At 65.4% G+C, this 57671-nt stretch carries 49 protein-coding genes and 3 pseudogenes (1 of these 52 running past the window's edge); 21 read left to right on the top strand and 31 right to left on the bottom strand.

From position 1 onward, the window contains the following. On the bottom strand, positions 1-580 hold the 5' portion of the coding sequence (locus tag BME24068_RS12600) for a sulfite exporter TauE/SafE family protein (RefSeq protein ID WP_172441861.1). Its footprint begins 161 nt before the window's first position; the window shows 580 of its 741 coding nt (coding positions 1-580); its start codon is at positions 578-580; its stop codon lies beyond the left edge, outside the window. 128 nt (positions 581-708) lie between these two features. Further along, entirely contained in the window at positions 709-1725 is a 1017-nt protein-coding gene (locus tag BME24068_RS12595; protein ID WP_174926256.1) for an aldo/keto reductase, read from the bottom strand. A 135-nt stretch (positions 1726-1860) separates the two neighbouring features. On the opposite strand from BME24068_RS12595, the gene BME24068_RS12590 reads away from it, so the two are divergent. Beyond that, positions 1861-2772 carry a LysR family transcriptional regulator gene (locus BME24068_RS12590; protein WP_096499890.1) on the top strand — a complete coding sequence of 304 codons (912 nt, stop codon included), beginning with the start codon at positions 1861-1863 and terminating at the stop codon, positions 2770-2772. 13 nt (positions 2773-2785) lie between these two features. On the opposite strand, the gene BME24068_RS12585 is transcribed toward BME24068_RS12590, so the two are convergent. Then, positions 2786-3940, bottom strand: coding sequence for a porin (locus tag BME24068_RS12585; protein ID WP_174926255.1), 1155 nt, complete (start codon positions 3938-3940; stop codon positions 2786-2788). Positions 3941-4334: 394 nt separating this feature from the next. On the opposite strand from BME24068_RS12585, the gene BME24068_RS12580 reads away from it, so the two are divergent. Then, positions 4335-5438, top strand: a complete 1104-nt coding sequence (locus BME24068_RS12580; RefSeq protein ID WP_174926254.1) for an OpgC domain-containing protein — start codon at positions 4335-4337, stop codon at positions 5436-5438. Between the two features lie 61 nt (positions 5439-5499). Next, positions 5500-6432, top strand: a complete 933-nt coding sequence (locus tag BME24068_RS12575) for an alpha/beta hydrolase (RefSeq protein WP_174926253.1) — start codon at positions 5500-5502, stop codon at positions 6430-6432. 146 nt (positions 6433-6578) lie between these two features. Here the strand turns inward: BME24068_RS12575 and BME24068_RS12570 are convergent, their stop codons facing one another. Then, the gene (locus tag BME24068_RS12570) at positions 6579-7817 is read right to left on the bottom strand and encodes an SfnB family sulfur acquisition oxidoreductase (protein WP_096499895.1); all 1239 of its coding nucleotides are present in this window, start codon (positions 7815-7817) and stop codon (positions 6579-6581) included. A gap of 294 nt (positions 7818-8111) precedes the next feature. Here BME24068_RS12570 and BME24068_RS12565 point away from each other — a divergent pair, with 294 nt between their 5' ends. Continuing rightward, entirely contained in the window at positions 8112-8285 is a 174-nt protein-coding gene (locus BME24068_RS12565; protein WP_162826147.1) for a hypothetical protein, read from the top strand. Next, a complete protein-coding gene (locus tag BME24068_RS12560) occupies positions 8282-9682 on the top strand; it encodes an LLM class flavin-dependent oxidoreductase (protein WP_174926252.1) in 1401 nt (466 codons plus the stop codon). The genes BME24068_RS12565 and BME24068_RS12560 overlap by 4 nt, the downstream gene beginning before the upstream one ends. 90 nt (positions 9683-9772) lie before the next feature. Here BME24068_RS12560 and BME24068_RS12555 read toward each other — a convergent pair whose 3' ends face one another. Then, positions 9773-10987, bottom strand: a complete 1215-nt coding sequence (locus BME24068_RS12555; protein ID WP_174926251.1) for an FAD-dependent oxidoreductase — start codon at positions 10985-10987, stop codon at positions 9773-9775. A 183-nt stretch (positions 10988-11170) separates the two neighbouring features. Between BME24068_RS12555 and BME24068_RS12550 the strand changes: the two genes are divergently transcribed. Both BME24068_RS12550 and BME24068_RS12545 read left to right on the top strand, forming a co-directional pair. Further along, a complete protein-coding gene (locus tag BME24068_RS12550) occupies positions 11171-12115 on the top strand; it encodes a LysR family transcriptional regulator (RefSeq protein ID WP_174926250.1) in 945 nt (314 codons plus the stop codon). Between the two features lie 117 nt (positions 12116-12232). Next, positions 12233-12991, top strand: coding sequence for an SDR family oxidoreductase (locus BME24068_RS12545; RefSeq protein WP_096499903.1), 759 nt, complete (start codon positions 12233-12235; stop codon positions 12989-12991). A 59-nt stretch (positions 12992-13050) separates the two neighbouring features. Here BME24068_RS12545 and BME24068_RS34995 read toward each other — a convergent pair whose 3' ends face one another. Next, positions 13051-13269, bottom strand: coding sequence for a hypothetical protein (locus BME24068_RS34995; protein ID WP_420887567.1), 219 nt, complete (start codon positions 13267-13269; stop codon positions 13051-13053). Between the two features lie 20 nt (positions 13270-13289). Beyond that, positions 13290-13622: a cupin domain-containing protein gene (locus BME24068_RS12535; RefSeq protein WP_096499905.1), complete on the bottom strand. Its 333-nt coding sequence runs from the start codon at positions 13620-13622 to the stop codon at positions 13290-13292. Between the two features lie 219 nt (positions 13623-13841). Between BME24068_RS12535 and BME24068_RS12530 the strand changes: the two genes are divergently transcribed. Both BME24068_RS12530 and BME24068_RS12525 read left to right on the top strand, forming a co-directional pair. Next, positions 13842-14819: a helix-turn-helix domain-containing GNAT family N-acetyltransferase gene (locus BME24068_RS12530; protein ID WP_096499994.1), complete on the top strand. Its 978-nt coding sequence runs from the start codon at positions 13842-13844 to the stop codon at positions 14817-14819. A 45-nt stretch (positions 14820-14864) separates the two neighbouring features. Further along, positions 14865-15587: an alpha/beta fold hydrolase gene (locus BME24068_RS12525; protein ID WP_240327190.1), complete on the top strand. Its 723-nt coding sequence runs from the start codon at positions 14865-14867 to the stop codon at positions 15585-15587. 87 nt (positions 15588-15674) lie between these two features. Here the strand turns inward: BME24068_RS12525 and BME24068_RS12520 are convergent, their stop codons facing one another. From BME24068_RS12520 to BME24068_RS12500, 5 genes are all read right to left on the bottom strand, one after another. Continuing rightward, entirely contained in the window at positions 15675-17105 is a 1431-nt protein-coding gene (locus tag BME24068_RS12520; protein WP_174926248.1) for an MFS transporter, read from the bottom strand. Positions 17106-17314: 209 nt separating this feature from the next. Continuing rightward, the gene (locus BME24068_RS12515) at positions 17315-18793 is read right to left on the bottom strand and encodes a sensor domain-containing diguanylate cyclase (protein WP_174926247.1); all 1479 of its coding nucleotides are present in this window, start codon (positions 18791-18793) and stop codon (positions 17315-17317) included. A gap of 120 nt (positions 18794-18913) precedes the next feature. Next, positions 18914-19519, bottom strand: a complete 606-nt coding sequence (locus BME24068_RS12510) for a M17 family peptidase N-terminal domain-containing protein (protein WP_096499911.1) — start codon at positions 19517-19519, stop codon at positions 18914-18916. A gap of 362 nt (positions 19520-19881) precedes the next feature. Beyond that, the gene (locus BME24068_RS12505; protein WP_096499913.1) at positions 19882-21006 is read right to left on the bottom strand and encodes a potassium channel family protein; all 1125 of its coding nucleotides are present in this window, start codon (positions 21004-21006) and stop codon (positions 19882-19884) included. Positions 21007-21066: 60 nt separating this feature from the next. Further along, a complete protein-coding gene (locus tag BME24068_RS12500; RefSeq protein ID WP_174926246.1) occupies positions 21067-22401 on the bottom strand; it encodes an NAD(P)/FAD-dependent oxidoreductase in 1335 nt (444 codons plus the stop codon). An 848-nt stretch (positions 22402-23249) separates the two neighbouring features. Here BME24068_RS12500 and BME24068_RS12495 point away from each other — a divergent pair. Further along, positions 23250-23531, top strand: a complete 282-nt coding sequence (locus tag BME24068_RS12495) for a hypothetical protein (protein WP_096499919.1) — start codon at positions 23250-23252, stop codon at positions 23529-23531. A 572-nt stretch (positions 23532-24103) separates the two neighbouring features. Here BME24068_RS12495 and BME24068_RS12490 read toward each other — a convergent pair. Then, on the bottom strand, positions 24104-24313 hold the full coding sequence (locus BME24068_RS12490) for a hypothetical protein (RefSeq protein ID WP_096499921.1): 210 nt from the start codon (positions 24311-24313) through the stop codon (positions 24104-24106). 499 nt (positions 24314-24812) lie between these two features. Between BME24068_RS12490 and BME24068_RS12485 the strand changes: the two genes are divergently transcribed. From BME24068_RS12485 to BME24068_RS12475, 3 genes are all read left to right on the top strand, one after another. Continuing rightward, positions 24813-25667, top strand: a complete 855-nt coding sequence (locus BME24068_RS12485) for a helix-turn-helix domain-containing protein (protein WP_096499923.1) — start codon at positions 24813-24815, stop codon at positions 25665-25667. Positions 25668-25808: 141 nt separating this feature from the next. Beyond that, entirely contained in the window at positions 25809-27476 is a 1668-nt protein-coding gene (locus BME24068_RS12480) for an ATP-binding domain-containing protein (protein ID WP_174926245.1), read from the top strand. A gap of 146 nt (positions 27477-27622) precedes the next feature. Next, the gene (locus BME24068_RS12475; protein WP_174926244.1) at positions 27623-27862 is read left to right on the top strand and encodes a hypothetical protein; all 240 of its coding nucleotides are present in this window, start codon (positions 27623-27625) and stop codon (positions 27860-27862) included. A gap of 69 nt (positions 27863-27931) precedes the next feature. Here BME24068_RS12475 and BME24068_RS12470 read toward each other — a convergent pair whose 3' ends face one another. Then, positions 27932-29491, bottom strand: coding sequence for a methyl-accepting chemotaxis protein (locus tag BME24068_RS12470; RefSeq protein ID WP_174926243.1), 1560 nt, complete (start codon positions 29489-29491; stop codon positions 27932-27934). 229 nt (positions 29492-29720) lie between these two features. Between BME24068_RS12470 and BME24068_RS12465 the strand changes: the two genes are divergently transcribed. Continuing rightward, positions 29721-31235, top strand: coding sequence for an MDR family MFS transporter (locus tag BME24068_RS12465; RefSeq protein ID WP_174926242.1), 1515 nt, complete (start codon positions 29721-29723; stop codon positions 31233-31235). Between the two features lie 72 nt (positions 31236-31307). Here BME24068_RS12465 and BME24068_RS12460 read toward each other — a convergent pair whose 3' ends face one another. After that, the gene (locus BME24068_RS12460) at positions 31308-32306 is read right to left on the bottom strand and encodes a quinone oxidoreductase family protein (protein ID WP_174926241.1); all 999 of its coding nucleotides are present in this window, start codon (positions 32304-32306) and stop codon (positions 31308-31310) included. A gap of 130 nt (positions 32307-32436) precedes the next feature. Between BME24068_RS12460 and BME24068_RS12455 the strand changes: the two genes are divergently transcribed. After that, complete coding sequence (locus BME24068_RS12455) at positions 32437-33363, top strand: LysR family transcriptional regulator (RefSeq protein ID WP_174926240.1); 927 nt, start codon at positions 32437-32439, stop codon at positions 33361-33363. 32 nt (positions 33364-33395) lie between these two features. Here BME24068_RS12455 and BME24068_RS12450 read toward each other — a convergent pair. Then, a pseudogene (locus tag BME24068_RS12450) lies at positions 33396-33536 on the bottom strand (integrase core domain-containing protein); the annotation flags it as partial. 234 nt (positions 33537-33770) lie between these two features. On the opposite strand from BME24068_RS12450, the gene BME24068_RS12445 reads away from it, so the two are divergent. Continuing rightward, entirely contained in the window at positions 33771-34541 is a 771-nt protein-coding gene (locus BME24068_RS12445; protein WP_174926239.1) for an SDR family NAD(P)-dependent oxidoreductase, read from the top strand. A gap of 318 nt (positions 34542-34859) precedes the next feature. On the opposite strand, the gene BME24068_RS12440 is transcribed toward BME24068_RS12445, so the two are convergent. Beyond that, entirely contained in the window at positions 34860-35645 is a 786-nt protein-coding gene (locus BME24068_RS12440; protein ID WP_174926238.1) for a maleate cis-trans isomerase family protein, read from the bottom strand. A 68-nt stretch (positions 35646-35713) separates the two neighbouring features. Then, complete coding sequence (locus BME24068_RS12435) at positions 35714-36061, bottom strand: RidA family protein (RefSeq protein ID WP_174926237.1); 348 nt, start codon at positions 36059-36061, stop codon at positions 35714-35716. 251 nt (positions 36062-36312) lie between these two features. Here BME24068_RS12435 and BME24068_RS12430 point away from each other — a divergent pair, with 251 nt between their 5' ends. Both BME24068_RS12430 and BME24068_RS12425 read left to right on the top strand, forming a co-directional pair. Next, the gene (locus tag BME24068_RS12430) at positions 36313-37554 is read left to right on the top strand and encodes a D-amino acid dehydrogenase (RefSeq protein ID WP_174926236.1); all 1242 of its coding nucleotides are present in this window, start codon (positions 36313-36315) and stop codon (positions 37552-37554) included. Between the two features lie 445 nt (positions 37555-37999). Then, positions 38000-38722: a GntR family transcriptional regulator gene (locus tag BME24068_RS12425; RefSeq protein ID WP_174926235.1), complete on the top strand. Its 723-nt coding sequence runs from the start codon at positions 38000-38002 to the stop codon at positions 38720-38722. Positions 38723-38824: 102 nt separating this feature from the next. Here the strand turns inward: BME24068_RS12425 and BME24068_RS12420 are convergent, their stop codons facing one another. Next, positions 38825-42349, bottom strand: coding sequence for an indolepyruvate ferredoxin oxidoreductase family protein (locus tag BME24068_RS12420; protein ID WP_174926234.1), 3525 nt, complete (start codon positions 42347-42349; stop codon positions 38825-38827). A 95-nt stretch (positions 42350-42444) separates the two neighbouring features. Further along, positions 42445-42708, bottom strand: a pseudogene (locus BME24068_RS12415) (MFS transporter); the annotation flags it as partial. A 220-nt stretch (positions 42709-42928) separates the two neighbouring features. Between BME24068_RS12415 and BME24068_RS12410 the strand changes: the two are divergent. Beyond that, the gene (locus BME24068_RS12410; RefSeq protein ID WP_174926233.1) at positions 42929-43873 is read left to right on the top strand and encodes a LysR family transcriptional regulator; all 945 of its coding nucleotides are present in this window, start codon (positions 42929-42931) and stop codon (positions 43871-43873) included. Positions 43874-43926: 53 nt separating this feature from the next. Here the strand turns inward: BME24068_RS12410 and BME24068_RS12405 are convergent, their stop codons facing one another. Genes BME24068_RS12405 through BME24068_RS12385 form a run of 5 tightly spaced genes read right to left on the bottom strand, consistent with a single transcriptional unit; the run spans position 43927 to position 48327 of the window. Further along, entirely contained in the window at positions 43927-44646 is a 720-nt protein-coding gene (locus BME24068_RS12405) for an ABC transporter ATP-binding protein (RefSeq protein ID WP_174926232.1), read from the bottom strand. Continuing rightward, positions 44643-45434: an ABC transporter ATP-binding protein gene (locus BME24068_RS12400; protein ID WP_096499949.1), complete on the bottom strand. Its 792-nt coding sequence runs from the start codon at positions 45432-45434 to the stop codon at positions 44643-44645. Before BME24068_RS12400 ends, BME24068_RS12405 begins: the two co-directional genes overlap by 4 nt. Further along, positions 45431-46318: a branched-chain amino acid ABC transporter permease gene (locus tag BME24068_RS12395; RefSeq protein ID WP_096499951.1), complete on the bottom strand. Its 888-nt coding sequence runs from the start codon at positions 46316-46318 to the stop codon at positions 45431-45433. The genes BME24068_RS12400 and BME24068_RS12395 overlap by 4 nt, the downstream gene beginning before the upstream one ends. Then, positions 46311-47204 carry a branched-chain amino acid ABC transporter permease gene (locus BME24068_RS12390; protein ID WP_096499953.1) on the bottom strand — a complete coding sequence of 298 codons (894 nt, stop codon included), beginning with the start codon at positions 47202-47204 and terminating at the stop codon, positions 46311-46313. The genes BME24068_RS12395 and BME24068_RS12390 overlap by 8 nt, the downstream gene beginning before the upstream one ends. A 46-nt stretch (positions 47205-47250) precedes the next feature. Continuing rightward, positions 47251-48327, bottom strand: coding sequence for an ABC transporter substrate-binding protein (locus BME24068_RS12385; RefSeq protein WP_096499955.1), 1077 nt, complete (start codon positions 48325-48327; stop codon positions 47251-47253). 644 nt (positions 48328-48971) lie between these two features. On the opposite strand from BME24068_RS12385, the gene BME24068_RS12380 reads away from it, so the two are divergent. Both BME24068_RS12380 and BME24068_RS35375 read left to right on the top strand, forming a co-directional pair. Then, positions 48972-49802 (top strand): MerR family transcriptional regulator, encoded by an 831-nt coding sequence (locus tag BME24068_RS12380; RefSeq protein ID WP_096499957.1) that lies wholly within the window; start codon positions 48972-48974, stop codon positions 49800-49802. A gap of 94 nt (positions 49803-49896) precedes the next feature. Then, positions 49897-50096: pseudogene (locus BME24068_RS35375) on the top strand (aliphatic sulfonate ABC transporter substrate-binding protein); the annotation flags it as partial. Here BME24068_RS35375 and BME24068_RS12375 read toward each other — a convergent pair. The 6 genes from BME24068_RS12375 to BME24068_RS12350 all read right to left on the bottom strand — a co-directional run. Further along, the gene (locus BME24068_RS12375) at positions 50088-50675 is read right to left on the bottom strand and encodes a recombinase family protein (protein WP_096499959.1); all 588 of its coding nucleotides are present in this window, start codon (positions 50673-50675) and stop codon (positions 50088-50090) included. The pseudogene BME24068_RS35375 and the gene BME24068_RS12375 sit on opposite strands and share 9 nt — an antisense overlap. 271 nt (positions 50676-50946) lie before the next feature. Further along, positions 50947-51330: a hypothetical protein gene (locus BME24068_RS12370; RefSeq protein ID WP_096499961.1), complete on the bottom strand. Its 384-nt coding sequence runs from the start codon at positions 51328-51330 to the stop codon at positions 50947-50949. A 24-nt stretch (positions 51331-51354) separates the two neighbouring features. After that, a complete protein-coding gene (locus BME24068_RS12365) occupies positions 51355-51672 on the bottom strand; it encodes an H-NS histone family protein (protein ID WP_096499963.1) in 318 nt (105 codons plus the stop codon). 80 nt (positions 51673-51752) lie between these two features. Then, a complete protein-coding gene (locus tag BME24068_RS12360) occupies positions 51753-52379 on the bottom strand; it encodes a hypothetical protein (RefSeq protein ID WP_096499965.1) in 627 nt (208 codons plus the stop codon). Between the two features lie 203 nt (positions 52380-52582). Next, positions 52583-53293, bottom strand: coding sequence for an OmpA family protein (locus tag BME24068_RS12355; RefSeq protein WP_338138614.1), 711 nt, complete (start codon positions 53291-53293; stop codon positions 52583-52585). 85 nt (positions 53294-53378) lie between these two features. Then, positions 53379-57671 (bottom strand): YadA family autotransporter adhesin (locus BME24068_RS12350; protein ID WP_425322063.1); only part of this gene is annotated, 4293 nt, incomplete at its 5' end.

Here is a 57671-nt window from a genome sequence, read left to right as displayed (position 1 = left end):
CCGTCTGCAGTGCGCCCGTCACGCGCAGCTGCAGGCCGAGCGCGATCGTCGACGCGGTAAACGACAGCCCGAGCGCCTGGATCAGGTCGTCCTTCGACAGGCGCAGCGCCTGCAGGTACGGCACGGCCGGCACGACGAACACGCCGGTCGCGGCCGTCACGACGCCGGTCAGGTAGCCGACCACCGCCGACAGCCATTTTTCGTGACGCCCCGGCGCGGGCAGCCGCGCGGCGGCGAGCCCCCAGCAGCCGTACGCGACCAGCACGACGCCGAGCGCCGCGTGCGTCCACGCGTTGCCGGCCGCGAGCGCGGGCAGGCCGCCCGTCAGCGTGCCGATCGTCAGCCCGACGAGCAGCGGCCACAGACGACGCAACAGCGGCCCGAACGACGGCCCGAGCCACAGCTGCCATACGTTGGTGATGAACGACGGCACGAGCAGCAGGCTCGCGGCCGCCGACGGCGGCATCGCGAGCGTGAGCAGCCCCATCGCGATCGTCGGCAGCCCGAGGCCGATCATCCCCTTGACCGCGCCGGCCAGGAGAAAGACCAGCACGATGATCGTCAGCGTATGAATGTGCATGAATGGCATTCCGTCCGGTTGAATACGGCGCCGATGGTGAACCACCGTCGCGCCGCCGGCCATCTGGTTTTGCCTGAGGCTGGCTCGGGCCCGTCAGGCGAGCCCCGTCATCCGGCCAGCCGCGTCGTTCATGCGCCGTGCGCCGGCCCCCGGCCCTGCTCGCTGTCGAGGTGCGCCATCTGCGCGGCCGGATAACGCTCGCCGGCAGCCGCCCCGGCGGGAACCGCCGCTTCGATGCGGGCGAGATCACTGACCGTTAGTTGCAATTTAGACGCCTGCAGCGCGTCCTGCAGCTGGGTGCGCTTGCGTGCGCCGATCAGCGGCACGATGTCGTCGCCGCGCGACAGCGCCCAGGCGATCGCGATCTGCGCGGGATTGCCGCCCTTCTCGCCGGCGATCGCGCGCAGCGCGTCGACCAGCGCGAGGTTGTGCGCGAGATTCTCGCCCTGGAAGCGCGGGCTGGCCGCGCGGAAATCGCGCTCGCCCTGCCGTGCCGCGCTCCAGCCGCCGCCGAGCAGCCCGCGCGACAGCACGCCGTACGCGGTCACGCCGATCCCCAGTTCGCGACAGGTCGGCAGGATGTCCGCCTCGATCCCGCGCGACAGCAGCGAGTACTCGATCTGCAGGTCGGCGATCGGCGCGACGGCCGCCGCGCGGCGGATCGTGTCGGCGCCGAGTTCCGACAGACCGATATGGCGCACGTAGCCGGCCTTCACGAGATCGGCGATCGCGCCGACCGTCTCCTCGATCGGCACGGCCGGATCGACGCGCGCGGGCCGGTAGATGTCGATATGGTCGGTGCCGAGGCGCTTCAGCGAATACGCGACGAAATTCCGGATCGCCGCGGGCCGCGCGTCGTAGCCGGTGAACGCGCCGGCCGGATCGCGCAGCGCGCCGAACTTCACGCTGATCAGCACCTGGTCGCGGGTCCGGCCGCGCAGCGCATCGCGAATCAGCATTTCGTTGTCGCCCATCCCGTAGAAGTCGCCCGTATCGAGCAACGTGATCCCGTTGTCGAGCGCCGCGTGCAGCGTCGCGATGCTTTCGTCGCGATCCGCCGGCCCGTAGAAATCCGACATCCCCATGCAGCCGAGTGCAATCGCCGAAACCTGCGGGCCCGTGCGGCCCAGTTGACGCTTGTCCATGTCCGTTTCCTTGCAGTGGTGAGTGAATGAACCGGATTCTGGGCGCATTGCCGCGCGCGATAAACACGAAACGCCCAACCAAATCATTCGACGCTGATTAACAATGGAGCCTCTGCCCATTTCCCAACGCCCCGCATGGATCATCTGCAAGCAATGCGCATCTTTGCGCGCGTCGCCCACCTCGGCAGCTTCACGAAAGCGGCCGAGCAGTTGCAATTGCCGCGCCCGACGGTGAGCAATGCCGTCCAGTATCTGGAAAAACACCTGAGGGTGCGCCTGCTGCAGCGGACCACCCGGCGCGTCGCGCTGACCGTCGAAGGTGCGACCTACTACGAGCGCTGCACGCGGTTGCTCGCCGATCTCGACGATGCCGAGACGCTATTCGACGAAGCCGGCGCGGCGCAGCGCGGCCTGATCCGCGTCGACCTGCCCGAGCGCTTCGCACTGAACGAAGTAATCCCGGCGCTGCCGGATTTCCACGCGCGCTATCCCGACCTGCGCGTCGTGCTGAGCACGTCCGACCGCTTCGTCGATCTCGTCGCCGACGGGATCGACTGCGCGGTGCGGGTCGGCGTGCTGTCCGACACGTCGCTCGTCGCGCGGCGCATCGGCGAGATGGCGCAGATCAATTGCGCGTCGCCCGGCTATCTCGCGCAATACGGCACGCCGCGCTCGCCGGACGATTTGCCCGACCACGTCGCGGTCGGCTATTTCTCGAACCGCACGGGCCGCGAGCTGGACTGGGAATATGCGGATATGGATTCGGGCGAGCTGCATACGGTGAAGATGCGCAGCGTCGTCGCGGTCAACAGCTCGCAAGCGTATCTCGCGTGCTGCGTCGCGGGCCTCGGGCTGATCCAGGCGCCGCGCGACGGGCTCGCGCCGCTCATCGAAGACGGTTCGCTGGTCGAGGTGCTGCCGGAATGGCATGCCGCGCCGCTGCCGGTGTCGGTCGTGTTTCCGCACGGCCGCCATCTGGCGCCGCGCGTGCGGATCTTCGTCGACTGGCTCGCGCAAACGCTCGGCGACACGCACCGGGCGTCATGACGGCATCGCACGCTCAGAACTTGTGGCGGATCGCGGCGCGCACCGCGAACTGGTTCGACGACGACGACGGCCCGTCGGTGCCGACGACGTAGCCACCGTCGGCCGCCGTGCCCGTCTTGTCGCCGGCGACCTTCTGCCATGCGCCCTGCAGGTAGACGTCGGTGCGCTTGGACAGGCTGTAGTCGGCCATCAGGCCGACCGTGTGGTATTTCGGCTTGAACGAGCCGCCCGCGCCGTCGAACTTGCCGTCCGTGTACACGTACTGCGCGCCGAGATAGAAATCAGGCGTGAGCTGGTACTTGCCGTTGATCTCGAAATTCTGGAACTTCGTCGCGGTCAGCCCGAGCCCGTCGAACGCCGTCGCCGGCAGGTAGACGGTCGACACCGGGTTCTTCATGTCGGTCTTCGTATAGACGAAGCCGACCGTCGCCGGGCCGAACGTATAGTTGATACCGCCGCCGAAGATGCGCAGGCGCTCGGCGACGAAATTCGCATCGTCGGACGCGATCGCGCCCGCGCTGCCGACGCCGGGGCTGTTCGCCTGCAGGTACGCGGCCGCGACCTGCAGCCCGGCCAGCGAATACTGCGCGCCGACGCTGTACTGGCGATTGGTCGAGAAGCCCGTGCTGTTGCTGAAGCTGTAGGTGCCGCCGAAGGTCAGCCCGTTCCAGTCGGGGCTCGCGTACTTGACCGTGTTGTTGACGCGGAACGAGTTGTCCGTGTTGTCGTTGTCGAACGGATGCGAGAACAGCGTGCCGCCCCAGTTGCCGTTCGCGGTCAGCGGCGCGAGATAGTCGACGACGGAATCGTACTGGCGACCGAACGTCAGCGTGCCGAAGCGCGACGCGCTCAACCCGACGAACGCCTGACGGCCGAACATCCGGCCGCCCTGGTTGAGCCTGCCGTTGTTCACGTCGAAGCCGTTTTCCAGCGTGAAGATCGCCTTCAGCCCGCCGCCGAGATCCTCGCTGCCCTTCAGGCCCCAGCGGCTGCCCTGCGCATAGCCGCTCGCGAGCTGGTAATCCGCTTTTCCGACCCCGTTCACGTTCACGTTGTTCGTGTAGTTGAAGCCTTCGTCGATCAGGCCGTACAGCGTGACGCTGTCCTGCGCGAAGGCCGGCGCGGCGAACGCTGCCAGCGCGGCGGCAAAAATGACGTGCTTCCTCATGACGGATCTCCGGAGCCGGGTGCCGGGCAGACTTTGCGCCCGGCGAATTTGTTTGTCTGTTTTTGTCTGTTTATAGGTCAGTGGCCCGCAGGGCGGACAACGCGGTGTGCGGCCGCGCGGACAAAATGGTGTCACGTCGCAAACCGGCCGTCCATCGGGGCCGTAGCGCCGGCATGCCAAGCGTTGCGCTGATCCAACTGCCGGGCTCGCCCGCCTGCCCGACCGGGCTTGCCGGCCGCGGCTGACCGGCCCGCCATCCGCATAAACCCGGGCGATGTCGCATCGGTGGCACAATGCGCATCCGTTCGTCATTTCTTCACGAAGTCATGCTTCACCCCGATTCATGCGCGGCGGCTGCCAGCCGCGCACGCGGCGCGCGCCGGGAGGCGGCTCGATGACCGCCGCCGCCCGGCCCGGCCGCTACGCCGAGCTCGATTTCTTCCGCGGCCTCGTGCTGCTCGTGATCGTCGTCGACCACATCGGCGGCAGCATCCTGTCGCGCGTGACGCTGCATGCGTACGCGCTGTGCGATGCGGCCGAAGTGTTCGTGTTCCTCGGCGGCTTCGCCACCGCCATCGCGTACAACACGCTCGCCGAGCGCCACGACGAGGCCGCCGCGCGCCAGCGCTTCATCCGCCGCGCGTTCGAGATCTACCGCGCGTTTCTGGTGACGGCCGGCCTGATGCTGCTGATCACCGCCGTGCTGAACGCATTCTCGATCGACGGCCCGAACATGCCGACCAACGATCTCGACGGTCTGCTCCACAAGCCGCTCGCGGCGCTGCGCGACATCCTGCTGTTCCGCCGCCAGCCGTATCTCGCATCGGTGCTGCCGATGTACGCGTTCTTCGCGCTGCTCGTCCCGCTCGCGCTGCCGCTCGCGCGCGCGCAGCCGTGGTTGCTGCTCGCGTTCAGCGGATCGCTGTGGTACGCGGCGCCGCATGCCGCGCGCTTCCTGCCGACCGTCGAAGGCATGCCGTGGGACTTCAATCCGTTCGCGTGGCAGTTCCTGTTCGTATTCGGCGTGATCGCGCGCTGCCAGCCCGTCTACCAGACGCTCGCGCCGAAGCCGCAGGGCTGGCTGCTCACGGCCGCGGCGCTCGCGATCGTCGCGGCCGGCGCGTACTACCGGCTGCGCGTCGAGCCGTTTCCGACCGATCCGTCGATCAAGCAGAACCTCGGCGCGCTGCGGCTCGGAAACTTCCTCGCGATCGCATGGCTCGCGGCCAAGCTCGTGCACCTCGGGTGGATGAAGAAGGTCGCGCACGCGATGCCGTGGATCGGCACGATCGGCCGGCAGGGGCTGCTGTGCTTCGTCGCCGGCACCTGCATCTCGCTCGCGGTCGATTCGCTGCTGTACCAGGCGACCGAAGGCTACCTCGACGTGCCGCTCGGCCTGACCGCCGACGTCGTCGCGATCGGTTTGCTGTATCTCGTCGCGAAGCTCTATGCGCCGTTCGTGTCGCGACTGCCGTTCCCGTTCCGTTCGCGGCGGTGACGCGCCGCGCCATCACGCGCCGCTGCTACGATAGCGGGCGCCCTTCCTGAAACGATTCGCCATGCGCCGACTTGCCCTACCGTTCGCCGTCGCCCTGCTCGCCGGCTCCGTCGCCACCGCCCATGCCACCCAGGGCGCGGCCGCGGCATCGCCGGCCTCGCCGTCGATGGTCCAGGCCGCCCCGTCGACGCCGGTCGCGCAGGAGGCACCGGTCAATCCCGGCAGCAGCATCATGCTGCGCTCGTTTCGTTCGGCGTCGCTGAAGCGCGACTGGTCCTATACGGTCTACCTGCCGCCCGGCTACAACCCGGAGGGCGCACGCTATCCGGTGATGTACCTGCTGCACGGCAATGCCGGCAACGCGAACGACTGGATCACGCAGGGCCGGCTGCAGGCCACGACCGACACGCTGATCGAACGCCACGAGATTCCGCCCGTCGTGATCGTGATGCCGCAAGGCGGCACCGACTGGTACGTCGATCGCAAGGAGAAAATGCAGAGCGCGTTCCTCAACGACCTGCTGCCGGAAGTCGAAGCGCACTTCGCGGTATCGAACCAGCGCGCGGGCCGCGCGATCGGCGGCGTGTCGATGGGCGGCTTCGGCGCGCTGCGTTTCCTGCTGCTCGAGCCGGGCCTGTTCTGCGGCGCGATGCTGCTGAGCCCCGCGATCTACGCGAACGAGCCGCCGCTCAATTCCGCCGCGCGCTACGTCGGCGTATTCGGCGACCGGCAGTTCGATCCGCGCGTGTGGCACGAGCTCAACTACCCGACGCTGATGCGCGGCTATTTCGCGCGCAACTGGCGCGTGCCGATGTTCATCGCGGCCGGCGACGACGACCTGACGATCCAGGCGGAATCGAGCATGCTGTACACGCACCTGCGGCGCGCGCAGAACGCGGCCGAGCTGCGCATCGTCGGCGGCGGGCATACGTGGGAAGTGTGGCGCGGATTGCTCGGCCAGGGCCTGAAGTACGCGCTCGAATGCGTGAAGTGACGAAGCCTGGTTCCGCGCCAGGCGCGTATGCAACGCGTGCCTGACGCATCCCCCCTTCACGTCATCCCGAGCTGCACCGCGCCGCATCCTCCGGCGCAATGCGTGTCGGCGATCGCGCCGGATCGGCGCGCGGTCTGGCTCGACGTTCAGTTCCACGCATGGCGCGCCGGACGCACGCCATTCAGATAGTAGTTGCCGACGAGGTGATATTTCCAGCGCACCGGATCGTGCAGCGTATGCGTGCGCGCGTTGCGCCAGTGGCGATCGAGATTGTGTTCGGCGAGCGTCGACTGCGTGCCGGCCAGCTCGAACAGCTTCTCGCCCGCGAGCAGCGCGATTTCCGTCGTCAGCACCTTCGCTTCGCCGACCGCGACCGATGCGCGCGCAACGTCGTCGTCCGTCACCGTGCCGCGCGCGCCGATCTCGTCCAGCGTGCGCGCCGCGCGTTCGAGCAGCGCTTCCGCCGCATGAAGCCGGATGTGCAGCCTGCCGATTTCGCGCACGATCAGCGGATCGTCGGTAGCCCGCTCCACGCCGCTGTCGACCCACGGACGCGTGCGGGTGCGCACGAACGCCTCGGTATCGGCGATGGCCGCCTTCGCGATGCCTGCATCGATCGCCGCCTGGATGATCTGCGACAGCGGGCCGTTGAGCGTCGGCTCGTCCGACACACGCTGCGCGGGCAGCACGTGCGACGCCGGCACGCGCACGCGATCGAGCACGACCGTGCCGCTCGCGGTCGTGCGCTGGCCGAAGCCCGACCAGTCGTCGATCACGGTGAGCCCCGGTGTCGGCTGCGGCACGTAGGCGAGCCATGCCTGCTGTGCATCGTCGAGGCCGAGCACCGGCACGTAGTGCGCGAACAGCGCGCCCGTCGAATAGAACTTCGTGCCGTCGACGACGTGGTCGTCGCCGTCGCGGCGCACGCGCGTCTTCAGGTCGAGCACGTGCTTCGTGCCCTTCTCCGAGAAGCCGTTGCCGAACCGCTTGCCGCTCAGGATCTCCGCGAAGAAATGACGCTTCTGCGCGTCGGTGCCGACCAGCGCGATCACGTCGACCAGCCCGAAATGATTCTGCGGCAACTGCCCGAGCGACCCGTCGGCCGCCGCGACGATCTTGATCACCTCGGTGAGCGTCACATGCGACACGCCCGCGCCGCCATAGGCCTTCGGCACCGTGATCGCCCACAACCCCGACTGCGAGAACCATTCGATCTCGTCGCGCGGCAACCGGCGCTCGCGATCGCGCTCGGCCGCGCCTTGCGCGAGCCGCTGCGCCAGCGCATGCGCGGCCGCGATCGCCTGTGCGTCGTCGGCAATCACGCGGGCAACCTGCGGTTTCGCGTCGGCCGGCTGCTCGTGAATCGTGGCGCTCGTATCGGACATCGGGCTCTCCTGATGGATGACGAAAGCACTGAATCTAGCAGTGCATCGCGGGCCGGCAAACCGAGCGATTCTCGTAACGTTATTCCTTCGGATAACAAACGACACGATGCGGCACGGCGCCCGATTCCACGCTTCGACGTCGCAATCGACGCGTTGACGTCGAAACTTCCGCGCAGCCGCGCACATAATGCGTATCGACGATAACGATCTGCGAATCCGTTATTGGAACGCTCGCGTCACGCTTCCTATACTGGGCCTCCCGGTGCAAACGGCCCCGCCCTTCGAGGAACACGCATGACTTCGTCGCACGCAGACACCGATCTTTCCACGGGCACCGATTACGACGCACTGGCGAGCCGCTTCAGGCGGGTCGTCGGCGACTGGATCGTCAACGGACGCACGCCGCCGTTCGGCTGGCGCGTCGGCAACGGTGCAGGCGCCGGCACCGAAACGGGAGCCGCCCGATGAGCAAGACCATTCGCTTCAACGCATTCGAGATGAACTGCGTCGGCCATCAGTCGCCGGGGTTGTGGGCGCATCCGCGCGACCGCTCGTGGCAGTACAAGGACCTCGACTACTGGACCGATCTCGCCCGCGTGCTCGAGCGCGGCATCTTCGACGCGATCTTCATCGCGGACGTGATCGGCTATTACGACGTCTACCACGGCAGCAACTATCACGCGCTGCATCAGGCCGCGCAGATTCCGGTCAACGATCCGCTGCAACTCGCCGCGCCGATCGCGATGGCGACCGAACATCTCGGCATCGGCATTACCGCGTCGACGACGTTCGAGCATCCGTACACGTTCGCACGCCGCCTGTCGACGGCCGACCATCACACCAAGGGCCGGCTCGCATGGAACATCGTCACGTCGTACCTGGAAAGCGGCGCGAAGAACGTCGGCGACAACGGGCTGCGCACGCATGACGATCGCTATGCGGTCGCGGCCGAATATGTCGAGGTGCTGTACAAGCTGTTCGAAGGAAGCTGGGAAGACGGCGCGGTCGTGCGCGATCGCGACGGCCGCGTGTTCACGCACCCCGAGAAGGTGCACGAGATCGGCCACAAGGGGCGGTTCTTCGACGTGCCCGGCTATCACCTGTGCGAGCCGTCGCCGCAGCGCACGCCGGTGCTGTTCCAGGCCGGCGCGTCCGGCCCCGGCAAGGCGTTCGCCGCACGGCACGCCGAATGCGTGTTCGTCGCCGCGCCTACCCGCCCGCAGCTCGCGCGCTATGTCGCCGACGTGCGCGCACAGGCCGCAGCCGCGGGGCGCGACCCGCGCGACGTGCTGATCTACAACCTCGTCACGGTGATCGTCGACGAAACCGACGAGAAGGCACAGGCGAAGTTCGACGAATATCGCCGCTACGTGTCGTACGACGGTTCGCTCGTGTTCATGTCCGGCTGGACCGGCATCGACTTCGGCCAGTACGCGCCGACCGACCCCGTCAGGCGCGTCGAAACGAATGCGATCGTGTCGGCCGTCGAGCATCTGGCCGGTGGCGACACCGCGTGGACGATCGAGGAACTGGCCGCGTGGGGCGGAATCGGCGGGATGGGCCCCGTGTTCGTCGGCTCCGCGCAGACGGTCGCGGACATCCTGCAGGAATGGGTCGCCGCAACCGACGTCGACGGCTTCAATCTCGCGTACGCCGTGGCGCACGAAACGTTCGAGGACATCGTCCGCTACCTCGTGCCGGAGTTGCAGCGGCGCGGCGTCTACCCGACCGGATACGCGCCCGGCACGCTGCGCGAGAAGCTGTTCGGCGGCGCCGCGCGGTTGCCGGACGCCCATCCGGCTGCGCGGTTCCGCGACATCGAGCAGGTCAAGCGCGACGCCGAACAGGTGGCCGACTACGCGTGAGGGCCATGCGGCCGACCTGCGTGCGAATCGGCCGGGTTCAGCGGCAAACGCTCGCGTGCGCGCCGGGCCGGGCGCGCCATGCGCGGCCCGTCAAAGCCACGTACCGCCCTGCCGCTCGTTCGGCTCGTCGGCGAGCGCGTCGAAATCGTGGATCCAGTCCAGGTGATGCAGCACGCTGCCGCGTTCGCCGAGCCGGACATTGCGCGCCCGCGCGGCCGGCCCGTCGGGCAGATGCAGCACGTCGGCGGCCGTGATCGATGCGTACTGCACCTTGCGCGTGCGACCGCGCCGCAGCCGCTCGTACGCTTCCTGCGCTTCGCGCCAGTTGCCCGGCCCGGCCTTCGCCAGTTGCCCGGCCAGCACCACCGCATCCTCGATCGACTGGTTCGCGCCCTGCCCGTGATGCGGCACCAGCGCGTGCGCGGCGTCGCCGATCAGCGTCACGCGCCCGCGGCTCCAGCGGCCGAGCGGCGGCCGGTGGAACAGCCCCCAGCGCTGGCTGACCGGCACCGCGGTGATCATCTGCACCACCGCCGGGTGCCAGTCCTTGAACAGGCGCAATTGCTCGCCCTCTTCGGCCGGCATGACCCACTCGCGCGACGGCCACGGCGACGGATGACGTTCGACCAGCAGGAAGTTCTGGTCGCCGTTGTCGCCGATCGGATAGTGCAGCAGGTGGCCGTGCGGCCCGACCCAGAACTGGATGGCTTCCGGATCGGGCAGCAGGTCCATCCGCTCGGCCGGCACCACGCCGCGAAAACCCGAGCAGCCCGAATACAGCACGTCGTCGTAGCCGAGCATCCAGCGCCGCGTGATCGAACGCGCGCCATCCGCGCCGATCACGAGATCGGCATCGACACGCTTGCCGTTGTCGAACGTCAGCGTCACGCGGTCCGGATGCTGCGCGAGATCGACCAGTCGATGGCCGAGATGGATCTGCTCGACACCGACCGCCTTCGACAGGATCGCCTGCAGGTCCGCGCGATGCACGCCCCAGTACGACCCGCCGAATTGCCGGCGATAGTCGGGTTCGCCGCGATGATGGCCGATGACCGCCCCGCTGCGCCCGTCGCGATAGACGAGCGCCGGGATTTCCGCGCATACCGCGTCGAAAGCGGAACGTAATCCCATCCGTTCGTAGAAGCGCGTCGCATTCGCCGACAGCGCGACGGCCGCCCCGACCTCGCGCAGCACGTCGGTCTGCTCGTACAGTTGCGCGTCGATGCCGCGCTCGCGCAACGCGAGCGCCAGCGTCAGGCCGCCGATACCGGCGCCGACGATCGCGATGTTCAGATGGGTCTGCATGATGAAGGTGTCTCCGGGATTCAGATAGTCAGTTATCGAGGCCGCGGCGCGCGTGACCTGCTCGGCGCGCCTGTCGAATGCATGCGCCGTGTCGGTATTTTCAGCAGCGAACCCTTATCCCACAATAAAATGCATGGAATCTGCTTCATCACTGAACGGAATGATCGGGAGCGCTGCGACACCATGGAACTGAGCGAGATCGACCTCAATCTGCTGCTGCTTTTTCAGCGGCTGATGCAGGAGCGGCGCGTGTCGAGCGTCGCCGAGCAGATGAACATGAGCCAGCCCGGCGTGAGCAACGCGCTCGCGAAACTGCGCCGCCGGCTCGGCGATCCGCTGTTCGTGCGCGGGCCCGGCGGCGTGGTTCCGACGCCGTTCGCGTTGCGTCTGGCCGAGCCGGTTGCGCAGGCGCTGTCGACGCTGCATGCGGCGCTCAATCCGGAGACGGGTTTCGATCCGCTGCGCGCGTCGCGCACGATGACGATCGGGATGACCGATATCGGCGAAGTCGTGTTCCTGCCCGCGTTGCTCGAACATCTGTCGAAAACGGCGCCGGGCATCGCGCTCAATACGGTGCGCAACACGAGCGTGAACCTCAGCGACGAAATGGCCGACGGTCGCGTCGATCTCGCGATCGGGCTGCTGCCGCAACTGCAAGGCGGGTTCTATCAGCGCCGGCTGTTCGATCAGCGGTACGTATGCCTGTTCCGCCGCGGGCATCCGCTCGAAGACGCGCCATTGACGGTCGACGCATGGCGGGGCGCCGAGCATCTGGTCGTGGTGTCGGCCGGCACCGGCCACGGGCAGGTCGACGAATGGCTGAAGCGGCGGCGCGTCAAGCGCCGCGTGCGGCTCACGGTGCCGCATTTCATGAGCGTCGGCTACATCCTGCAACGCACCGACCTGATCGCGACCGTGCCCGAGCATCTCGCGCTGCAGCTCGCCGCGCCGTTTTCGCTGAGCTGGCGGGCGTTGCCCGTCACGCTGCCGGGTGCGCCGATTCATCTGCTGTGGCATACGCGCGTGAATCAGGACGAAGGCAACCGGTGGTTGCGCGATGTCGTGGTCAGCCTGTTCTCGGAAGCCGAAACACGCGGCCGAAAGACGGCGCCGGCGCGCAAGCAATAGCGGCCCGCGCCGCGAAACCCGCGGTGCGCGGTACGATGACGCTTCAACCGGCGCGCGTCGATGCCATCGCACCCTTGCCGCCTCTCTTTCGTCACCCAACCCGCAGGGAATCAAGTCATGTCTGTCTCGCAGAAATTCGCAGCCGTCACGGGCGCCGGCTCCGGCATCGGTCGTGCCGCGGCGATCGCACTCGCCGGCGCGGGATTTACCGTCGCGCTGATCGGACGCCGCGAAGAATCGTTGCGTGAAACGAAAGAGGCGATCGTCGCCGCTCACGGCGATGCGCACGTGTTTCCGGCCGACGTCACCGACGAAGCATCGGTCGATCATGCGTTCGCGCAGATTGCGCAGCAGTTCGGCCGGCTCGACGTGCTCTTCAACAACGCCGGGCGCAATGCGCCGGCCGTTGCACTCGACGAATATGCATTCGACGTGTGGAACGCCGTCGTCGCGACGAACCTGACGGGCGTCTTCCTGTGCGCACGGGCAGCGTGGCGCGTGATGAAAGCGCAAACGCCGCAGGGTGGCCGGATCATCAACAACGGTTCGATCTCGGCCTATACGCCGCGCCCGAACACGATCGCGTACACGGCCACCAAGCATGCGGTGGCCGGCATCACCAAGTCGCTCGCACTCGACGGCCGCGCGTACAACATCGCGTGCGGCCAGATCGACATCGGCAACGCGGCGACGTCGCTGACGGACCGGATGACGGACGGCGTGCTGCAGGCCGACGGACGCATGGCGCCCGAAGCGCGGATGGACGTCACGCACGTGGCAAACGCGGTCGTTCAGATGGCGAATCTTCCGCTGGACACGAACATCCTGAACATGACGATCATGGCGACGACGATGCCGTTCGTCGGGCGTGGATAAGCGGGATCGCTGGGATTCGACCGGGCGGCGGTGCCGGGTGCCGCGCACCGCATGTTCCGTCATCCCCTCTTCGTCTTCTTGCCCATCGACGGCGGCTTGACGATGACGAACCGGCGGCGATCCTTGCCCCGGATCCGGAGCGGCGCGTCACCGCGCCCGCTCCACGCCCTGCCGCTCGCCGGATCGCGATAGCGCGCCGGCAGGACTTTCACGACAACCTTGCCGGTTGCATCGAACCGATTTTCGCCGGATTCAGAAAAGTGCCGCCCGGAAGACACGCGGCCTCGATGGCCGCTGCTCAGCGTTCGTGATAGATCGCGAGCCACACGGTCGGCTCTTCCGGATGCGTCCACGCGACGCGATGCCGGCAATGCGGCGCGATCAGCACGTAGTCGCCGGGGCGCATGTCGTGAAGCGCAGGATCGCCTTCGAATTCGAGCGCGGCCGCACCGGACAGCAGCGCAACCCATTCCGCGCGCGGATCGTCGTACCAGAACCCGTCGGGACTCGCATGCCCCATCGACACGATCCGCTCGACGTTCAGGCGCGCGCCGGCCATGAGTACGTCGACCTGCTCGTCGTCGCTTCGGGTCCGTTCGATGTCGAACAGGTTGCCGGTTTGAAGCTGCATGATTCGATCTCCCGTCGCCCTCCGCGTGAAGGCGGTTGGCGTCCACTCTAGCGCGGAGGCCACCGCCGGGGCGAGCTTGTTTTGCGGGCATCGGCTCGACGCGCGCGCAAAGACAGCCATCGAAACGCCCGACGCAACGTGGCCGGCGACAAAACCGCCTTGACAAGTTGCGCATCGCAACTAATATTGCTTGCGGACCGCAACTTTTCCGGGCTGATCATGGATCTCATCGATATTCCCGCCAAGACCCGCGACGCGACAATCCTGGAACTTCGCGATTTTTCCCGGAAACTGGTTCGTGAACTGGGCTTCATGCGCACGACATTGGCCGACAGCGACCTCGCGCCATCGGCCGTTCACGCCGTGCTCGAAATCGGAATGGCGCCCGGCATCAGCGCAAAGGATCTCGGCAATATCCTGCGGCTCGACAAATCGAATACGAGCCGACAGCTTGCCCGGCTGGAAGCGGCCGGCTTCGTGACGCGCCGCATCTCGCCCGACGATGCGCGCGCGACCGAGTTGTATTTGAGCGCCGACGGGCAAAAGCTCCGGAAGAAGATCGACCAGTTCGCGACCCGTCAGGTGTCGAATGCGCTGCGCCGCATGGTGCCGGCGGACCAGCAAAACCTGATCCGTTCGCTCGCGCTTTATAGCGACGCGCTGGCGCAGGACAACGTCGCAAAGCCGCTCGCCGCGAAACAGAACGCGCCGCAGATCCTCGACGGCTACCAGCCCGGCTGCATCGGCGACATAGCAAGCCTTCACGCGCGGTTCTATTCGGAGCACTGGGGATTCGGCGCGTTCTTCGAGAAGAAGGTTGCGACCGAACTCGCGGCATTTGCGGGCGCGCTCCCAGCCGATGGCAAGGCGCTGTGGCTCTGCGCGGAAAACGGCCGCACGCTCGCCTCTCTCGCCATCGACGGAGACAAGGTATCGGGCGTCGCGCACTTGCGCTGGTTCATCGTCGACGATGCGTTGCGCGGCTCCGGCATCGGGCGGCAGCTCATGACGCTTGCCATGCAGTTCGTCGACGCGCAGCCGTTCGACGAAACGTATCTCTGGACATTCAAGGGGCTCGATTCGGCACGTCATCTGTACGAATCGTTCGGCTTTGCGCTGACCGGCGAATCGGCAGGCTCGCAATGGGGAACCGAGGTCGTCGAGCAGCGCTTCAGCCGGCGAAAATCCGGCGGCTAGCCGATGGCCCCGCACCGCCTCTCACCGGCAAACCACCCACCTCGAATGAACCCGCCTGCCACGATGCCGCTGCCGATCGTCTTCCTGCCGGCCATGCCATGCGACGCACGAATGTATGCCGCGCAGGTCGACGGGCTGAGCGATCTGGTGTTGCCGTCGGTGCACGTGCTTTCGTACCCGACCTTCGCGGAAAGCGCCGAGCACCTGCTGTCCGTCATTGAAGGGCCGTTCATCCTCGCAGGCACCGCGTATGGCGGCTGCCTGGCACTCGAAGTGCTCGCCAGGATGCCCGATCGCGTTCGCGGCCTCTGGCTGATGAACTGTCAGCCCGGCGCCCATCCGGATCCGGCGTCGGCGCGCGCCACGAGTCGCAGAATCCGCTCCGGCGAGCATGAACGCGTGATCGCCGAATTCGCCGGGAACGCCATCCCCGCCGACGACATCGCGGCGAGAGCGACATTCGTGCAGATGGCGCGCGACGCCGGCGCCGACATGTTCGCTCGGCAATCCGATGCGACGGCGACGCGGATGGATCGCTGGTCTGCGCTCGCATCGACGCGGATCCCGACGTTACTCGTCTGGGGCAACGCCGACCGCTTCGTTCCCGCCGACGTGGGCCGCCGCATCGCCGCATCGATGCCGCATGCCCGTTTCGAATCGATCGACGGGTGCGGCCATTTTCCGACCCTGGAGCGCCCGTCGCCATGCACGGCGATCGCGCGCCAATGGTTGATCGAGTCCGGCCTGACGCCCTTCTCCACGCGTTGACCCGTCAATCCACGCACGCCGCAGATCCGCTCGCGAACCCGGCGACGCGCCGACCACGCATGTCGCCTGCCGCGCTCACGCCGCCTTTCACGCGGCCGCCTCGTCGTCGATATCGCGCGCCGTCGGTTCATGACGCACGATCAGCAGAAACACGATCGGCGTGACCGCGCTGACCGCCACGACCCAGAACATGTCCGTGCCGAGCCGGGCCTGCAGGATCGGCAGCACGAACAGCGCAAGCGCCTGCCCGATGCCGCACAGCGAACGCCCGAAGCCGACCCCGGTGCCGCGGATCGCCGCCGGGTAAGACAGCGTCGGATAGATCATCATCTGCGCGCCCGGCCCGAAGCCTTCGGCGAACAGCCACGTGCCGAGCATCAGCAGCACGACGCCGATCGCGACCGCGCCGTGCGGATGTCCGGCCAGCGCGAGTGCAACGAGCGCGACGAACTGCAGCGCGAAGCCCGCGATCGCGACGTGGCGCGACGGATATCGATACGCGAGGCGCATGCCGAGCAAGCCGCCGGTCAACGCGAACAGGACATTCAGCGCGAGCGACGCGGCGATCGTCTCGAACACGCCCGCGCCGAGAAACTGCGACAGGATCGACGGCAGGAAGAACGCGATCGCCGTGTATTCGAACGGAATGCACAGGTTCATCACGCTGGCGACGATCGTGCGGCCCAGATACGGGCGCTGGAACAGCACGCGAATCCGCACGGGCAGCTGGCTCGGCGCGCGCGGCGCATCGTCCGCTTCGTGCGCGTGAATCCCGTACGACTCGCGAAGAATGCGCGCGGCATTGGCGAGGTCGCCCTGATTCGCCGCCCACAGCGGCGATTCGTTCATGAAGCGGTTGCGCACCAGGATGATGACGAGCGCGGGCACCGCGCCAAAGATCAGCGACGCGCGCCACAGCCAGCCCGCATGCTCGGCCGGCAGCAGGAAATACAGCCCGAAGATCAACAGGAAACAGACCGACGACGCCACGTACCACATCGGGCACCACGCGGCGAGCCGAGACGCCTTGTTGCCGCGGCCGTTGAACTTCGAGAATTCCGCGAGAAACGCCATCGCAACCGGCAGGTCGATGCCGACGCCGAGCCCCATCACGAAGCGCGCGCCGATCAGCACCCACACGTTCGGCGCGAGCCCGGCCGCGATCGCCGCGATCACGAAGAACAGCATGTCGGCCATGAACACCTGATAGCGGCCGATCTTGTCGGTAAGCCAGCCGCCGATCAGGCTGCCGAAGATCGTGCCGATCATGATCGCCGACCCGACCAGCCCGGTCAGCGCGGGCGTCAGGCCGAACTCGCGCGCGACGTCGTCGATGCCGTAGGACAACGTCGTCAGGTCGTATGCATCGAGAAACACGCCGCCGAGCGCGAGCAGCACGATCATCCGCGCATGGCTGACGGAGCTGTCCGTCGTATTGATCAGGCGCGCCACGTCGCTCGCGGAGCGGATGGGCGCGGAAACCGGCGTGATAGCGGCATTCAGATCGATCGAACTCATCGCATTCCCTTGTTTCGCCGGATACCCGGCGATGTCCACATGGAGACCGGAACCCGGCACGCACGTGCCGCCGGGTTCCGGAAGCGAAGATTCTGTTCTTGCGATCCGGTTATCCCAACCGATATAAATCGATAAATTATTCGGTGTACGTCATAACGTTGCCGCCCGCGCGCGTCGACCGGTCACGCACATGTGCGCAGCAACCTGCGTCACGCCGCCGCGCGAAAGGCGGCCACCCTGTTTCGACCGTTCGCCTTCGCGTAGTACAGCGCCTCGTCGGCGGCCTTGATCACGGCTTCGGCTTGCGCATCGTGCTCGGGCGTCCAGCTCGCGAGGCCGATACTGGCGGTGACGTGCCCGTATTCGCTGCCGGCGTGCTCGAGCGGCAGCCCGTCGATCGCCGCGCGAATGCGTTCGGCAATCCGGGTGGCGCCCGTCTCGCAGGTATCGGGGAGCAGCACGACGAATTCCTCGCCGCCGTAACGGGCCGCGGTATCGGCCGGCCGGCGGATGTTGTCGCCGATACAGCGCGCGACCGCTGCCAGCGCGTCGTCGCCCGCCTGGTGGCCGTAGGTGTCGTTATAGGCCTTGAAGCGGTCGACATCGACGAACAGCAACGAGAAAACCGATCGCGATCGCCGTGCGCGACGCCATTCGCGATCGAGCACTTCCGCGAAACTGCGGCGATTGTTCAGGCCGGTGAGGCCGTCGGTGCGCGCCAGCAGCACGAGTTCCGACTCGGCGCGCATGCGACGCCGCAGTTGCGTGCCGAGCATGACGGACACCGCGATGAACGCGGCGCCGAACACCGCCACCAGCGCGCCGATCGTCACGGCCCGATGCCGCCACGCCGCATAGATATCCGGCTCCGCTTCCGCGACCATGATCATCAGCGGCAGCTTCGGCAGGTGCCTGAAGTAGTAGAGACGACGCATGCCGTCGAGCGACGACGTTTCCGAGAACACGCCTTCCTGCGCGGCCCGGAACCGCTGGAAGGCCGCGGCATGGCTGATGTCGCGACCGATGGTGCGGGCGTCGTACGGGTGGCGCATCACCATCACGCCGTCGTTGCCGATCAGCGAGATCGCACCGTGCTGCCCGAGCGACAGGCCGGCAAACAGTTGATGAAAATATTCGAGGTTGACCGCGATGAGCACGACGCCGGCAAACGAGCCGTCCGGGGTCGAGATCCGCCGGGTGAGCCCGATGCTGGGCGTGCCCCCGCGCAGGCGCGACGGAAACGGATCGCTGACGTAGAGCCCGACATTCGGATCGTCGCGATGGACGGTGAAGTACTTGCGATCGGCAAAATTGCCGTGACGCGGCACGTCGTTGGCCGAATCGAGGACGATGTTGCCGCCGGCATCGAGTACCAGCACCGAGCCGAGAAATCGTGCGGTCATCGCGTTGTCGAACAGCACGGCGCGCCGCAAGCCCGGCGGCGCATTCATCACGTCGGGGCGGCGAAGCCCCTGGATGACCGCCTGCAACGACAGGTCGTAGAGTTCGAAGTTGCGCTGGATGTCTCGCTCGGCAACCAGGCCGAGATTGCGGGAGGTTTCGCTCGCCCGCTCGAGCGCGTCGTTGCGGCTCTGGAACAGTTGCAGCACGCACAGACCCATCAATGCACAAGCCACCACGATGCCGATCACGACGATGGTATAGGGAGCCGCCGACCTGGATTGCATGTGTCTCCTCGGTGACCAAGCTAAAAAACAGAGGGTGGCATATCAAGCGGAGGCTGCCTGGTCATGGCGCGCCATCGAGATGCGATACCGGATCGTTCGCGCCCGACCGGATCGAGTCGGTCAAGTCCGTGCAGCGGCCAGCGCGTTGCCGAAATGCTCCACGGCGCCGTCGAAGCGCGCCGCGCCCACGTCGAAAACCCAGCGGCGCAGTGACGGCGGCGCAGCAAGACCGCGCTCCGCGAGCCGATACCGGGTGTCGATCGCGGCCACCACGGCGCTCACCATGGCTTGCGGCATGCCTGCGGTGGCCGCGGTCGTCAGCCCGCCGTCGAGTACGCTCGGCGCAAAGGCTGCGCTTTCGACGCCGTGATGCATCGCCGTCCGCGCGGCCGTGGCGGCGGCATCCGCGGTTCTTTCGATCGTCCAGCTTGCCGGATCACCGAGTCCGACCAGCAGTATGATGCGCGCGGCAATGCCGGCGGGCGGGAGGTCGATCAACAGCGTTTCCATCGGCGCGGCAAGAAAATGACCTTCGCGCCGCAGGTCGGTGAGTGCACCCAGGAGGGCGACGTCGAGATGGTGGAGTCCGCCCGTCGGGCCGTCGGCCGTCGCCTCGTGGGCGAACATGCAGCCGCAGGAGAGATCGACTTGTGCACCGACGCCATCCCATGCCGCGACCTCGAAGGACACATCCCGCCAACTACCGATGATCTGTCGAGGATCCATATCGTCTCTCCTGTAAGGTCAGCCTGCTCGGTCCAAATATCTCGCAACCCGCGCCAATCTGCGGCCGCGATGCGTGTGCCGAACGCCCACAATCTACGCGCCATCGCGAGCCCGTCGCGACATCGCCCATCGCACTGGCAACGCGTTTTCCGAATCCGGGTTTGCGGACGTGTCGCCGACCCACTGGTCGAGTCAAGCGTAGCGGCAAGAATCATTCTTGCACATGCCGGCGGGCCTTTGGGACTGAACACCCGATCGACGCGTCACGACATGATTCCGCAGTCCGCATCCAGCGACAGAACCGCACGCCGAGCATGATGGGAAACGCGATCGATGCGGCGCCGAACGTCGCCCCCATGCGCTCAGGGTCGCGGCCCGGTGCCGCGCCCAACACCATCGATATCCGGATCGGGAATCCTCGCCGACTGAATCACGACCAGCGTATCCCCCGCCTCGATCCGGCACGGCGGATCCTCGTAAAACGAAAGAATCTTCCCGCAGCGATCGAGCCCGACGACGATCGCGCCGGGCACGACGTTCGTCATGCAGCCGATCTCGTGCGGCAGCGCCTCGCGCTCCAGCAGCGTCGCCCGCCCGCGCGTCGACAGCATGTCGTTCACGAACGGCACGATGTAGCGGCTATGCACCGCGTCCGCGAGCAGCAACGCGCCGATCTTCGTCGACGACACGATCACGTCGGCGCCGGCCTGCCGCAGTTGCCGCTGATACAGGTTCTCCTGGATGCGCACGACGATCTTCGTCTCGGGCGCGATGCTGCGCACCGACAGCGTCAGCAGGATCGCGGTCGGATCGTCGGTCACCGAGATGATCACGGCCTTCGCCGCGCGCACCTGCGCCTGCTGCAGCAGATCCTCGTGCGCGGGGTCTCCGAGCAGCCCGGTCACGCCGAGCGACGTCGCGGCCTCGAGCGCCTGCTGTTGCGCATCGATCACGATGATCGTCGACGGATCGACGCCGCTTTCGAGCAGTTCGCGCACGGCGATCGATCCCGACAGGCCGTAACCGCACACGACGATGTGATCGGACAGTTGTTTCTGCAGGCGTTTCATGCGGAATTCCTCGATGACGCGCTGGATCACGAACTGATATGCCGTGCCCAGGAAGATGAACCAGATGCCGATGCGGATCGGCACGATGAAGAACGCGTCGAGCAGACGCGCGCGCGCCGTGACCGGCACGATGTCGCCGTAACCGACCGTCGCGACCGTGACCATCGTGAAGTACACGAGATCGGCGACGTTCATCGGCGTGCTCTTGGTGGAATCGCGCAGCCCGTCGCGGTCGAGATACAGCACGAGGAACGCGAGCATGCACAACAGCACGACCGCGCCGAGACGGAACAGCAGCGTACGGCGCGGCGACGTCGCGGGACGGGTGAACAGCGTGCGCGTGCGCGGCGCCTGCCACGGATCACGGGCGCGACGCAGACGCAAGCGCAACGAACGGCGCTGGGAAGGCGTTGCCAACGAGGATTCTCCTGAACGATGCGGGCTCGATTCTACGACGGGAACCTGCGGGTGCTGGCGTTACAGCATGCTGCGCGGCCGCACCATCGTGCCGTCGACGAAACGCTGCGCACGGAACGCCGACAGGTCGAGCGACGGTGCGCCGGTATCGACCCATTCGGCCAGCAGCCGGCCGACGATCGGCCCCATCGCGAAGCCGTGTCCGCAAAACCCGGTCGCGATCGCGAGCCCGGACGGCGTGCCGGGCGCATCGATCACCGGAATGCCGTCGGGCAGCACGTCGATCAGGCCGGCCCACGCCTCGACGATCTGCGCGTCCTTCAGCGCGGGGAAGATCGCCTTGAGCTTCGCGAGCGCGCGCGGCGCATGCGCGCGATTCGGCTGCGGCTGCGGATCGCGCGGCTCGATCGGGTCGACCCGGCCGCCGATGCGCGCGCAGGCATCGCGCCATGCCGCCGTATTCAGATGCAGCCGGAATTTCTCGCGCTGCGACCAGAACTCCGGCCAGAACAGGCTCAATCCGCGCAGGTGGCCGAGCGTCAGGTCGACGTCGACCTGCATGTCGTCGGCGAGATTGATCGCGCCGTTCTTGCGTTGCCGGATGCCGAGCCCATGCCCCCAGATCGTCGACGCGGATACCTCGGGCAGCACGTTGGTGCGCATGCAGGTGCCGCGCACGGCCTGCTGCGGCAGCCGGATGCCGACGCCGTCGAGCAGCCGGAAGCTGGTCGCGCCGGCCGCGCAGATCACGCGCCGCGTGCGGATCGTGCCGCGCTCGGTCACGACGCCGGCGACCGCGCCGCCGGCCGTCTCGATCGCGGTCACGCCGCAGCCTTCGAAGAAACGCGCGCCGGCTTCGGCCGCGCGCGCCGCGAACGCGGCGGCCACACGGCGCGGCTCGGCCTGCCCGTCAGTCGCGGTGTACAACCCGCCGAGCGTGCGCGCCTGCGTCGACAGGCCGCTCACGCGCGCGTCGATTTCCGCACGCGTGAGCGTGCGCGTGTCGAGCCCGTGCTCGCGCGCGACGGCGAGCCATGCCTGGAACGATGACCAGTCGTCGTCGTTGTCGGCCATATACAGACAGCCGCCCTGCCGCCATTCGAGGTCGAAGCCGAGCGCCTGCTCGAGCCCTTCCCAGATCCGCATGCCGGCCATCATCAGCGGCACTTCGGCGGACTCGCGGCCCTGCTGGCGCACGAAACCCCATGCGCGGGTCGATTGCTGGCCGGCAATGCGCGACTTGTCGAGCACGACGGCCTTCAGGCCACGCAGCCCGAGATAGTACGCGGCCGCGCAGCCCATGATGCCGGCCCCGGCGATCACGATGTCGGCCTCGGCCGGAAACGCCGTATCGGCACGGCTCAATGCATCATGCAGCGGATAAGTTGTCGTCATTGTTTTCTGTTGGCGTCGATACGCCCGGCACAGGCATCGACATACGCGATGACGGGCGCCGGGCGATACTGTCCTGCACCGGATTTTCGCGGAAAACGTCCGAACGGGCCGGCGAGCGATCGAGCGTGCCTGTCGCGGCCCCGGCACGGGCATGCGACGGCGTCATTTTTGCTGGCCGGTCGTCCTCGTTTTTCGCCTTGACGGGGCTATCTTACCGCGCGACAAACCGTCTATTCAGCACGCGAGGAAACTGGCCGACGCCGCGATAGCCGAAGCGGCAGCGGAAGGTGCGCAACCGTGCGCGCTCGACCGGCACAAGCGGCACCGGTCCGTCGAGCGCGAAGACGGCGAGCCGTTCACGGACATGCCGGCGTAAGCCGACCCGTGACTTGCGCGCATTCGCGACACACGTGCCGGTCTCGAACGGAATCGTCCGATGCCCGCCGCAATGTCGCGCGTTTCCCCTCACACGCTTTCGCGGCCGTCGTGATGCTTACGAGACGATTCCGGAATCGCGCCCTGCTTCGACGGCTCGCATCGACACCCGAACCGGCACACACGTCGGTTCGTTATCCGACGCATCCGAGCGTCATCGGAACGTCACTCTCACCGACATACCATCGCTGTCGATTCGAGCGATGCATGCGATTTCCTTCGTCACGCTCGGGAACGGATCATGCTCGTCGCACGAAGAATTGGAACCCATTTATTTTCTTTGACGGATGGCGTATTACCGGCGAATATTCGCGTCGATCGATCGGTTAGTACTTCTCAAAAAATTCGTTGTTCGCCATGTAACGATGACCTTACTTTGCTTCGCCAACTGATACTTGATCGAAGGGGTGGAAATGATGCCGTTGTCCCAGGATGTGAGCATCAAAAAGACCGTCACCGTATCGAAAGCATCCACGCCATCACCCGTTTTCTGGAAGTCGGATCCGCTGGTCGCGACACCGCCGCCGGAACCGAATTCCGCAACGCCCGACCTGCGCGACTTCTTCGCCGCGGCCGCGCTGCAAGGGTTGCTGTCACGCGACGCCGGCCGCAACGTGTCGACGATCGCCGACTACGAATCCAAACGCGCGGTCAGCGCCTATCGATTCGCCGACGAAATGTTGAAGGCGCGATGAACCGGCACGCCCGCCGGGCCGGACCGGCCCGCGCGCGCTCGTCGTCCTCCGGCCTTCGTCATCGCAAACACCGCCCGTAGCCGCCCGAACGACGCGGAGAACCTGGTTCAATTCCCGGCATGAATGGCCTGCTCGATGCTCATCGTGCGGGGCGGATAGTTGCCCGCTTCATCGTCGGCGACGTGAATCCTGGCCGGTCGACTCTCGAACGACAACACGATCCGGACAGTTTCATCGCGAACGACGGTCCGCATGCACAAGGTGGGCATTCGAAGTCGCCAATCGCGTTATCTTGAAATTGAAACGATCGGTCCCTCACAACGTGAGGCATCACGCCACGGAATTCCCTCGTCATTGACAACGGTTGCACATGAATTCGGATCGGCCGGCCGCCATTGCCGGCTGGACGCGCGATCCTTCACGCTGCGCCGCACAGGCGCGAACGCACGCAAGCGCGCGCCGCGCCATGCGTTGGCGCGGCGCGCGCTTCGGATGAATGGGGACGCCAGCGGATCAACGTAGGCCGTCTTGCCGGTCAATCCGGCACCCGCCTCGCGCGGGTATGCCGCGCACTACGCGTAGCGGCTCAGCCACTCTTCGGAGAATTTTTGCGCATAGGTGACGGCTTCGACTTCGGTATCGAATTCGCCCAGGTTGCGGAACGCTGCTTCGCGGCTGAAACCCAACTTCGTAACCTCGACCTGGGCGGCGTACTTGCCGTCCGCCGTCACGCGCGGTTCGCAGTTCATCTCGTAGCCGCGCATCACAAATTTCTTCTGCATCGGTTCAAAGCATTTTTTTGAGACGGGGAATCGTAGCATGTGAGCGCCGTGCGTTCGGGCTCGCCAATAAATGTATCTACCTCGGTTTCACTAGAGGAAACCATCCACTCCCGTCGGATATCCTGTACAGAATTGTCGACTGCGGGGGAGCCGCGATGCCGGCGTCGTGCCGCGATGGCACGCCCACATCTGGTGCATTGCGTCCCCGCCGCGGTGCATTCCATGCCGAGCCGCGTGGAATACGCTCGCGGTATGCCGCGATCCGCGCCTGAGGGTTTTCAACGCATCTTTCGCACTCGCGCAACAACCACGATCAGACGTAACGTCAAGACACACCTTTCACACAAACGCACTTTTCGCTGCATGGAATAACGGCCGTTTTGCGGTAAAGTTATCTTTTCCGCGCGTGGCCGGTCGGCTCGCCACTGGACGTCGTCAAGACTGTCCGCCGAGACTGCCGCAAGGCGTCATTCTGAACGTCACGATCCGTTCCCGTAGCATGACCACTGAAGCAATCACCACGGATTCCCTCGCGGTTGCCGAGCGCGTGCGCGAGCTGATGAGCCGTAACGGCATCGGCAAGCGCCAGCAGACAACCGAGCTGTGCCGTATCCTCGACCTGAGTTTTTCGCAGGGCCATCGCAAGCTGCGTGGCAGCAGCCCCTGGACCCTCGCGCAAATCAAGAAAGTCGCCGAAGCTTACGGCGAGCCCGCCGCCCAGCTGTTCGGCGCGCAGGCGCTCGACCCCGGCATGGTCGGCGCCTATTCGCAGGAGGCCGTCCTGTATGCCGGCGTCGCCGAAATTCCGTGCACCGCATGGATCGGCGCGCCGCTCGAAGCCGGTGCACGCCCCGAATTCGTCGCGTACGAACAGAACGGCCGCTGGCGCGTGCTGCGCCATACCGGCGTGCTGTACCAGAACGCGTACGACGTGCACAAGATCGAGATCTATCCGCGCCGCGCCGAGAGCGACAAGCTCGTCGTCGCGGTGATCGATCCCGATCGCGTCAGCGCGACCGAGCTGTGCCGTTATCTCGAACGGCAGGGTTTCGCGACCGCCGCGTTCGACGGCCTCGCGCCGTTCGTCGACGCACTGCAGGGCCAGGCGTTCGACGCCGTCGTCACCGAATGGCTGTTCGACGACAGCACCGCCGCGACCGCGATCAAGGCCGTGCGCACGTCCGACAATCCGGGCGCGCCGATCTTCGTACTGACGGGCGACCTGCTGACAGGCCGCGCAAGCGAAGCCGACATCAGCGAAGTGATTCGCGCGTTCGACGTCGTCTGCTACGAAAAACCCGCACGCATGGCGATCCTCAGCGCCGATCTCGCGAAACGGCTCGCGCGCGGGTAGCGCGGGCAATTCGCGGCCTTCGGCCGCGACCGTCCCTCTTCCGAATGGCCAACGTCCGTGCTGCACGGCGGTCGTGAACAGGATCCTCAGTACAATAGCCGAACCTGTTCACGCCCTTATCGGCATCCGCCGCCCGAGCTCATGGCCCGCCTCATTCCCGACGACTGGAAAAGCCTCGCCGCCACCGGCGCGGCCGAACGCGAGCGCGAGACGCTCGCGGCCCTCGAACACACGCTGCCGGACAGCTACACCGTCTATCACGGCGTGCACTGGACGCGTGCCGATCAGGGGTTCTCGGTGTTCGGCGAAGCGGCGTTCGTCGTCGTGAGCCCGGCCGGCCGCGTGCTGCTGATCGAGCAGAAGGCCGGTTTCCTGCGCGAAACGCCGAAGGGGCTCGTGAAGGTCTATCTGCAAAAGGAACGCAATGTCCCGATCCAGCTCGCGCGTACCCAGGAGACGCTGCACCGGCGCCTGACCGCCGCGCTCGGCGCGGGCGTCTACGGCGTCGAGGCGCTGCTGTACTGCCCCGACTATTCGATCCGCGAAACGGCGATCGCCGGCGTCGCGGCCGACCGCATCGTCGACGCGTCGCGCAAGGCGCAACTCGCGCAGGTGATCCTGCAGATCCTGCCGGAACACGACGAGCCGTTGCCGAACGCCTCGAAGCTGCATCATTTCCTCGCGGACGAGCTGGCGCTCACGCCCGACACGAGCGCGCTCGTCGGGCAGGCCGGCACGCTCGTCACGCGGCTGTCCGGCGGGCTTGCCGCGTGGGCGCGCCAGCTCGAATTCACGCCGTTCCGGCTGCGTGTGACGGGCACCGCGGGTTCGGGCAAGACGCAGCTTGCGGTGCAGGCGATGCGCGACGCGGTCGCGGCCGGCAAGCGGGTGCTCTACGTATGTTTCAACCGGCCGCTCGCCGACTACATCGCACGCATCGCGCCGGCCGGCGCGAAGATCGCGAACTACCATCAACTGTGCGACTGGGTCGCGCGCGACGGCGGCTATACGCCCGACTTCACCGTGCCCGGCGCGTTCGAGCGGCTCGAGGCGCGCTTCGCGGAAGCACCGGTTCCGGAACACTGGCGCTTCGACGTCCTGATCGTCGACGAGGGGCAGGATTTCCATGCGCCGTGGGCTGCCGCACTGGAGCGCCTGCTCGCGCCGGACGGCGCATGGTGGTGGCTCGAAGATCCGCTGCAGAACCTCTACCTGCGCGAGCCCGTCGCGCTGCCCGGCTGGGTCACGCTGAAGGCGCTGACGAACTATCGCAGCCCGCGCGATCTGCTCGAATTCGTGCGCGACGTCGTCGGTCGCGTCGAGCCGCTTGCGGCCGAACTGCGCTCGGGCAGCCCGTTCGACGGTTCCGATCCGTCGGTGTCGTCATACGGGGAAGATGGCGCATCGGGCGACGCACTCGCCGAAGCCTGCATCGACGCGACCAAGCGCGCGATCACGCATGCGCTGTCGCTCGGTTTTCGCAAGCAGGACATCGCGGTGCTGTCGTATCGCGGCCGTGAAAGCTCGGTGCTCGCGTCGCTCGACCAGCTCGGCCCGCACCGGATCAAGCATTTCACGGGCAAGTACGACCTGTTCGGCAACCCCGAATATCGCGAAGGCGACGTGCTGCTCGATTCGATCTACCGCTTCAAGGGACAGTCCGCGCCGTGCGTGATCCTCACCGAGATCGACTTCGAGACACTCGATGCGCGTGCGGCTCGCAAGCTGTTCGTCGGTGCGACGCGCGCGACGATGAAACTGCTGCTCGTCGCGTCGTCGCGGGCGGCCGTGCAGCTCGCGGCAAGCTGACACCACCATCGGTGGGCCGCCGGCACGCGTTGCACTGGCCCCACCGCCCTTCACGTGACGCGAAACGCGCCCACTTTCCGCTTATTGCCGTCCGCTCCACATATCAGCGGGTTTGCTCACTTACGATCCGCCACTAGGATGCCACCTTGACGACACCCCCCCCCCTGTTTGACCTGCTCGATCGACTTGATACCGCGAAAATCCACTACAGCCTGAGCCGCAATCGATCCGACAGCGTGCTGGTCTCGATCACGGTTGTCGGAATGCGTGTCGAAGTGGACGTATTCCGGGACGGGCACGTCGAGGTATGTACATTCACGGGCTCGGAGAGCCCGACGGACGACGCCAGTCTTCTCACCCGGATCATCCAGGACAACATGGACTGAATTTCACCGTGAAGTGAGTCCGGCGACGCACACCTGGACAACCACGCTGCCCCGTCGCCCCACCATCACTCAAGCCACCTGAAACGCCCCCACCGCCCGACGCAGCCCGTCCGCCTGCTCCTCGAGCGACGCCGCCGCCGCTGCCGCCTGCTCGACCAGCGCCGCGTTCTGCTGCGACACCTGATCCATCTGCGACACCGCGCGGTTCACCTGTTCGATCCCGTCGCGCTGCTCGTTCGACGCGGCGGCGATCTCGGTCATGATGCCCGTCACGCGGCCGATCGCCTGCTGGATGTCCTGCATCGTGTCACCGGCCACGCCGACGAGCCGCGAGCCCGTCGCAACGCGCTCCACCGATTCGCCGATCAGCGTGCGGATTTCCTTCGCGGCGGATGCCGAACGCTGCGCGAGCGTGCGCACCTCGCCCGCGACCACCGCGAAACCGCGGCCCTGCTCGCCGGCGCGCGCGGCTTCAACCGCCGCGTTCAGCGCGAGGATGTTGGTCTGGAATGCGATGCCCTCGATCGTGCCGATGATGTCGGCAACCTTCTGCGAACTCTGGTCGATCTCGTTCATCGTGCCGATCACTTCGCCGACGACCGTCGCGCCGCGCGTCGCGATCTCGCTCGCGTCGTCCGCGCAGGCCTGCGCTTCGACCGCATGATCGGCGTTCTGCTTCACGGTCGCCGTCAGTTGCTCCATGCTCGCGGCCGTTTCCTGCAATGCCGCGGCCTGTTCCTCGGTGCGCTGCGACAGATCGGTGTTGCCCGCCGCGATCTGGTGCGTCGCGGTCGAAATGGCCTCGGAGCCCTGCGTCACCTGACGCACGGTATCGGCGAGACTGCGCTGCATGCCGGTCACGCCCCTGACCAGCTCGGCCATTTCGTCGCGCGACGACCAGCGCACTTCCGACGTCAGATCGCCTTCCGACAGGCGGCGGAAATGCGACAGCAGCCGGTTCACCGGCTGCGTGATCGCGAAATGCAGGCCGACCGCGCAACCCAGGCACGCGGCCAGGCCGAACGCGATGCCGGCGATCGCACCCGCGCGCATCCAGCCGTAATACATCTGCGCGGTGTCGTAGACCGCCTTGCCGCGCTCGGCCTGGTACGTATCGAGCGCATCGGTTGCCTGCGTGAGCGCGACCGACAGCGGCGGCGCGACCGTCATCAGCAAACGGTCTGCCTCGTCACGGCGCCCGTCGCGGATCGCGTCGATCAGCGGCTTCAACCCCTGCCCGATCAGCGCCTGGCGCGCGGTATCGAGCCGGCCGGCAAGCGCGCCCTCGTCACCCTCGTGCGGCAGCGCCGCATATGTGCGCCACGCGGCGTCGGCCTTCGCGAGATAGCTCTCGGCCTTCTTGACGAGATCCGGCACTTCCGGCGCGTCCGGATGCAACAGCACGCGATCGAGCGTCGTACGCACGATCGTCAGGTTCAGGCTCGCGGCCGACAGCGCGGTCTTCGCGGCCAGTTGCTGCGTATAGGCCTTGTCGAGCGCGCGGTTCGAACTCTGCATGCCGACGAGGCCGATCAGCCCCGACACGACGAGCAGCACGGCGACGAGACCGAGCGTGGAGAAAATCCGCGTACGGATGGAGAAACGGGAAAACAGGGCGTTCAGGTTCATGACGGCACGTGAGCGATAAAAAAATATGGCGGCAATCGGTCCGCGGCACTCTGGATTACGGTTTGCCTGCAAAAAACTTGAGTCCGGCCCCCTCTCGTCGTGATCCCGATCAAATTTCCTCGCGGCAACCTTCTGTTACCGATGCAACAAATCGAGCTCCGGCAGAAATTGACCAGTCAATGAATTGCCTCTATATTTCGATCAATTCCCTGCCATGGCAGATATCTCAATGAGAACCCATACCCTTGTTGCTCCGCCGGCCGCCGAGGCGGCCCGTCGCGACGCGCCGACCGGGCTGATCATCGCCGCGCTGCTGCTCGTGATGCTGCTGTCCGCGCTCGACCAGACGATCGTGTCGACCGCGCTGCCGACGATCGTCGGCGAGCTCGGCGGCCTCGACCAGTTGTCGTGGGTCGTCACCGCCTACCTGCTTTCGTCGACGATCGTGCTGCCGCTGTACGGCAAGCTCGGCGACCTGTACGGCCGCAAGATCGTCCTGCAGGCCGCCATCGTCCTGTTTCTCGCCGGCTCCGCGCTGTGCGGCGTCGCGCAGGACATGACGCAGTTGATCGTGCTGCGCGCGCTGCAGGGGCTCGGCGGCGGCGGGCTGATGGTGGTCACGATGGCCGCGATCGGCGACCTGGTGCCGCCCGATCGCCGCGCGCGCTATCAGGGGATGTTCGGCGGCGTGTACGGCCTCGCGACGATCATCGGGCCGCTGCTCGGCGGCTTCCTGGTCGAACACCTGTCGTGGCGCTGGATCTTCACGATCAATCTGCCGCTCGGCTTTCTCGCGCTCGCGGTGATCGGCCTCGCATTCCGGCCGCACACGGCGCACGTGAAGCACCGGATCGACTACATGGGCGCCGCGTTCCTCGCCACCGCGCTCACCTGCGTGATCCTGTTCACGAGCGAAGGCGGTTCGCTGCTGCCGTGGTCGTCGCCGCAACTGTGGATGACGCTGGTGCTCGGCCTGGTCGCGGTCGGCGGCTTCATCTACGAGGAACGCCTCGCGGCCGAGCCGATCATGCCGCTCGAGCTGTTCCGTCAGCGCACGTTCGTGCTGATGGGCCTGATCGGTTTCGTGGTCGGCATCGCGCTGTTCGGCTCGGTCACGTTCATTCCGCTGTATCTGCAGGTCGTGAAGGGCTCGACGCCGTCGCAGGCCGGGATGCAGTTGCTGCCGATGATGGGCGGGATGCTCGCGATGTCGGTGATCAGCGGCCGGCTGATCTCGCGGCTCGGCACGTATCGCCCGTTTCCGATCGCGGGGACGCTGATCGGCGGCATCGCGATGGCGCTGCTGTCGACGCTGTCGCTCGACACGCCGCTGCACACGATGTACGCGTACATGGCGCTGCTCGGCATCGGGCTCGGCATGGTGATGCCGGTGCTGACGCTCGCCGTGCAGAACACGGTCGAATTCCGCCACATGGGCGTCGCGACGTCGGGCGTCACGCTGTTCCGCTCGATCGGCGGCTCGATCGGCGTCGCCGCATTCGGCGCGCTGTTCTCGCACGGGCTCGAATCGCGGGTGATGCAGGCGCTGCCGGCCGGCACGGCGCTGCCGCCCGCGCTCGGCCCGGCCGCCGTGCATCAGTTGCCGGATGCCGTGCGCGACGCGTACCTGCATGCGTTCGCCGGATCGCTGCACGTGGTGTATCTCGCGGCGGCGGCCGTGATCGCGATCGCGTTCGTGCTCGCGTGGTTCGTCGAAAGCGCGCCGCTGCGCACGCATCATTGAGCGGTACGGAGGCCGCGTCGCCGCGGTCTCCATCGAAGCCGCGACGCGCGGCGCCCGCCGCGCCACCCGCCGTCACGGCACCAGCACCACCGCCCCCGTCGTCTTGCGCGACTCCAGCATCCGGTGCGCATCGGCCGCCTGCTCCAGCGGCAGCCGCGCGCCGACCTCCACGTGCATCCCGCCCGCGAGCCGTTCGAGCGTCGCGCGCGCCGCTGCCCGATACCCGGCGACGTCGCGCGCGATGAAGCCGAGCACGCTCGGCCGAGCGAGCGCGATCGAGCGCGCCGGCCCGAGTTCGTCGAGATCGATCGTGTGCCGCGCGCCGATCGCGGCGACCTGCCCGATGCTCGCGACCATTCCGAACGGCCGCACCGCGCCGAGCGTGCGCGTCAGTACGTCGCCGCCGATCCCGTCGATCGCATAGTCGACGCCCGCGCCGCCGCCGAACGCGCGCGCCGCCGCGACGAAATCCGCCTCGCGATAATCGATCACCGCATCGGCGCCATGCGCGCGCACCAGCGCCGCCTTCGCGGCCGAGCCGACCGTGCCGATCACCCGCGCGCCGAGCGAGCGCGCCCACTGCGTCGCCAGCAGCCCGACGCCGCCGGCCGCCGCATGCACGAGCACGGTATCGCCGGCGCCGACCTGCCGCACACGGTGCAGCAGCATGTAGACGGTGATCCCTTTCAGCAGCGCGGCGGCGGCCGCATCGTCGCTCACGCCGTCGGGCACGGGCACCACGCGCTCGGCAGGCAGCGTGCGCACGCTCGCGTAGCTGCCGGTCGGCAATCCCGCATATGCAACTCGCTGCCCCGCGACGAGATCCGTCACGCCGGGCCCGACCGCGTCGACCACGCCGGCCGCTTCGACGCCGAGCGCCTCCGGCAGCGCCGGCAACGGATGCGCGCCCGTCCGGAAATAGATGTCGACGAAATTCACGCCGACGGCGGTCTGGCGAATCCGGACCTCGCCGGCGCCCGGCAAACCCGCGGGCGCATCGACGCGGCGCAGCACGCCGGCGTCGCCATAACGGTCGATCCCGATCCGGGTGGCAGTCACAGTCTGGGTCATGACGTCCTCGCAATCGAATGAAGTGACACGATCATCCCATCGTGCATAATCAATCGGAATTCCCGCTACGCGCCCATCTACTGTGCAAAATTCGACCGATCCAGATCCCGTTGCGGCATCCCCATTGCCGATGAGCTGGGACGACTTGCGCTATTTCCTCGCGGTAATGCGCGGCGGCAGCCTGTCGGCCGCCGCCCGGGCGCTGCAGGTCCAGCATTCGACCGTCGCGCGGCGCGTCGACGCGCTGGAGTCCGCGCTCGGCATCCGGCTGTTCGACCGATTGCCGCGCGGCTGGCCGCCGACCGACGAAGGGCTGCAGCTTGCCGAGCATGCGGCGCGCGTCGAAGCCGACGTGCATGCGTTCGCGCGCGCCGCCCAGGGCGCGGCGACGCTCGACGGCGTCGTGCGCGTATCGGCGTCGCCGGTGTTCGCGAGTCACTTCCTCGCCCCGCGGCTCGCCCGTGCGCAGCGTGCATGGCCGGCGCTGCGGATCGACCTGATGGGCGAGATGCACGCGGCGAACCTGTACGCGCGCGAAGCGGACCTCGCGGTGCGTCTGTCGCGGCCGAGCGAGCCGGGGCTGGCCGCGCGCCGGCTCGGCACGATGCGCTTCGCGCTGTGCGCATCGCCTGAATGGGCCGCCGCATCGCCCGACACATGGGCGTTTCTCGGCTACGACGATGCGCTCGCGCAAATGCCGCAGCAGCAGTGGCTCGAACGCTTTGCGGCCGGCCGCCGCTTCGCGTTCATCGCGAACGATCTGGCCGCGCTGCATCGCGCATGCGTGGCCGGCGCGGGCATCGCGTTGCTGCCGCGCTTTCTCGTCGACGATCCCGCGTCGGACACGGATGCGGACGCGAATACGGACGCGCCCCACACAGTCGCTGCGTCGTTGTCGGCGCCCGCTCCGCTCGTCGAATTGACCGCCGCGCCGCGCTGCGACGTCGAGCGCGAGATCTGGCTGGTCGTCCACCCGGACGTACGCCGGTCGCCGCGCGTGCAACGCGTCGCCGACGCGATCGCGGACGCGGTCCGCGCGGCGGACGGCCATCTGTAGGCGGGCCGCCACCGCACGAGCCCACGCTCGTTCAGGCATGCGTCGCGGAACCGCCCGTTGAAGCGCTCGATGGAGACGCTCTCCACCGGCTTGCCGGGCCGAATGAACGACAGCACGACGCCTGCTTCGTAGCGCCATACATCCGGACCAACGAACCCCGGCCCGCCGACCATGGTGATGGATGCGGGTACGCCTCGCATCTCTTCCGAACACTCAACCCCGCGTTGCTGTACAGACACCGGATGCCCGTGTGGTTGGCGAAGCAGCCCTCCCGCCGCAACAGCACGTGAGTCCTGCGATAGCCGTAGCCACGGCGATTTTGATTGACACCTCGCATGTACGACACTACTGTCGACACTTTACCCCCCCTCTGTTTTCACAGGGGCCGATTATTGACGAGGATTGAAATGGCAGCCGACGATATTTTTGCGGTCAAGGACCAGGTGGTTTGCATCAGCGGAGCGAGCCGCGGGCTCGGCAAAGGACTCGCACGAATGTTCGCGGAACGCGGGGCACACGTCGTCATCGGCTCGTACGACGCACGGGAGCTCTCGGCCGCGCAGGCTGAATTGGCGGCGGACGGTCTTGACATCTCGACCGTGGTCGCCGATGTATCGGACCCGAATGCGTGTGCCGCGCTCGTAGAGCAGACCGTTCAGAAGTTCGGTCGCATTGATACGATGATCTGCAATGCGGGAGTAGACAAAATCAAACCCGCCGAAGACTACGAAAGCCACGAATGGGACCAGATTCTTGATGTGAACCTCAAGGGCGCCTACTTCTGCGCGAAGTACGCTGCCAAGGCGATGCTTTCCGCCGGCAGAGGAAGCATCGTCATGACGTCGTCGATTGCGGGCAGCTCGGGTATCTCCGGGCTCACGCCCTATGCCGCATCGAAAGGCGGTATCGACCAGCTCGTCAGAACCATGGCGGTGGAATGGGCGCCGCGCGGGGTTCGTGTGAATGCAGTCGCACCGGGCTACATCAACAACTTCATGGACGGCGTCGACAACAGTTCCTCGTCGCCTTATCAGCAGCGTGCGATGGCGCGCACTCCGATGGCCCGCCGTGGCGAAGTTGGGGAATTCGGCGGCGCGTACATTTATCTCGCCAGCGACGCGTCTTCCTATGTAACCGGCACGGTCCTCTTCGTGGACGGCGGGTATAACGCCGCGTAAATAGCCCGGCCGAAGCGGAAGTCCGGGCGCCCCGGCTAGGTCCGGCCTTCCGTCTTTTGCACCGGCCCAGTGGCCCCAGTGGCAATGCACGGCCAGCCGTCCATCCAACACAACTCAGCAAACCGCGGTCGCCGTACGGTTGCGATGCATCGCAAATTGCGCCCTCGATCTCAGATCGGCAACCATCGGCCGGCGCCACGCGAACAGCGTGTGCGTTCGACGGGGATTGGAGAAGCCGCGAATCAACAGCGAAGCGGGCGCAACGCAAGTGCGGCCGTCTCTCGCAGGACGGCCGCACTTGCGTTGCGGATCAGATCTTTACTGCGCGTTCTGAATGGCGAAAAGCCGGCCAAACTGCGGCAACTCGTCTTTGACGCCCGCGAGGCGTAGCGCATGCCATGCCATTGCGTGATTGCTGGAGGTCACCGGTTTGCCAAGCTCGCCCTCGATGAGCGCCGCCTGGTCGGCCAAGCGCAACGACGTACAAGAGACGAAGACCGCATCCACGTCCTCGTGTCGGCCCAGTGCCAGGATGGCGTTGCGAACTGACTGCGCGTCGATGCGCGCCACTTCGTTATCGTCCGAATGCTCGAATGACCCCATCCGGACGACGTTGATGCCGCGATTCACCAGGTAGTCGCGCATCGATTCGTTGATGGTCCGCATGTACGGCGTCAGCAGCGCGACACGCTTCGCTCCCAGCGAGTTCAACGCGACCCGGGCGGCGGTGATAGGTGTGGTGCACGCTGCGTTTGGCCGGGATTCCCTGATGCGGGCAATGACCCGGTCCTCCCCGAGAACCATCGATGCGGACGTACAACCGAACGCCACCACATCGAGCCGCTCGCCAGGCCGAATCACTGCAACCCCCGGCGCAATCCGGTCGTCCATTTCCCTCAACGTCTCCGGCGTGATTTCCGCCGAATTCACGATTCGGCTTTCGTAGAATCCGACCCCGTCGATCGACAGGAGCTTGCGCCATTCATACTCGATCGTATGGTCAGTTGCGAGGACGACCAGGCCGATTGCGGCCCGGTCGGAGATACCGGCATCAAGGGCGAAATCGAGCTTCGCATAGCGCTCCGCGTCTTCGAGAGTTTCCATGTCTTTGCCTCTTTATGTCGACGGCTGGTTGTGCTTGAAGGGTTCAGGCCGTTCCTTGAGTCCAGCAATCAGACCGCGGAGATGACGCCGATTTCAACCGTGTACTGAGGAAAAGCGAGCTTCGATTCGACACAGGCACGGGCCGGAGCGTCGCCCTCGGGAACCCAGGCATCCCACACTTCGTTCATCTCGTTGAATGTCGTGTAGTCGGCAAGCCAGATGTTTGCGGAGAGGATCTTCGTCTTGTCGGCCCCGACTTGCTCAAGCAACTTGTCGATCTTCGCGAGGATCTGCGTAGTCTGCCCCTTCACGTCCTGACTCGGATCGTCAGCGACCTGACCGGCCACAAAAACGAAGCCGTTGTACACGACCGCCATGCTCATCCGCTTGCCGCTCTCGTATCGCCTGATTTGCATAAATCCTCCTTCAGTTGGTGTCAAAGTGCGATTAGACTAGCGCATATCACACACAATTGTCGACACTTTTATCGACACATTCAAGGAAAGCCCCAACGGAAAAATTTCACCTCGCGCCACAGCTTTTTTTGCAATTAATATACAGTAGTGTCTACACTTATGCCGCGCGCAACCCTCGGGACGATAAGGTGGTCCCGTCAAAGGCGGTCGCCGCGGTATGAAGTCATTCCACGATTCACATTGAGGACGTCATGAAGGTCATTGTGCTCGGCGGCGGTGTGGTTGGCGTCACGACCGCCTATCAGCTTCAGAAAGATGGTCACGATGTCACGGTCGTTGACCGGCAACCCGTTGTTGCCGGGGAAACGAGTTGGGGAAACGCGGGCATGGTCGCCCCGGGGCACTCCTTCGTTTGGTCGTCGCCAAAGGCGCCGATGATTCTGGCGAAGTCGTTGTTACTGAAGGACCAGGCCCTTCGGTTCAAATTCTCGGCGGACCCCAGGCTTTATTCGTGGTCGTGGCTTTTTCTGATGGAATGCAGCGCGGAAAAGGCGCGCCGCAACACCCTGCTCAAGCATCGACTGGCGGCATATTCGCAATCCGTGTTACAGAGCGTCATCGCGACGGAGAACGTCTCCTACGACCGCAACGACCGCGGCATCGTCTACTTCCATCGCAGCCAGGAAGCATTGGACCGAGGTGTCGCCCAGATGAAACTTCTCGAGTCGGACGGCCAGGTCATCAAAGTGCTGAACCGGGAAGAGGTCGTGTCGCTCGACCCCTCGCTCCGCGCCGCCAAAGACGAGATTGCGGGTGCGATTTACTGTCCGACGGACGAAACGGGCGATCCGGCGAAGTTCACGCGCTCGCTTGCCGACATCATTGTCTCCCGCGGCGCGACCCTCCTGACTGGAACGAGCATTCGCGGCCTGGAGGTTGCCGGAGAGCAAATTGCCGGCGTCAGAACAGACAAGGGGGTGCTCAAAGGCGACGTATACGTGCTGGCCCTCGGTAGCTACAGCCCCATCCTGGGCCGGCAAGTTGGCGTCCACTTGCCGATCTATCCCGTGAAGGGCTATTCGTTGACGATCCCTATCGAGGAACATGCTCATGCGCCGAATGTCGCTGTCGTTGACGAACACAATCTGGTTGCCATATCGCGCTTCGGGGACAGGATTCGAGTAACGGCGACGGCAGAGTTTGCCGGGTACGATACGTCGCACAAGCCTTCGGACTTCGCATTCATGAAGCGGGTCACGCAAGAACTCTATCCGGACGGCGGCAACTACGACCGCGCGGAGATGTGGGCGGGGTTACGGCCCATGACGCCGAACAATCTGCCGTTCTTCGGACAGAAGAAATACGCGAACCTGTTCCTGAACACGGGCCACGGACATATCGGCTGGACCATGTCCCATGGGTCCGCGCGCATTACGGCTGACCTGATAGCACGGCGGACGCCGGAAATTCCCATGGACGGGCTGCTCGCCTAGCCGCTATGGCGTCGCAAAGAGTCCGGCCGCCGCCGGAAACAGCCCTGCCGTCGACGGGACATCGGCGTTCGGCAGTTCCACCGGTCACCGCGAGAAGTTCCAGCGAGAAGGCCCCAATCATCCGCGGTCGGCATCGAGGGCGGCGGATGTCATCAGGCATGATGCGAACACGGCTCGAACCTGGCCGCGAAACCGGTATCCGCAGGCCGTTTGATGGACGGAAGCGTATCCGGCGGCGCCCCGGGTGCCTGGTATAGAATACAGCATTGCCGACACTTTCCGGCTGCCATGGATACCCTTCAGAAGGGAGCGGCACGGGAAGCGCGCCCGACCGTCGAGGCGGCGCCCCTCGACGAAGCGACCCGTCCCGAACAGTCGCTGTCGAGAGCATGGCAGGTCTTCGGAATAACCCAAGGTGCCGCGTGCATCAGGAAGGAAACCCACAATGGCAGGCTACTCTTCCCTCATCAGGGATTCGAAACCGCGTGTCCGGGAAACCAACGCGCCAAAGCGGGCGGGACTTACCGTCAACGACTTGTACGAGCATCTCAAGGAGATGGCGGTTCTATACACCATTCGGCCGGGCGAGCGCGTAAACGAGCTGGAACTGTCGGAGAAATTTGACGTAAGCCGAACACCGCTTCGCGAAGCGCTGAATCGACTCGTCGCCGAAAACCTCCTGACGTTCGTCCCCAATCGGGGATTCTTCGTCCGGGAATTGAACCGCCAGGACATCTTCGACCTTTTCGAGCTTCGCCGGAGCATTGAAGCCTCTGCCGTGCAACTCGCCGTCGAACGCGCGGACCTCAAGGACGTGAAGGCACTGCGGAAGTTCTGGAAGGACACGATGAAGAACAAGACGCAGGCCCCCGCCGCTCAGCTGGTCTCGCGCGACGAAGAATTCCACGTCCGTCTGGTCGCCCTGTCGGGCAATAACGAGATGGTCCGTACCATGTATGGCATCAACGCGCGCATCCACTTCGTCCGCTGGATCGATCTTGAACAACGCGGACACGATGCCTTCGCCGAGCATCTCGAAATTCTTGACGCGATCGAGGCGCGTGATGCGAAGCGGTGCCGGGAACTGACCGAGACGCACATTACGTGGCGGATGGAAGAGATTGCCAAAGTGGTGGACGCCGGCGTCGTCAGGCTCTTCTCGCAATAACCCTGCCGGTTGCTCAAGAACGGGCACGCTTGCGCGTGCCCGTCCAGAGACGTCAGCCCCGCTCGAAATCCGAATCGCATCGCTGTTCCGCATCGCCGTGAATCAGGCAACCTGCTTCAGTTCGATGACGGACGGTTTCGACAACTGGGCAACGGCACTCGCCCATTCGGCGTCGATAGCCTTCAGGTTGCGCTCCTTGACGTGCCCGTAGCCACGAAGCTTCTCGACCATCGTCGCGGCCCGAAGCGCGAATCGATAGTTGCGTGAGCTGCCGTGACGAAGAATCTCGTCGACTGTTTGCTCGTAGCGCGCGATCAGCCCGCGCTCCATCTTGCGCTCCGCCGTGTAGCCGAAGGGGTCGAACGGCGTGCCGCGCAGGATCTTGAGCTTCGCGAGCAACCGGAATGCAGGCAGCATCCACGCGCCGTACTCCTTTTTGCGCGGCTCCCCCGTCACGTCATCCCGCCTGGCAAGCAGTGGCGGCGCCAGGTTGAACGCAATGCGAAAGTCGCCTTCGAACTGTTGCCTGAGGCTTTCAACGAACTCCGGCGACGCATGCAAACGCGCGACCTCGTATTCGTCCTTGTAGGCAAGGACCTTGAAGTAGCCATCGGCAACCGCGCGCGTGACGGACTCTTCATGCGGCATGACACCGCGTTCCCAGTCGCGAACACGGTTCACCAGCTTTCGGAAACGGTCGCCATATGCCGCGTTTTGGTAATCCGTCAGGAATCTCGCCTTGCGCTCGACAAGCTCGTCGAGCGACGTCGACAGGCGAAGCGACTCGCGAACCGGTTTGGCAGCCGCCCATGCCCGCTCCGCCGAACCGGGAGACAGCGCGGCACGCCGCCCCCAGAGGAACGCCGCCTTGTTCATCTTCACGCCTGCGCCGTTCAACTCGATGGCCGCATCGATCGCCTCCGAGCGAATAGGGATGAGGCCACGCTGATAGGCGTAACCCAGCATGAACATGTTTCCGGCAATCGTGTCGCCGAAAATGTTCATTGCGTATTTCGTCGCGTCCACGAATTCGACGCCGTCGCTGCCGACGGCTTGCGTCATTCCATCGCGCAACGCCGAGGCCGGAAACTTCAGGTCAGGATGACGCGTGAACTCGCCGGTCATGACTTCATGCGTGTTCACGAGCATGCGCGTCGAACCCTTGCGCGTTGTGGCCAGCGTCTTGCGGCTCGCCGCCACGACCATGTCGCAGCCGAGAACCGCATCGGCTCCGCCTGCTGCAATCCGGATGGCTTTGATATCCGCGGGACGCTTCCCGAATCGAAGATGCGACCACACCGAACCGCCCTTCTGGGCAAGACCTGCCATGTCCAGAATCCCGCAAGCCTTGCCCTCGAGGTGCGCGGCCATGCCCAGGATCGCGCCGATCGTCACGACGCCCGTGCCGCCCACGCCCGTCACGATGATGGAATACACGCCATTGTCGAGAGACGGAAGTCGCGGCTCGACGAGAGCCGGGAACAGGTCGACGTGCGGTTCGACGGCTCCGGTCTTGCGCAAGCTGCCCCCATGCACGGTGACGAAGCTCGGACAGAAGCCGTTGTTGCATGAGTAGTCCTTATTGCAGGCAGACTGGTCGATTTCGCGCTTGCGGCCGAATTCTGTCTCGAGCGGCAAGAGGGAAACGCAGTTGGACTTGATCCCGCAATCGCCGCAGCCCTCGCAGACGAGGTCATTGATGACAAGACGCTTGGGCGGGTCGGGGAACTGTTTCCGCTTGCGACGCCGGCGCTTCTCCGCGGCGCAGGTCTGGTCATAGACGAGCACCGTCACGCCCGGGATGTCCCGAAGTTCTTCCTGCACCTTCTGCAACTCGGCACGGTGATGAATCGTGACGCCCCTGGCCCAGCCGGCATCGGCCGGGTACTTGCCGGGGTCATCGGTCACGACGGCAATCCGATTCACGCCTTCAGCATGAACCTGGGTCGTGATGGTCATCGGATCGAGGGTACCGTCGTGGCGCTGACCGCCGGTCATTGCCACTGCATCGTTGTAGAGAATCTTGAACGTAATATTGGTTTTTGCCGCCACGGCGGCACGGACGGCCAGCAGCCCCGAGTGAAAATACGTCCCGTCGCCCATGTTCTGGAACATGTGCCGCCGCTTGGAGAACGGTGCCTCGCCGACCCATGCCATGCCCTCGGCGCCCATCTGGGTGTAACCCAGCGTGTTGCGATCCATCGTCTGCGCCATCCAGCTGCACCCGATACCGGCGTAAGCCTTGCTGCCTTCCGGGATGACGGTCGACGAATTGTGGGGACAACCGCTGCAGAAGTAGAAGCTGCGCAGCATGGCCTCGGGGGCGAATTCGACTTTGCTCAACGCCGTGAGAAAGGCAACGCGTTCCGCGATGCGCATGTTGCCCGTACGCTGCGCGAGCCGTTGCCCCAGCGCGATCGCAACCTGCAGGGAGTTCAGTGACATCTCGACGGGGAACAGCTTCTTGCCGTGCTCGTCCTGCTTGCCGATGACGACCGGAGCGTTGGGCTCCCGGTACAGGCAGTCCTTGATCTGAAATTCCAGCAGGCTCCGCTTTTCCTCGACGACCATGAGCAAGTCGAGGCCGGCGGCAAACTCGCGCAGCCCTTCGGGTTCGAGTGGCCACGTACAGGCGACCTTGTAAATGGCCACGCCCATCGACTCGAGTTCGGCCTCGGCAATCTCGAGGTCGTCGATCGCCTGCAAGAGATCCAGATAGCTTTTACCGTGGGTCACGATACCGATACGCGCCCCCGGCTTACCCAGGGTCACCCGGTCGAGACCGTTGGCGCGAACGAAAGCGCGAACCGCGTCGAGCTTGTAGTTGTACAGACGGAATTCCTGTTCTTGCGGCGTATCCGGCTGACGGACATTGAGCCCCTCCGCAGGCATCGGCACGCCCTCGGGAACCACCGGCGTCACGCGATCGAGATCGACGTCGATTACCGCCGACGCGTCTGCCGTGTCCTTGACGCATTTGAGCCCGACCCAGCACCCGGAATACCGGGACAACGCCCATCCATACAGGCCGTAGTCCAGGATTTCCTGTACGCCGCCAGGGCTCAGAACGGGAATGGACGCATCGACCAGCGCGAATTCGGACTGGTGGCAAGTGGTCGACGACTCGCAGGTGTGGTCGTCGCCCATCAGCAGCAGCACGCCGCCGTGCTTCGAGCTACCCGCCAGGTTGGCGTGGCGGAAGGCGTCACCGCTTCGGTCAACGCCCGGCCCTTTGCCGTACCAGATTCCGAAAACGCCATCGTATTTGCCTTCACCGGCCAGTTCGGCCTGCTGACTGCCCCAGACCGCCGAAGCCGCAAGATCCTCGTTTACACCGGGAACGAACACGACGTTGGCTTCGGCGAGAAACTTCTTCGCTTTGCCCAGTTCAGCGTCGTAGGTGCCGAGCGGCGAGCCGCGGTATCCCGAGATGTATCCGGCGGTGTTCAAGCCGTTAGCCTTGTCACGGCGGTGCTGCATCATGGGCAGCCTGACGAGTGCCTGAACGCCTGTCAGGAAAATACGCCCCTCGTCGAGCGTGAACTTGTCGTCGAGCGTTACTTTACGTAGTGTCACGATTGCTCCTTCCAGGCAAAACCTTCGCTCATTTGCGCTTTCCAGTTCCATTTGCCGTGTTCGTCGAACGGGAGTCCGACATATCCAGCTTCCAGGATGTGTTCCTCGGTGAAGAGCACGTGCCGCTCAGAAAGCGCTCCGGGTAGCCACGCGAACCTGCCCAGGCCCGGCATCACGCGTGCCCCAAAGCGGTCGGGCATCGTGCCGACGGGAAGCTGTGAAAACGCGTACGCAAGCGATGCGGAAAGAAGCAGCCCCATCCGGGTCGCGGAGAGATTCAGCTCGTGCGCGATGGACCGGTTCGCGATCGAAAGCGTACTTCGGTCGAGATCGTTCACGAGGCCTGCCATCACGAGGAAGGCGACGGCAAGTGTCTGAATTCGCTGCAAGCGGCGTGTTTTGGGGGGCATCAACTTGTCTCCGGTGCGGCTCCGACAGTCGTTGCTGACGGATACCAGGGCTATCTCCGCGGCTTGTCGCGCAGTGTCCCGGTGTGTCGATTCGGTTCGTCCGGCCTCAAAATATCGTCAGAGTGTGTACACTTATGAATGCACCCACTCAGTATAAGAAGACCGTTAGCCCCTGAATAATGAAACTTCGGGATAGCGGTATAGCTGCAAGGCAACCCAGATGATTCCCTCGCTCAATTCGATAGTCGGACGCCTGCATGCAAGGCAACTTCGATTGCTTGCAGCCCTGGGCGACCACGGCTCGCTGCTGAATGCGGCACGCGAGGTGTCCATGTCTCAGCCGGGTGCGAGCAAGGCGCTGCGCGAAATCGAATCCATCTTCGGCGTCGAGTTGTTCGTCCGCACCAATCGTGGCCTGGAACCCAATGCCGCCGGCCATTGTCTTGTTCGCTACGCGCGCCTGTTCCAGTCGGATATGGCGCATCTGCGCGACGAGCTTGTCGACGTTCTCCGCGGCTACGGCGGCCGCGTGTCGGCCGGAACCATCATGGGTGCGGTTCCATTTCTCACCGATGCCGTCAACTGCCTCCTCGCCGAGCAACCTCAGATGTCCATCGAGGTGCTCGAAGACACCAGCGCGACGCTGTTGGGTCTGCTGGACGAGGGCAGAATCGACCTGGCGCTTTGTCGAACGAGCGTCAGCCGCTCTCCGGAGCTGTACGCGACTACGGTGGTCCAAGAAGAAACGCTGGCCGTCATCGCGAGCGTGGCGCATCGCCTTGCGCGAGCGGAACAGTTGACGCTGGCCGACCTCGAAGGCGCTCACTGGATCGCCTACCGCGCCAACATGCCGATTCGCCGGCTGCTCGAGCGGGAGTTCCACGACGCGGGACTGCGGATGCCGGTCCATCTCGTCGAGACCACGTCTGCATTCACGACGATGTCGCTCCTGCAAACCAATCCGGCATGCGTCGCGATGCTGCCGGTCACCGTGGCGAACTTCTGTACTGGACAAGGATGGGCCTGCAAGCTCGCACTACCCGTGACATCCCGCAGCGAACCCTACGAGCTCGTGACACGACAGGGTGCGCCCCTTTCACCCGGCGCGCGATTGCTCATCAAGGCGCTAACGACAAAGTCGCCGGACATCGCGGCCCCCGAATGAAGACGGTGGCGCCGCATCGGATCCGAAGCGACACCACCGGATATACGGCAACGTCAATGCGAACGGCCGCCGAGGTAGAGCCGACGCATCTCGTCGCTCTCGAGCAGCGCCGACGCCTTGCCCTCGAGCGCGACCTGCCCCATGGAAAGCACATAGGTCCGGTCGGAGATGCGGAGCGCCTCCGTCGCGTTCTGCTCCACCATCAACACGCCGATGCGCTCGGCGTCCCGCAATTTGACGATGGCGTCGAAGACCTCGACGAGCATCTTCGGAGACAGGCCGGCCGACGGTTCGTCGAGGAGCAGAAAGCGCGGACGCGGCATGAGGGCACGGGCAAGCGAAAGGATTTGGCGCTCGCCGCCCGACAGGCTGGATGCGCGTGCGCGGAGCTTACGCCTGAGGACGGGATACGCGTCACATAACGCCTCGAGGCGCTGCTTCTTGTCATGATCGGGCATGAACTGACCGCCGAGCATCAAGTTCTCCCAGACCGAAAGCGCCCCGAAGACGTTATCGGTTTGAGGAACGAAGCCAATGTCGTGCTTTCTGACCTTCTTGAACACCGGAACCTGGCCGATGTTCCGCTCGTCCAGCGTGACAGTGCCCTCGCGCGGAAGCAGGAAGCCGGCAACGGTCTTGAGCAGCGTCGATTTTCCGCAGCCGTTCGGGCCGAGGATGGTGACAATTTCCAGTTCCTTCGCGGTGATTGAAATACCACGAAGAATGTCGACATCGCGCGTGTAGCCGGCGACCACGTTGTTGACGGCGATCATGCGGCCACCCCCGCAATCCGATACTGGCCGCTCGGCTTCTTGCCGAGATACGCCTCGACAACGCTCTCGTGACGCTCAAGCTCGGACGGCAGACAATCCGCCACCGTCTTGCCCTTGTCCAGCACGACGCAACGGCTGCACGTCTGCGCGATAAAGTGCATGTCATGCTCGATGACGACGAGCGTGATGCCTTGCCCGTTGATTCGCTTGAGCGTCGATACGAGCTCGGCACGCAAATTGGGATGAACGCCGGCCATTGGCTCGTCGAGCAAAAGCAGGGCTGGCTGCTCCATCATCGCGCAGGCGATGCCGAGCAACTTCTTCTGACCACCGGAGATAGACGCCGCCGGAAGATCCGCGACCTTCACGAGCAAGAGTTCTTCGAGAAGATGTCGTGCTCGCTCGCGGGTTTCGCGCTCGAGTCTGCGCGTCGCGCCCGACCGTAACAGCGTGCTGAGCAGTCCGTGCTTCTGAATCGACGCAGCCATCACGACTTCTTCGACCGTCATGCGGGTGGGCATCGACGGCAACTGGAACGTTCGGCGCACGCCCTTGGCGGCAATGCGATGCGAAGACATGCCGTTGACGGGTTCCCCCCGGACTTCGACGATGCCCTTATCGACAGGACAGTACCCGGTGATGATGTTGAGCACCGTGCTCTTGCCGCACCCGTTCGGACCGAGCAGCCCTACGATTTCCCCCGCTTGAACATTGAAATTGAGTCCTGTCAGCACGGTGTTGCCGCCAAAGGACTTGTGAACGTCGTGCAGACGAAGCATCGTGTTCATGTAGCGCTCCGGATTCTTTCGGGAAGCAGGCCGCCTGGCCGAACCAGGAGACAGGCAAGCAGGATGAAGCCAATCGTTCCGAGCCGTACGGCGCCGGCAATGTCGCTGCCGATGTCGAGGTAGTCTTTTGCGAACGGAACAGCGCTATAGATGACTTCGACAAGGAACGCCCCGAGGATCACGCCAAGGTTGTTGCCGAGGCCGCCAATCATGACCATCGTCCAGATGACGAACGTCTCTGAAGCGAGCATGTAGTCCGGCCCGACGAAGCTCATGTAATGCGCCAGTAATGAGCCGCCTACCGACGCTATCACCGCGCTTGTCATTGTCGCCTTGACCTTGAGCGGTACAAGTTGATAACCGAGACTGGTCGCGAGCGCGGGTTCTTCCCGCATCAGCCTGATGGCCCGACCGAAGCGGCCGCGCGTGAGTCGAACACAGGCAAGAAGCGCGACTGCGACCGTTGCAAGCGCAAACAGGAGGAACCCGACGTCGCTCTGGACGCCGGACGCACTTTTGAAGAGCGCCGGTACGCCGCTGATACCTTGGGCGCCGCCTGTCAGCCAGTTCTCGTTGAGCGCGACTGTACGAATCAGCTCCGCAACGGCAAGCGTGGCGATGGCCCAGTAGTCCGACGCGAGATTTCGCCCCAGCCGCGCCATCGCGAACCCGACGACCATCGCAACGGCCGCGCCGACGAGCATGCCTGCCGGCACGGGATAACCGAACGACGACACGATGGCCGACGCATAGGCGCCCACGCCTGCGAAGGCCACGAAGCCGAAGTTCAGGAGTCCGGCGAATCCGGCCTGGAGATTGAGCGCCAACGCGAGCAACCCGTAGATGCAGCCAAGCGTTGCGACGTGAAGAATGAAACTAGACACGGCGCACCTCCCTGTCGAAGATTCCGTACGGCTTGAACATCAGCGCCACGAGCAAAATCAGGAATGAAGCCGCGCTAATGTATGTCACGGGCACGTATACGTCCGACGTTCCGAACATCCAGCCGAAGTCGAGGTTGGTGACGAGCGTCTCGGCGACGGAAATCAGCAGCGCACCGGCTGCCGCTCCGAGCGGATTACCCAGGCCGCCGAGGATGGCTGCGGCGAACACCGGGAGCAGCAGGTTCGTCCCCAGTCCGACGTGCACTGTCTCCGTCAGCCCCAACATCGTTCCCCCCAAGGCCGCCAAAGCACCGCTCAGGAAAGTGATGCCATTGACAACCCGCGCGCCGTCAACGCCGGTGGCTGCCGCAAGTGCCGGATTCGACGACATGGCACGCATGGAGCGCCCGACACCGGTTTTGAAAAGCAGCATGGCGAGCAACGCGACGCAGCCGAAGCCGCACGCAATCGACGTTATCTGGTCGACCGAGACGACCGTCGAGCCGAGCGTGACGGGACTCGACAGTCCCATGGAGTACCGGAAAGGACGCGAGCCGGCGACACCCAGGACGACTGCGATGCCGATCATTGAAATGGCGAGCGAGCCAATCATGGCGATGGAGCTGCCGGAGCGTAGAAGGCGCCGAAACACGAGAACGTTCAGCAAAACCGCGACAACACCGGTTGCGATACACGCGCCGACGAGTGCAATCGGGAACGGCAGCCCGGTGCGCGTGAGACCTAGCGTGGCGAACGCTCCCACCATTGCATATTGAACGTGCGCGACGTTCGGAAACTTGACCAGCGAGTACACGACACTAAGGCCCACCGCGACCAGCATGATGTCCGACGTTCGTATGAGGACGTCGACGATGAATTGAAGCATGGCGAATCTCCTGAGACGGCCGCGCTGCCGGACAGCGCGGCGGAGCTTAGCGGGAAACGACCTTGGTATCGAATTTCACCTTGTCGTACGGTTGCTCTTTTCTTTGCCCCGCATCGTCGAATGCAATCGTGCCGGTCACGCCGCTGTACGGCACAACAGCTTTCATGGACGCTCTAATCCTGGCCGGTTCAGCCGAACCCGCCTTGTTGATTGCCGCCGCGGCAAGCATCACACCGTCGTAGGCATAGCTGCCGAACGATGACTTGGGCGCTTCCTTGTACTTCTCGCGATAAGCCTGCTCATAGGCCTTTCCGCCTTCGCCGATCGAGGCGACTTCGAGCCCTTCTTGCCCTTGCGCAGCTTGCGATACGGTGTCGCTCGTACACATCGTGAGGTAGATGCCGTACCACGTCTTCTTGCCGAGCCCGAGCTCGTAGGCTTCGCGATTGATGGTCGCGGCTTCTTGTCCGTAGGCGCTGTAAACGTAAGCCTGCGGCGACGAACGCGACATCTGCTGCAGTTCGCGCCGATAGGTGGATTGCCCTTCGCTGTAGAGCACGACCGACGACACCTTGCCGCCGAGCGACTCGAAGCGCTTCTTGAACTCCGAGGCCACACCCTGCCCATATGAATTGTTCGGCGCAATGAATGCGACGTTCTTGAGGTTCTGCGCGAATACGTCACCGGCCGCGAACTTTGCGGAAAGATCGTCGAGTCCGATGACGCTGAATGAGCCCTCGCCGATTTTCCGGATGCCCGGGCTCGATGAGCCGATATTGATATGCACGTCACCTTGCTGGACCACGTATTCCCCCACCGGAATCGTGATACCCGACGAGAACTCGCCCAGCACGACCGGGACTTTGTTCACCGAGACCAGCTTGCGCGCCGAACTCAGCGCCGTTGCGGCGGTACCGCCCGAGTCTTCGACAATGACCTGAAGCTTTTTGCCCAGTACGCCTTTCCTCGCGTTGATCTGCTCGACGGCCAACTCGATTCCCCGTCGCTGGTCGTCGCCCACGGACGCGCTCGCCCCCGTGAGCGGCAGCACCGCGCCCAGCGAGACCGTTTGCGCGACTGACGCAGTCGCAATAGAAAGCAACGCGCTCGCAGCAGCGCTCATGCACAACTCCTTTGCAAACTTCATGGTGACGCCCCTTTTAACGGTGGAATTCAAACTACACAAGTGTCGACAATTTAGACCAAAAAAATTCGTGTCAATAAAAACGTCGATATGCCGGATTGCAGCCGGAGCCGGAACGGGCGCCGAAATCCCGGCGTGGCGGGCTCCCCGATGCTTACAACGACTCCGGGCACGCGCCCGTCGCTGCACACGTCCCCTCGCCACCCCGGAGCGGCGTCGGCAAGCGTCTTCAGGCTACTATAGTGTCGACACTTTTGTATTCTGATTTTCCCCGATTTGGCATTGCCGGCCGCACGACGCGAAGCGGTCGACACGGATGCTCGTTCGAGCAATTCGGCGATGAAGTGCGTTGATGCGCAACGCCCGAGCGGGGCGACGACATCAGCCGGCAACTCCGCGAAAAGCGTTGGCAAATTACGCGGGCGATAGGCCGATGCCTGTCGCCGCATCGCATTGCAGCATGCGGTCACAGACAATGAATGGCTTCGCCGCACATGCAGCCTCGAGTCAAACTGGGCCGGCCTCGCGGCATGTATCGCCACCTGGATGTCCGAATGCGGCGGCCGCATGGCCGGCTACGCGCAGCCTCGCGCGAGCCTGTCGCGTCGCGCTAGAATGGCCGCATGTCCAAACAGACTCCAACCCCTACCGACGAGGCCGCTGCGGATGCCCGCAACGAGTACACGGTCGACGAGCTCGCGCGCGTGTCCGACACGACCGTACGCAACGTCCGTGCCTACCAGGATCGCGGGCTGCTCGCGCCGCCCGAAAAGCGCGGGCGCGTCGGCATCTACGACGACACGCACGTCGCGCGGCTGAAGCTGATCAACCATCTGCTCGCGCGCGGCTACACGCTGTCGAACATCCAGGATCTGATCATGGCGATCGACGAAGGTCACGACCTGCGCTCGATCCTCGGCCTGGAAAACGCGATCGGCGGCCGCTGGTCGCACGAGCGGCCGAAAACCTATTCGCTCGCCGCGCTCGCGCAGATGTTCGGCCCGCAGACGGCGTCGCAACTGTCGCGCGTGACCGAGCTCGGGCTGCTCGAACGCCGCGGCCTGTCGTTCGTCGCGAAGAGCCCCGCGCTGCTCGAAGCGGCGGCCGCGATGACGAAGGAAGGCATCCCGCCGCGCGAACTGCTCGACGTGATCAGCCTCGCGCGGCCGCATTTCGACGCGATCGCGCGGCTGCTCGTCGATCTGGTCGTGAAGCGGCTCGACCGTTACGACGAAGGCACGCTGCCGCCGGTCAACGACGTGCCCGCGCTCGTCGATGCGATCTGGCGGCTGCGCCCGCTCGCGGCCGTGTTCGTCGAAGGCGAGACGAACCGCGCGCTCGAGACCGCGGCCAGCGCCTATCTCGGCGGCCGCGTCGCGACGATTCTCGACAAGAAGCTGAGCGACGAGGCCGCGCGGCAGTCGGGCACGCAAGACGACGGCGACAAAGCATAGGCCCGCGGCGATCACCCATGCGACGACTCCGCCAGCCGAGCAGCGCGACAATCCCGGCCGTTCCCCGGAAAGCGTTTCGCATGCGGTGCGTTCGATGATTCGTTTCACCCGCCGGATTCCCTGCGCCGCCGCGGCCTCGTCGGCTTTCGCGCAGGGGGCGCCGACCAGATCGTGCGCATCGGCTGCCAAAAGGCCCGCCTGCCATCGATCCTCAAGCGCAACGCGCGCACACGCGTCAAGCCGCTTGGCTACGACGTCCAGTGGTTCGGATTCCCGGCCGGCGCATCAGCCCTGACACCTTGCCGACGGCGCGCATCCCGCTAGACGATCCTTGTTCAGATGACGCCGCAATGTCCTCACATGAACGCGCAGAAGATCGGCCACTTCCGCCTCCGAATGCGTGGCGAGCAGCGAACGCGCCCGTTCGCGTTCGGCCGACGACAACGCGTACGGACGGCCGGGTTTGCTGCCGCGCTGTCGAGCGCTCGCGAGACCGGCCCGGGTTCGCTCGCTGATCAGCGAGCGTTCGAATTCCGCCAGCGCGGCAATCATGTGAAAGGTGAAACGGCCAACCGGCGAATGCGTATCGATGCTTTCCGTGAGCGAAACGAACTCGACGCCCGTTTCGCCCAATTGACCGACCACGGCCAGGAGATGGCTCAGCGACCGCCCCAGCCGATCCAGCCGCCAGACGACCAGCGTATTGCCGGTCGTCGCGACATCCAGCGCCTCGCGCAGGCCCGGCCGGTCGAAACTGGCGCCCGAGATGCCCTGATCGGAAAAAATTTCGACGCAACCGTAATTCCTCAATGCCGACAACTGCAAATCCAGGTGCTGCTCATCCGTTGATACGCGTGCATAACCGATCTTCATGGCCTCTCCGGTCGAATGACATCACTGTCTCTCAGGCTCTTGTACGACGGTGCATGGCAACGGCATGCGGGACACATGGCGGACGCGGCCGACGCCCGACGCGATCGAATATTCCAGGTCCGCAATGATCCACACGATCAGCATATGGGGTGCTAAAAATACCAATAATCACCAACCCGAATTAAATAAGTGCTTTTTATAAAAAAATCTTAAAGTTTTTCAACCTTTCCTCACAATCTGGAGAATGCCTTTCAGCGCAGCATGCCGGAACTCACCGTTTCAATCCCATTGCGGCCGACATCGCCCTGCCGACGTTGAGCGACACCCATTTTCCGAGCAGCGACTGATCGACGCTCAGGAACAACGGTCGCTCGACCCACCGGATTACCCGGCTGCTTCGTCGAGACATTTCGAAGATGCGCAGGTCGGGATCCTCGCTCACGCCAGCGGCCACCAATTCCTCGTAGGAATAAACCGAAGCGATATCGAGACTTTCGGTCGAATGATTCAGAATGCAGTCGGAAAGAATCGCCAGTTTCCGGCACGCAGAACCTCTGTTTTCCGCATGCAGATAAACACCGATATAATCCTCTGGAAACAACCAGATAGTGCGATAGATTGTTTTTCTACAGTACTGGCTCAATTTTATTGTCATTTTTATTTCGTATTTTCAGTGAATTCACGACTTCGACTCGATGCGTTCGTCGAGCGGGTGGATCAGGTAGCGCTCGAGGTTGTCTCCGACCAGCCACAGCGGTCTGCGGCCGCGCCCCGCCCAGGTCGCACCGGTTTCCGGATTCCAGTATTTCGGTTCTGGCCTCGCCACCCGCCGCCCGCTACGCAACGGCGGCGAAGCCAGTTCCCGGACATTCACGCCGTTTTCCGCGAGCACTTCGAGCACCCTTTGCGCAATGCGCCGAGCCTCGTATTCGCGCGCGATATCGATCTCCCTCCTCAACAGGTCCAATTGCTCCAGCAATTCGCTATAGGACTTCATGGCACGTTCCTCGATACGATTCTTTTCCGTCGGATACCGCGCTCGCGCAGCGAAGGCGCACGCATGCACCGCTCCCGCGATCACTGGCCGGCGCCCCACCGGAACCGCACCTGACGCCGGATGATCAGGCACGCTGGCGGCGCATCCACCAGTGTCACCGTTTCCCGCGGCCGGCCGGGATTGACGTAGACGGTGACGGCCCTCACCAGCGGCGTCCCCTTGTAGTCGCGCAATTCCGCCGCAGCCACCGCCTTGCATGGCAACGACGCGCTCGACACGCGTTCGACGAGAATCGTGCAGCCACCCGCGGGCGCCGGCACCGTCGTCAACGACAGCACGGCGGATGTGTCCGCATAGCCGAGGCCCGCGAGCGCGAAGAAAGCTTCGCCGTCCGGGTCCTGCCGGTCCCAGTCCAGCGCGACATCGGCGTGCTGCGTGCCCGCGAGCATCCGGGCCGATACCTGGTCCACCGCCGGATAGCAGCGGCGGATGCCCACCGCCTGCGCCGCGCGGGCCAGCACGGTGGCACCCGTCGCGGGCACCGGGGCGCCTGGAACCACCGCCGCCGACCCGCGCGGCGGCAGCGATTCAAGCCCCTGGGCCCGCGCCAGCAGCGCCGTCGCGCATCCGGCCAGCACCGCCGCCAGCAGCGCTGCCCGCAGCGGTGCCCGATACGCGGCCCGCGCGGCCGTCCCGTTGATCGTCATGTTCCTTTCCGTTCTGCCCGCAGTTCCCGACGCCTGACTCGGCACATGCGGGCCGCATTGCGCCGCTCCGGTGCCGGCCGGGATACCTCGCATGAAAAAGAGCCGCCACGCTCACGTGGCGGCCTGCCACGGCCGCCCGTCCCGCGCGATGCGCAACGGGGGAAAGCGCACCGGCGCGATAGCCGACGAGCGGCCTGGAAACACTAGGGCCGGTCGGCGTCCAGCCGCACCTCGACGCGCCGGTTGCGCGCGCGACCGGCCGCCGTCTCGTTCGAATCGACCGGATCGGCCTTGCCGTAACCACGGCTGACGAACCGCCCCGCATTCAGCCCGTGCGCCTGCAGATACGCGCCGACCGCGCGGGCGCGCCGCTCGGAAAGACCGACGTTGTAGTCGTCCGATCCGACCGAATCCGTATAGCCGCCGACCGTCACGGTGCGGATCGTCGCGCCGCGAGACGCCTCGATCAATCGATCGAGGCGCGCCCGCGCCGCAGGCTTCAGGTCCGCGCGACCGGTATCGAAGTTCGCATCGGCGTCGAGCACTGTCACGGCCGGCGGCTCGGGAAGCGGCGCCGGCTCGGCCGGTGCGACCGGTGCCGCCGCGACCGCCGGCGCGCCGCAGCGGAACAGCACGGAACGGTCGTCGGGATTGCCGCCGGATGTCGCCCCGAGCCCCGACTGCGTTTCGAGCATCGTGACGGGTTGATCCTTGCAGATCGACGCCGCCTCCTTTCGGCAGGCGCCCGGCCCTTCCAGCAGGCCGTGGCAAGTCACGCGATAGGCCTGCGCTCCGCCGGGCAGCGCCACCGAGTACGCGTTGTACGTCGGTCCCGACGCGGCCGTGCATCCCGCCAGCAGCATGGCGGCGAACAGCAATCCAGTTCTTCCTGTAGTCATGATCGAACCTTTCAAACTTAATGCCCTTTCGGAGAGGCGATACGCGCCTCGATCGGCAGCGCGCCCGGACCGCTCGAGCCCGGACGCGCCGCATCGCGCGTTACCACTGATAGCCGATCCCGGCTCCGTACGTGTACCCCGCGCTGCCGCCGCTCACCCCGCCCTTCAGCTTGAGGTTCTCCGACAGCCGTGCCGTGAAGCCGAACGCGACCGCGCTATAGCCCTGGTAGCTCGCCCCGCCGATCCCGACCGCCAGCGTCTTGCCGGCATCGACTTCCGGAATCATCGTCAACGCCGTGGCCGCCGCGACACCCGCGTAGGCCTTGCGCGCCACGTTATTGACGTCCTGCTGCACCGCGCCCAGTTGCGACACGTTCACCGCATCGGTCGGATTGACGCCCGCCGCGACGTTGGTGATGCGCCGCTCGCTACCCGGCGCACCGACCGACACCGTGTTCGCCTCGCTCGCCACCGAGTTCGCCCCCAGCGCGACCGAACCGGCCGCCGCCGCCGTGGCGCCCGTGCCGAGCGCCGTTCCGTTGCTGCCCGACACCAGTGCGTTCGCGCCGATCACCGTGCCGCCGTCCGCGCCGGCGTTCGCCCCGTTACCGAGCGCCAGCCCGTTCGCGCCGGACGCCGTCGCGTTCGGGCCGAGCGCCATCGCGTTCGAACCGGTCGCGCCGCTGTTGTCGTAGTTGCCTTGCTGCGCGCTGCCGTCGTTCACGCTGTAGTAGTGCGAGCCGTTCGCGATAGCCGTGGTCGACAGCCGGCTGATGGTCGTCGACAGCGACGTGATCAGCGAGCTATTCCCGCCCTCGCTGGTCGACAGCGACGCGATGTTCGACAGCGTCGACGTCGACAGGCTGTTGATCGCCTGGAACGCCGTGTTCAGTTGCGAACCGTTCACCGCGTCGGTGCTCGTCGACGACACCTGACCCGCTGCCACGTTGGTGATCTGCCGCTCTGCGCCCGGCGCACCGATGCTCACCACGCTCGTCGGATTCGCGCCGGCGTAGCTGTACGTCACGCCGCCGATCGTGCCCGACGCGGTCGGATTCGCCGCCGCCGTCACCGAGCCCGCGCCGAGCGCCACGTCGCCCGCGTTGGCGGCGATCGCGTTCGGCCCGATCGCCACGCTGTCCGCGCCGAGCGCCTGGCTGTCCGGCAACGTCGAGTTCGCGTGGAAGTACTTGATCCCGCCGCCGTTCTCGATGTTGTCGACCGTATTGCCCAGGTTGTCGACCGCCTGATTGGTCGCATACAACTGTGACCCGTTCACCGCGTCGGTGCTCGTCGCCGACACGCGGCCCGCAGCGACGTTGGTGATCTGGCGCTCCGCGCCCGGCGCACCCACGCTCACCACGCTTGTCGGCGTCACGCCGGCGTAGGCGTAGCTCGCGCCGTTGACCGTGCCCGATGCGGTCGGATTCGCCGCCGCCGTTACCGAGTTCGCGCCCAGCGCGACGTCGCCGGCGTTGCTCGCCACCGCGTTCTGACCCACGGCCACCGCACCGGCCGCACTGGCGTTCGCGCCGTCGCCGACCGCCACCGCGCTCGCACCCGCCGCCGTTGCGTTGGTGCCGGCCGCCAGCGCATTGATGCCGGTCGCGCCGTCGTTGTTGTAGTTGCCTTGCTGCGTGCCGTTGTCATTCACGCTGTAGTAGTGCGTCTTCGCTCCGTTGATCGCGGTCGAGGTCGACGTCGACAGCGAACTGATGCTCGACGAAGTCGACGTGGACAACGACGTGATCGTGCTCGTCGCGCTTGACAGGCCCGTCGACGTCGAGGTCGACAGCGAGGCCACGTTGCTGTTCGTCGTCGACAGGCCGGTCGACAGCGAGCCGATGCCAGTCGACGTCGACGTGGACAGCGACGCGATCGAGCTGGTGGCACTCGACAGGCCCGTCGACATCGAGGTCGACAGCGAACCGATGCCGGTCGAGGTCGACGTGGACAGCGACGCGATCGAACTCGTCGCGCTCGACAGGCCGGTCGACGAGGAGGTCGACAGGCTGTCGATCGCCGTGTTCGTCGCGAACAGTTGCGAGCCGTTGATCGCGTCCGTGCTCGTCGCCGTCACCTGACCCGCCGCCACGTTCGTGACCTGGCGTTCCGCGCCCGGCGCGCCCACGCTCACCACGCTCGTCGGCGTGCCGCCGGCAAACGTGTAGGTCGTGCCACCGATCGTGCTCGACGATGTCGGGTTCGGCGCCGCCGTCATCGAATTCGAACCCAGTGCCACGTCGTTCGCGTTGTTCGCCACCGCGTTCGAACCAAGCGCGATCGAACCCGCTGCGTTCGCCGACGACGTGTTGCCCAACGCGACAGAACCCTGGCCCGTCGCGACGTTCGCGTTGCCCAGCGACACCGCGCCTTGACCGTTCGCCGTGTTGTTCGCGCCCATCGCCACCGCACCCGTGCCCGTCGCGACGTTCGGATCGCCGATCGCCACCGCGCCGTCACCGCTCGCCGTGTTGCCCACGCCGATCGATACGGCCTGACCGCCCGTGGCCATCGCGTTCTGGCCGATTGCCACCGCGCCGTCAGAGTTCGCGTTCGCGCCGTCGCCCACCGCCACCGCACTCGCACCTGCCGCCGTGGCGTTGGTCCCGGCCGCCAGAGCGTTGATGCCGGTCGCGCCGTCGTTATCGTAGTTGCCCTGCTGCGTGCCGTTGTCGTTCACGCTGTAATAGTGCGTCTTCGCCGCGTTGACCGCAGTCGACGTGGAAGTCGACAGCGATGCAACGCTACTGTCGGTCGTCGACAACCCGGTCGACAACGAACCGATGCCGGTCGACGTCGACGTGGACAGCGATGCAACGTTGCTGTCCGTCGTCGACAGACCCGTCGACAGCGAGCCGATACCCGTCGAGGTCGAGGTCGACAGCGACGCTATCGAACTCGTTGTACTCGACAGACCCGTGGACGTCGACGTCGACAGACTGTCGATCGCCGTGTTCGTCGCGAACAGCTGCGAACCGTTGATTGCATCCGTGCTGGTTGCCGTCACCTGACCCGCTGCCACGTTCGTGATCTGGCGTTCCGCGCCCGGTGCGCCCACGCTCACCACGCTCGTCGGCGTCGCACCCGCGTAGTTGTAGGTCGTGCCGCCCACCGTGCCCGAGGCCGTCGGATTCGCCGCCGCCGTCACCGAGTTCGAACCCAACGCCACGTCACCGGCGTTGTTCGCTACTGCGTTCTGACCCGCTGCTACCGTACCGGCCGCGCTGCCGGTCGCGCCGTCACCGATCGCGACTGCGCTGGCGCCCGCCGCCGTGGCGTTCGTGCCGGCTGCCAGTGCGTTGATGCCGGTCGCGCCGTCGTTGTTGTAGTTGCCTTGCTGCGTGCCGTTGTCGTTCACGCTGTAATAGTGCGTCTTCGCCGCGCTGATCGCGGTCGACGTGGAAGTCGACAACGACGCGACGCTGCTGTTCGTCGTCGACAATCCGGTCGACGTCGAAGTCGACAGGGACGAGACGGTGCTGTCCGTTGACGACAGACCCGTCGACAGCGACGCGATGCCCGTCGAGGTCGAGGTGGACAAGGAGGTAATCGAACTCGCCGCGCTCGACAAGCCCGTGGATGTCGAGGTCGACAACGACGCCACGTTGCTGTCCGTCGACGACAGACCCGTCGACAGCGACGTAATGCCGGTCGAAGTCGAGGTGGACAAGGACGTGATCGAACTCGTCGCGCTCGACAGACCCGTGGACGTGGACGTCGACAGGCTGTCGATCGCCGTGTTCGTCGCGAACAGTTGCGAACCGTTGATCGCATCCGTGCTCGTCGCCGTCACCTGACCGGCTGCGACGTTCGTGATCTGACGTTCAGCGCCTGGTGCACCCACGCTCACCACGCTCGTCGGCGTCGCACCCGCGTAGTTGTAGGTCGTGCCGCCCACCGTGCCCGAGGCCGTTGGATTCGCCGCCGCCGTCACCGAGTTCGCGCCCAGCGCCACATCACCGGCGTTGTTCGCCACTGCGTTCTGACCCACTGCTACCGTACCGGCCGCGCTGCCAGTCGCACCGTCGCCGACCGCCACCGCGCTCGCACCTGCCGCCGTGGCATTCGTACCCGCCGCCAGCGCATTGATGCCGGTCGCGCCGTCGTTGTTGTAGTTGCCCTGCTGCGTGCCGTTGTCGTTCACGCTGAAGTAATGAGTCTTCGCCGCATTGATCGCCGTCGAAGTCGAGGTCGACAGTGACGTGATCGAACTTGTCGCGCTCGACAAGCCTGTGGACGTCGAGGTCGACAGCGATGTCACGTTGCTGTCCGTCGACGACAGACCCGTCGACAGCGACGTAATGCCCGTCGAAGTCGAGGTGGACAAGGACGTAATCGAACTCGTCGCGCTCGACAGACCCGTGGACGTCGACGTCGACAGCGATGTCAC

It is taken from the genome of Burkholderia anthina (assembly GCF_902498995.1).
GTDB classification, from domain to species: domain Bacteria; phylum Pseudomonadota; class Gammaproteobacteria; order Burkholderiales; family Burkholderiaceae; genus Burkholderia; species Burkholderia anthina.
This window is presented reverse-complemented; position numbering and strand designations above follow the sequence as displayed.

What these genes read in the sequence shown, in the direction of transcription:
- BME24068_RS12595 (WP_174926256.1), bottom strand. Translation starts at nt 1,725, where the DNA reads ATGGACAAGCGTCAACTGGGCCGCACGGGCCCGCAGGTTTCGGCGATT.
- BME24068_RS12590 (WP_096499890.1), top strand. Translation starts at nt 1,861, where the DNA reads ATGGATCATCTGCAAGCAATGCGCATCTTTGCGCGCGTCGCCCACCTC.
- BME24068_RS12585 (WP_174926255.1), bottom strand. Translation starts at nt 3,940, where the DNA reads ATGAGGAAGCACGTCATTTTTGCCGCCGCGCTGGCAGCGTTCGCCGCG.
- BME24068_RS12580 (WP_174926254.1), top strand. Translation starts at nt 4,335, where the DNA reads ATGACCGCCGCCGCCCGGCCCGGCCGCTACGCCGAGCTCGATTTCTTC.
- BME24068_RS12575 (WP_174926253.1), top strand. Translation starts at nt 5,500, where the DNA reads ATGCGCCGACTTGCCCTACCGTTCGCCGTCGCCCTGCTCGCCGGCTCC.
- BME24068_RS12570 (WP_096499895.1), bottom strand. Translation starts at nt 7,817, where the DNA reads ATGTCCGATACGAGCGCCACGATTCACGAGCAGCCGGCCGACGCGAAA.
- BME24068_RS12565 (WP_162826147.1), top strand. Translation starts at nt 8,112, where the DNA reads ATGACTTCGTCGCACGCAGACACCGATCTTTCCACGGGCACCGATTAC.
- BME24068_RS12560 (WP_174926252.1), top strand. Translation starts at nt 8,282, where the DNA reads ATGAGCAAGACCATTCGCTTCAACGCATTCGAGATGAACTGCGTCGGC.
- BME24068_RS12555 (WP_174926251.1), bottom strand. Translation starts at nt 10,987, where the DNA reads ATGCAGACCCATCTGAACATCGCGATCGTCGGCGCCGGTATCGGCGGC.
- BME24068_RS12550 (WP_174926250.1), top strand. Translation starts at nt 11,171, where the DNA reads ATGGAACTGAGCGAGATCGACCTCAATCTGCTGCTGCTTTTTCAGCGG.
- BME24068_RS12545 (WP_096499903.1), top strand. Translation starts at nt 12,233, where the DNA reads ATGTCTGTCTCGCAGAAATTCGCAGCCGTCACGGGCGCCGGCTCCGGC.
- BME24068_RS12535 (WP_096499905.1), bottom strand. Translation starts at nt 13,622, where the DNA reads ATGCAGCTTCAAACCGGCAACCTGTTCGACATCGAACGGACCCGAAGC.
- BME24068_RS12530 (WP_096499994.1), top strand. Translation starts at nt 13,842, where the DNA reads ATGGATCTCATCGATATTCCCGCCAAGACCCGCGACGCGACAATCCTG.
- BME24068_RS12525 (WP_240327190.1), top strand. Translation starts at nt 14,865, where the DNA reads ATGAACCCGCCTGCCACGATGCCGCTGCCGATCGTCTTCCTGCCGGCC.
- BME24068_RS12520 (WP_174926248.1), bottom strand. Translation starts at nt 17,105, where the DNA reads ATGAGTTCGATCGATCTGAATGCCGCTATCACGCCGGTTTCCGCGCCC.
- BME24068_RS12515 (WP_174926247.1), bottom strand. Translation starts at nt 18,793, where the DNA reads ATGCAATCCAGGTCGGCGGCTCCCTATACCATCGTCGTGATCGGCATC.
- BME24068_RS12510 (WP_096499911.1), bottom strand. Translation starts at nt 19,519, where the DNA reads ATGGATCCTCGACAGATCATCGGTAGTTGGCGGGATGTGTCCTTCGAG.
- BME24068_RS12500 (WP_174926246.1), bottom strand. Translation starts at nt 22,401, where the DNA reads ATGACGACAACTTATCCGCTGCATGATGCATTGAGCCGTGCCGATACG.
- BME24068_RS12495 (WP_096499919.1), top strand. Translation starts at nt 23,250, where the DNA reads ATGATGCCGTTGTCCCAGGATGTGAGCATCAAAAAGACCGTCACCGTA.
- BME24068_RS12490 (WP_096499921.1), bottom strand. Translation starts at nt 24,313, where the DNA reads ATGCAGAAGAAATTTGTGATGCGCGGCTACGAGATGAACTGCGAACCG.
- BME24068_RS12485 (WP_096499923.1), top strand. Translation starts at nt 24,813, where the DNA reads ATGACCACTGAAGCAATCACCACGGATTCCCTCGCGGTTGCCGAGCGC.
- BME24068_RS12480 (WP_174926245.1), top strand. Translation starts at nt 25,809, where the DNA reads ATGGCCCGCCTCATTCCCGACGACTGGAAAAGCCTCGCCGCCACCGGC.
- BME24068_RS12470 (WP_174926243.1), bottom strand. Translation starts at nt 29,491, where the DNA reads ATGAACCTGAACGCCCTGTTTTCCCGTTTCTCCATCCGTACGCGGATT.
- BME24068_RS12465 (WP_174926242.1), top strand. Translation starts at nt 29,721, where the DNA reads ATGAGAACCCATACCCTTGTTGCTCCGCCGGCCGCCGAGGCGGCCCGT.
- BME24068_RS12460 (WP_174926241.1), bottom strand. Translation starts at nt 32,306, where the DNA reads ATGACCCAGACTGTGACTGCCACCCGGATCGGGATCGACCGTTATGGC.
- BME24068_RS12455 (WP_174926240.1), top strand. Translation starts at nt 32,437, where the DNA reads ATGAGCTGGGACGACTTGCGCTATTTCCTCGCGGTAATGCGCGGCGGC.
- BME24068_RS12445 (WP_174926239.1), top strand. Translation starts at nt 33,771, where the DNA reads ATGGCAGCCGACGATATTTTTGCGGTCAAGGACCAGGTGGTTTGCATC.
- BME24068_RS12440 (WP_174926238.1), bottom strand. Translation starts at nt 35,645, where the DNA reads ATGGAAACTCTCGAAGACGCGGAGCGCTATGCGAAGCTCGATTTCGCC.
- BME24068_RS12435 (WP_174926237.1), bottom strand. Translation starts at nt 36,061, where the DNA reads ATGCAAATCAGGCGATACGAGAGCGGCAAGCGGATGAGCATGGCGGTC.
- BME24068_RS12430 (WP_174926236.1), top strand. Translation starts at nt 36,313, where the DNA reads ATGAAGGTCATTGTGCTCGGCGGCGGTGTGGTTGGCGTCACGACCGCC.
- BME24068_RS12425 (WP_174926235.1), top strand. Translation starts at nt 38,000, where the DNA reads ATGGCAGGCTACTCTTCCCTCATCAGGGATTCGAAACCGCGTGTCCGG.
- BME24068_RS12420 (WP_174926234.1), bottom strand. Translation starts at nt 42,349, where the DNA reads ATGGAACTGGAAAGCGCAAATGAGCGAAGGTTTTGCCTGGAAGGAGCA.
- BME24068_RS12410 (WP_174926233.1), top strand. Translation starts at nt 42,929, where the DNA reads ATGATTCCCTCGCTCAATTCGATAGTCGGACGCCTGCATGCAAGGCAA.
- BME24068_RS12405 (WP_174926232.1), bottom strand. Translation starts at nt 44,646, where the DNA reads ATGATCGCCGTCAACAACGTGGTCGCCGGCTACACGCGCGATGTCGAC.
- BME24068_RS12400 (WP_096499949.1), bottom strand. Translation starts at nt 45,434, where the DNA reads ATGAACACGATGCTTCGTCTGCACGACGTTCACAAGTCCTTTGGCGGC.
- BME24068_RS12390 (WP_096499953.1), bottom strand. Translation starts at nt 47,204, where the DNA reads ATGCTTCAATTCATCGTCGACGTCCTCATACGAACGTCGGACATCATG.
- BME24068_RS12385 (WP_096499955.1), bottom strand. Translation starts at nt 48,327, where the DNA reads ATGAGCGCTGCTGCGAGCGCGTTGCTTTCTATTGCGACTGCGTCAGTC.
- BME24068_RS12380 (WP_096499957.1), top strand. Translation starts at nt 48,972, where the DNA reads ATGTCCAAACAGACTCCAACCCCTACCGACGAGGCCGCTGCGGATGCC.
- BME24068_RS12375 (WP_096499959.1), bottom strand. Translation starts at nt 50,675, where the DNA reads ATGAAGATCGGTTATGCACGCGTATCAACGGATGAGCAGCACCTGGAT.
- BME24068_RS12370 (WP_096499961.1), bottom strand. Translation starts at nt 51,330, where the DNA reads ATGACAATAAAATTGAGCCAGTACTGTAGAAAAACAATCTATCGCACT.
- BME24068_RS12365 (WP_096499963.1), bottom strand. Translation starts at nt 51,672, where the DNA reads ATGAAGTCCTATAGCGAATTGCTGGAGCAATTGGACCTGTTGAGGAGG.
- BME24068_RS12360 (WP_096499965.1), bottom strand. Translation starts at nt 52,379, where the DNA reads ATGACGATCAACGGGACGGCCGCGCGGGCCGCGTATCGGGCACCGCTG.